The 57,671-nt window shown below is 63.7% G+C and carries 48 protein-coding genes (1 of these 48 running past the window's edge); 34 read left to right on the top strand and 14 right to left on the bottom strand.

All coding sequences use genetic code 11. The features are described from left to right. From HPY64_09520 to HPY64_09460, 13 genes are all read left to right on the top strand, one after another. Positions 1-981, top strand: the 3' portion of a protein-coding gene (locus tag HPY64_09520) for a sugar ABC transporter ATP-binding protein (GenBank protein ID NPV67368.1). It extends 516 nt beyond the left edge of the window; the window shows 981 of its 1,497 coding nt (coding positions 517-1,497); its start codon lies off the left edge, out of view; the stop codon is at positions 979-981. Further along, positions 978-1,994, top strand: coding sequence for an ABC transporter permease (locus HPY64_09515; GenBank protein ID NPV67367.1), 1,017 nt, complete (start codon positions 978-980; stop codon positions 1,992-1,994). Before HPY64_09520 ends, HPY64_09515 begins: the two co-directional genes overlap by 4 nt. 63 nt (positions 1,995-2,057) lie before the next feature. After that, complete coding sequence (locus HPY64_09510; GenBank protein NPV67366.1) at positions 2,058-3,035, top strand: substrate-binding domain-containing protein; 978 nt, start codon at positions 2,058-2,060, stop codon at positions 3,033-3,035. A 349-nt stretch (positions 3,036-3,384) separates the two neighbouring features. Then, positions 3,385-4,893, top strand: coding sequence for a xylulokinase (gene xylB / locus HPY64_09505; protein NPV67365.1), 1,509 nt, complete (start codon positions 3,385-3,387; stop codon positions 4,891-4,893). A 37-nt stretch (positions 4,894-4,930) separates the two neighbouring features. Continuing rightward, positions 4,931-5,779, top strand: coding sequence for a sugar phosphate isomerase/epimerase (locus tag HPY64_09500; protein NPV67364.1), 849 nt, complete (start codon positions 4,931-4,933; stop codon positions 5,777-5,779). 359 nt (positions 5,780-6,138) lie between these two features. Continuing rightward, on the top strand, positions 6,139-7,500 hold the full coding sequence (locus HPY64_09495) for a hypothetical protein (GenBank protein ID NPV67363.1): 1,362 nt from the start codon (positions 6,139-6,141) through the stop codon (positions 7,498-7,500). A 195-nt stretch (positions 7,501-7,695) separates the two neighbouring features. Continuing rightward, a complete protein-coding gene (locus tag HPY64_09490) occupies positions 7,696-9,357 on the top strand; it encodes a hypothetical protein (protein ID NPV67362.1) in 1,662 nt (553 codons plus the stop codon). 601 nt (positions 9,358-9,958) lie between these two features. Further along, the gene (locus tag HPY64_09485; GenBank protein NPV67361.1) at positions 9,959-11,437 is read left to right on the top strand and encodes an alpha-amylase; all 1,479 of its coding nucleotides are present in this window, start codon (positions 9,959-9,961) and stop codon (positions 11,435-11,437) included. A 23-nt stretch (positions 11,438-11,460) separates the two neighbouring features. Then, positions 11,461-12,306, top strand: coding sequence for a DUF4268 domain-containing protein (locus HPY64_09480; protein NPV67360.1), 846 nt, complete (start codon positions 11,461-11,463; stop codon positions 12,304-12,306). Positions 12,307-12,608: 302 nt separating this feature from the next. Next, the gene (locus HPY64_09475; protein ID NPV67359.1) at positions 12,609-15,248 is read left to right on the top strand and encodes a DUF11 domain-containing protein; all 2,640 of its coding nucleotides are present in this window, start codon (positions 12,609-12,611) and stop codon (positions 15,246-15,248) included. A 244-nt stretch (positions 15,249-15,492) separates the two neighbouring features. Beyond that, positions 15,493-16,521 (top strand): ABC transporter permease, encoded by a 1,029-nt coding sequence (locus HPY64_09470; GenBank protein ID NPV67358.1) that lies wholly within the window; start codon positions 15,493-15,495, stop codon positions 16,519-16,521. Between the two features lie 11 nt (positions 16,522-16,532). Then, a complete protein-coding gene (locus HPY64_09465; GenBank protein ID NPV67357.1) occupies positions 16,533-17,450 on the top strand; it encodes an ABC transporter permease in 918 nt (305 codons plus the stop codon). Further along, entirely contained in the window at positions 17,437-18,045 is a 609-nt protein-coding gene (locus HPY64_09460) for a hypothetical protein (GenBank protein ID NPV67356.1), read from the top strand. Before HPY64_09465 ends, HPY64_09460 begins: the two co-directional genes overlap by 14 nt. Positions 18,046-18,077: 32 nt before the next feature. Here the strand turns inward: HPY64_09460 and ablA are convergent, their stop codons facing one another. Both ablA and HPY64_09450 read right to left on the bottom strand, forming a co-directional pair. Then, positions 18,078-19,448 carry a lysine 2,3-aminomutase gene (gene ablA, locus HPY64_09455; protein ID NPV67355.1) on the bottom strand — a complete coding sequence of 457 codons (1,371 nt, stop codon included), beginning with the start codon at positions 19,446-19,448 and terminating at the stop codon, positions 18,078-18,080. Positions 19,449-19,665: 217 nt separating this feature from the next. After that, on the bottom strand, positions 19,666-21,522 hold the full coding sequence (locus HPY64_09450) for a hypothetical protein (GenBank protein NPV67354.1): 1,857 nt from the start codon (positions 21,520-21,522) through the stop codon (positions 19,666-19,668). 441 nt (positions 21,523-21,963) lie between these two features. Between HPY64_09450 and HPY64_09445 the strand changes: the two genes are divergently transcribed. Together HPY64_09445 and HPY64_09440 are read left to right on the top strand one after the other, a co-directional pair. Continuing rightward, complete coding sequence (locus HPY64_09445; protein NPV67353.1) at positions 21,964-23,313, top strand: hypothetical protein; 1,350 nt, start codon at positions 21,964-21,966, stop codon at positions 23,311-23,313. Further along, positions 23,310-24,341 (top strand): Gfo/Idh/MocA family oxidoreductase, encoded by a 1,032-nt coding sequence (locus tag HPY64_09440; protein ID NPV67352.1) that lies wholly within the window; start codon positions 23,310-23,312, stop codon positions 24,339-24,341. The genes HPY64_09445 and HPY64_09440 overlap by 4 nt, the downstream gene beginning before the upstream one ends. A gap of 22 nt (positions 24,342-24,363) precedes the next feature. On the opposite strand, the gene HPY64_09435 is transcribed toward HPY64_09440, so the two are convergent. The 6 genes from HPY64_09435 to HPY64_09410 form a co-directional block, all read right to left on the bottom strand. Then, complete coding sequence (locus tag HPY64_09435) at positions 24,364-24,738, bottom strand: hypothetical protein (protein ID NPV67351.1); 375 nt, start codon at positions 24,736-24,738, stop codon at positions 24,364-24,366. Between the two features lie 163 nt (positions 24,739-24,901). Continuing rightward, a complete protein-coding gene (gene pbpC, locus HPY64_09430; protein ID NPV67350.1) occupies positions 24,902-27,427 on the bottom strand; it encodes a penicillin-binding protein 1C in 2,526 nt (841 codons plus the stop codon). A gap of 216 nt (positions 27,428-27,643) precedes the next feature. Continuing rightward, positions 27,644-30,031: an SH3 domain-containing protein gene (locus HPY64_09425; protein ID NPV67349.1), complete on the bottom strand. Its 2,388-nt coding sequence runs from the start codon at positions 30,029-30,031 to the stop codon at positions 27,644-27,646. 239 nt (positions 30,032-30,270) lie between these two features. Beyond that, positions 30,271-31,605 (bottom strand): RNA polymerase sigma factor RpoD, encoded by a 1,335-nt coding sequence (gene rpoD, locus HPY64_09420; protein NPV67348.1) that lies wholly within the window; start codon positions 31,603-31,605, stop codon positions 30,271-30,273. 498 nt (positions 31,606-32,103) lie between these two features. Further along, entirely contained in the window at positions 32,104-34,299 is a 2,196-nt protein-coding gene (locus tag HPY64_09415; protein NPV67347.1) for a DNA primase, read from the bottom strand. Continuing rightward, on the bottom strand, positions 34,230-35,204 hold the full coding sequence (locus HPY64_09410) for a DDE-type integrase/transposase/recombinase (GenBank protein NPV67346.1): 975 nt from the start codon (positions 35,202-35,204) through the stop codon (positions 34,230-34,232). The genes HPY64_09415 and HPY64_09410 overlap by 70 nt, the downstream gene beginning before the upstream one ends. Positions 35,205-35,470: 266 nt before the next feature. Between HPY64_09410 and HPY64_09405 the strand changes: the two genes are divergently transcribed. Then, positions 35,471-36,106, top strand: a complete 636-nt coding sequence (locus HPY64_09405; GenBank protein ID NPV67345.1) for an MBL fold metallo-hydrolase — start codon at positions 35,471-35,473, stop codon at positions 36,104-36,106. Positions 36,107-36,161: 55 nt separating this feature from the next. Beyond that, entirely contained in the window at positions 36,162-36,464 is a 303-nt protein-coding gene (locus HPY64_09400; GenBank protein NPV67344.1) for a hypothetical protein, read from the top strand. 99 nt (positions 36,465-36,563) lie between these two features. Here HPY64_09400 and HPY64_09395 read toward each other — a convergent pair whose 3' ends face one another. Continuing rightward, complete coding sequence (locus HPY64_09395) at positions 36,564-36,827, bottom strand: hypothetical protein (protein ID NPV67343.1); 264 nt, start codon at positions 36,825-36,827, stop codon at positions 36,564-36,566. A gap of 233 nt (positions 36,828-37,060) precedes the next feature. Between HPY64_09395 and HPY64_09390 the strand changes: the two genes are divergently transcribed. The 8 genes from HPY64_09390 (at position 37,061) to HPY64_09355 (ending at position 44,226) form a co-directional block, all read left to right on the top strand. Next, complete coding sequence (locus tag HPY64_09390; GenBank protein ID NPV67342.1) at positions 37,061-37,666, top strand: sigma-70 family RNA polymerase sigma factor; 606 nt, start codon at positions 37,061-37,063, stop codon at positions 37,664-37,666. A 2-nt stretch (positions 37,667-37,668) separates the two neighbouring features. Further along, complete coding sequence (locus tag HPY64_09385; protein NPV67341.1) at positions 37,669-38,256, top strand: hypothetical protein; 588 nt, start codon at positions 37,669-37,671, stop codon at positions 38,254-38,256. Then, positions 38,253-39,374 (top strand): hypothetical protein, encoded by a 1,122-nt coding sequence (locus HPY64_09380; GenBank protein NPV67340.1) that lies wholly within the window; start codon positions 38,253-38,255, stop codon positions 39,372-39,374. The genes HPY64_09385 and HPY64_09380 overlap by 4 nt, the downstream gene beginning before the upstream one ends. Positions 39,375-39,573: 199 nt before the next feature. Further along, a complete protein-coding gene (locus HPY64_09375; protein NPV67339.1) occupies positions 39,574-40,860 on the top strand; it encodes a hypothetical protein in 1,287 nt (428 codons plus the stop codon). Positions 40,861-41,042: 182 nt separating this feature from the next. Further along, positions 41,043-41,513, top strand: a complete 471-nt coding sequence (locus tag HPY64_09370; GenBank protein NPV67338.1) for a low molecular weight phosphotyrosine protein phosphatase — start codon at positions 41,043-41,045, stop codon at positions 41,511-41,513. Next, positions 41,510-41,977, top strand: a complete 468-nt coding sequence (locus HPY64_09365; GenBank protein ID NPV67337.1) for a low molecular weight phosphotyrosine protein phosphatase — start codon at positions 41,510-41,512, stop codon at positions 41,975-41,977. Before HPY64_09370 ends, HPY64_09365 begins: the two co-directional genes overlap by 4 nt. Then, the gene (locus HPY64_09360; GenBank protein NPV67336.1) at positions 41,974-42,846 is read left to right on the top strand and encodes a phosphotransferase; all 873 of its coding nucleotides are present in this window, start codon (positions 41,974-41,976) and stop codon (positions 42,844-42,846) included. Before HPY64_09365 ends, HPY64_09360 begins: the two co-directional genes overlap by 4 nt. Positions 42,847-43,005: 159 nt before the next feature. Beyond that, positions 43,006-44,226, top strand: a complete 1,221-nt coding sequence (locus HPY64_09355; protein ID NPV67335.1) for a glucose dehydrogenase — start codon at positions 43,006-43,008, stop codon at positions 44,224-44,226. Between the two features lie 65 nt (positions 44,227-44,291). Here HPY64_09355 and HPY64_09350 read toward each other — a convergent pair whose 3' ends face one another. The 4 genes from HPY64_09350 to HPY64_09335 all read right to left on the bottom strand — a co-directional run bounded on the left by HPY64_09350 (position 44,292) and on the right by HPY64_09335 (position 48,260). After that, complete coding sequence (locus tag HPY64_09350; protein NPV67334.1) at positions 44,292-45,005, bottom strand: GNAT family N-acetyltransferase; 714 nt, start codon at positions 45,003-45,005, stop codon at positions 44,292-44,294. Next, positions 45,002-46,267, bottom strand: coding sequence for an MFS transporter (locus tag HPY64_09345; GenBank protein ID NPV67333.1), 1,266 nt, complete (start codon positions 46,265-46,267; stop codon positions 45,002-45,004). The genes HPY64_09350 and HPY64_09345 overlap by 4 nt, the downstream gene beginning before the upstream one ends. Positions 46,268-46,383: 116 nt before the next feature. Further along, positions 46,384-47,520, bottom strand: a complete 1,137-nt coding sequence (locus HPY64_09340) for an ABC transporter permease (GenBank protein ID NPV67332.1) — start codon at positions 47,518-47,520, stop codon at positions 46,384-46,386. Beyond that, the gene (locus HPY64_09335; protein ID NPV67331.1) at positions 47,517-48,260 is read right to left on the bottom strand and encodes an ABC transporter ATP-binding protein; all 744 of its coding nucleotides are present in this window, start codon (positions 48,258-48,260) and stop codon (positions 47,517-47,519) included. Before HPY64_09335 ends, HPY64_09340 begins: the two co-directional genes overlap by 4 nt. A gap of 165 nt (positions 48,261-48,425) precedes the next feature. Here HPY64_09335 and HPY64_09330 point away from each other — a divergent pair, with 165 nt between their 5' ends. From HPY64_09330 to rffA, 9 genes are all read left to right on the top strand, one after another. After that, positions 48,426-49,391, top strand: a complete 966-nt coding sequence (locus HPY64_09330) for a DMT family transporter (GenBank protein ID NPV67330.1) — start codon at positions 48,426-48,428, stop codon at positions 49,389-49,391. Positions 49,392-49,571: 180 nt separating this feature from the next. Beyond that, the gene (locus HPY64_09325) at positions 49,572-49,739 is read left to right on the top strand and encodes a hypothetical protein (protein NPV67329.1); all 168 of its coding nucleotides are present in this window, start codon (positions 49,572-49,574) and stop codon (positions 49,737-49,739) included. Positions 49,740-49,783: 44 nt separating this feature from the next. Further along, the gene (locus tag HPY64_09320; GenBank protein ID NPV67328.1) at positions 49,784-50,512 is read left to right on the top strand and encodes a hypothetical protein; all 729 of its coding nucleotides are present in this window, start codon (positions 49,784-49,786) and stop codon (positions 50,510-50,512) included. A 235-nt stretch (positions 50,513-50,747) separates the two neighbouring features. Further along, entirely contained in the window at positions 50,748-51,503 is a 756-nt protein-coding gene (locus HPY64_09315) for an SDR family oxidoreductase (GenBank protein ID NPV67327.1), read from the top strand. A gap of 217 nt (positions 51,504-51,720) precedes the next feature. Beyond that, positions 51,721-52,113 (top strand): hypothetical protein, encoded by a 393-nt coding sequence (locus tag HPY64_09310; GenBank protein NPV67326.1) that lies wholly within the window; start codon positions 51,721-51,723, stop codon positions 52,111-52,113. After that, positions 52,110-53,084: a glycosyltransferase family 2 protein gene (locus tag HPY64_09305; GenBank protein NPV67325.1), complete on the top strand. Its 975-nt coding sequence runs from the start codon at positions 52,110-52,112 to the stop codon at positions 53,082-53,084. The genes HPY64_09310 and HPY64_09305 overlap by 4 nt, the downstream gene beginning before the upstream one ends. Beyond that, positions 53,074-53,811, top strand: coding sequence for a GNAT family N-acetyltransferase (locus HPY64_09300; protein ID NPV67324.1), 738 nt, complete (start codon positions 53,074-53,076; stop codon positions 53,809-53,811). The genes HPY64_09305 and HPY64_09300 overlap by 11 nt, the downstream gene beginning before the upstream one ends. 207 nt (positions 53,812-54,018) lie before the next feature. Then, positions 54,019-54,732 (top strand): class I SAM-dependent methyltransferase, encoded by a 714-nt coding sequence (locus tag HPY64_09295; GenBank protein NPV67323.1) that lies wholly within the window; start codon positions 54,019-54,021, stop codon positions 54,730-54,732. Beyond that, positions 54,729-55,868, top strand: coding sequence for a dTDP-4-amino-4,6-dideoxygalactose transaminase (gene rffA, locus HPY64_09290; GenBank protein NPV67322.1), 1,140 nt, complete (start codon positions 54,729-54,731; stop codon positions 55,866-55,868). The genes HPY64_09295 and rffA overlap by 4 nt, the downstream gene beginning before the upstream one ends. Positions 55,869-56,010: 142 nt before the next feature. On the opposite strand, the gene HPY64_09285 is transcribed toward rffA, so the two are convergent. Continuing rightward, a complete protein-coding gene (locus tag HPY64_09285; protein ID NPV67321.1) occupies positions 56,011-57,468 on the bottom strand; it encodes a hypothetical protein in 1,458 nt (485 codons plus the stop codon). Positions 57,469-57,671: the final 203 nt, after the last annotated feature.

The raw sequence follows: 57,671 nt of genomic DNA, 5'->3' as shown, positions 1-57,671 counted from the left end.
ACCGAGCACGAAGCGGAGACGCTCTTCGCCCTGCTGCGCCGGCTGGCGGCGGAGGGGGTGGGCATCCTGTACATCAGTCACAAACTGAGCGAGATCTTCGCCCTCTCCGACCGGATCACCGTGCTGCGCGATGGCCGTTACATCGGCACGCGGATCACCGTAGAGACCTCCCCGGAGGAGGTGATCCGGATGATGGTGGGCCGCGAACTGACCGACATGTACCCGGAGAAGAGCACCGGGCGCGGCGAGCCGTTGCTGGAAGTACGCAACCTGCGCCTGCCTGGCCAGCAGCATGCCTGCAGTTTCACGCTCTACCAGGGTGAGGTGCTCGGCTTTGCCGGGCTGATCGGCTCCGGGCGCTCAGAGTTGATGCGGGCGATCTTCGGCGCGGATGAAAAGGAAAGCGGCGAAATCTTCCTGAAGGGCCGTCCGGTCACCATCAACTCGCCGCAGGATGCCATTAATCTGCGTCTGGCCTACCTGCCGGAAGACCGCAAGGCTGCCGGGCTATTCCTGGATATGGCGCTTAAGGCCAATATCGAGGCGGCGTCGCTGGCGCAGGTGACGGCTAACGGCTTCGTCGTGCCGGCGCGGGAGGTGGCCCTGGCCCGCGAGTACATCGGGCGGCTGAACATCAGCACCTACGGGCCGGATCAGGAAGTGCGCCGTCTGAGCGGCGGCAACCAGCAGAAGACCCTGGTAGCCAAGTGGCTGGCGATCAGGCCGAGCATCCTGATTGTCGATGAGCCAACGCGCGGCATTGACGTGGGGGCCAAGCGGGAGATCCACCATCTGCTGCGCCAGCTGGCACGGGAAGGCGTCGGGGTGATCATGGTATCCTCCGAATTGCCGGAAATCCTGGGCATGAGCGACCGCATCCTGGTGATGCACGAGGGCGCGATCGTCGCTGAGCTGGCGGCCAGCGAGGCTACCGAGGAACTGATCATGACGTATGCCAGTGGGCAGGAGAATGGGGCATGAGCAAGGTCGATGCGGCGGCGACAGGCAGGGCTGGCTACGACGGGGTGGCCGGATTCTTGCAGCGGATGCTTCGCTTCCGGGAATTCACCCTGATCGTGATGATCATCCTGGTGGGTTTGCTGCTGGAATGGCAGACCGGGCGTTTCCTTAGCTCGGCCAATATCAATGCGATTCTGATGGGCTTTTCGGCCTCGGCGATCATGATGGTCGGCATGACGGCGGCCCTGGTCTCTGGCGGGTTTGACCTGTCGGTGGGGTCGGTTTTCGCTATGGGCGGGGTGACGACGGCGGTGGCTCTGCGCGGCGGCCTGCCGATCTGGCTGGCGGTGCTCGTTGGCGTGGGTGCGGGTGCGCTGGCCGGGCTGACCAACGGCCTGCTGATCACCAAGGCCGGGATCAACCCCTTCATCACTACCCTGGGCATGATGAGCATCGCCCGCGGGGTCGGCCTGGCCATCACAGAAGGCTCTCCCATCGCCAGCCTGCCCCAGGACTTCTTTGTCCTGGGCCAGGGCAAGACGCTGGGCGTGGCGAACCTGATCCTGATTGCGCTGTTTGTGGTGTTCGTCGGGGATGTGCTGATGCGCCGTTCGGCGTTATTCCGCAACATCTACTATGTCGGCGGCAATCCGGACGCAGCCCGGCTTTCCGGCATCAACGTGGATCGGATTACGATCGGTGTCTACGCGCTGTCGGGGCTGCTGGCGGCGCTGGCCGGCGTGCTGTCGGTCTCGCGCTTTACGGTAGCCGATCCGGGGTCAGGCACCGGTGAAGAGTTGCGCCTGATCGCGGCCTGTATTATCGGTGGGGCCAGCCTGAAGGGCGGTAAGGGCACGGTGCTGGGCGGTCTGCTCGGCCTGATCTTCGTCGGGTTCATCAACAACGGGATGGTGCTGTTGCGGGTGCCGGTCTACTGGCAGAACCTGGCGATGGGCATCATCCTGCTGCTGGCGGTGGGCTTCGACACGTTCAGCCAGCGCTTCCAGGCCCGCCCGACCCGCCGGAAGGCTTAGGCCCTGTTCGGTTCTGTACGTCTCTGTTCGTCCGTTCTTTAGAGAGGAAAAGGAGATTTCCCTGTGAAGCGTCGTGAATTTCTTAAAGCCAGCAGTATTTTAGCCGCGTCGGGTCTGCTCCCGGCCCTTAAGACGGTCAAGGCCCAGGAGAAGCAGACCTACTATATGGTCACGTTCGTTTCCGGCATCGACTACTGGAAGGACTGCTACCGCGGGATGCAGGACGCCGCCGAATTCCTGGGGGTTGAAGCGATCTACACCGGCACGCCGGAGAACGACATCATCGCCGAGACCCGCGTCTTTGAGGAAGTAGCGGGCCAGCAGCCCGATGGCATCCTGCCGACCATTGCCAACCCGGATGCCTTCATCGCCCCCATCAACGCCGCTATCGAGGCCGGCATCCCGGTGGTCTGCTTTGACGCTGACTCGCCCCTCAGCAAGCGTTACTCGTTTGTGGGGACGGGCAACTACTATGCCGGTGTAGTGGCCGCCCGCTGGCTGGCCCCGCTGGTTGGCTCCGGCAAGGTGGCGATCTCCAGCGTGACCGCCCAGCTCAACCATGTCCAGCGTCGCCAGGGCTTCATCGACACGCTGGCTGCCGAGTTCCCGGATGTCGTGACCTCTGACGACCTGATCATCGATGACCAGAACAACTCGACCATCGCCGCCCAGCAGATGTCGTCCCTGCTGCAGGCCAACCCGGATATCAAGGGTGTGTTTGCCACGGATGCGCTGGGCGCGGTCGGGGTCGGGCAGGCGGTACGCGAGGCTGGCCTCTCCGGGCAGATCAAGATTATCGGCTTCGACTATGACGAGGGCACGCTTGACCTGATCGACAGCGGCGAACTGAGCGCCACGCTGGCCCAGGGTACCTGGCAGATGGGCTTCTGGGGCCTGATGATGCTCTACATGGTTCGCAACGGGTTCATCAAGTCCGTGTCTGACTGGAAGGCCGCGGGCATCTCGCCGCTGCCGCCCAACGTGGATACCGGCGTGGTGGTGATCACCGCGGAGAACAGCCAGTACTGGCGCGCTTCGTAACCGCTGCAGTAGCCGGTTGCTTTTGCCAGATCGCTGCGCGGGCTGGGTGGTTTCCGGCCCGCGCAGCCTGATTCCCGGCCCGGCGGTGTGAAGAGATGGCCTGACATGGTTGTGGGGCGGCAGGACACACTGGGGAGGGGCCAGCCCCGCAGCCAGCGGTGTCTGAGTACCACAGCGCCGCAACGCCCCGGACAGTCTCCCGGCCTCTCTTATGGGGGCTTTCCACTGGCCGGGCAGGCTTGCTATAGTTATCGGCAAGCTGTCGCAGGCCCGCGCTATGAGGCTTTGCTTTGTGCGGGTACACACAGTGCCGGAATACGCGCCCTGCAGGAACTTCAGGAAGGCTGCTATGCCGTTGCTGTTAGGCCTGGATATCGGGACGTCGAGCGCCAAAGCCGTGCTCTTTGACCCCGAATCTGCCGGAATCGTGGCCGTGGCCGGGCGGGAGTACCCGGTGCTTAAGCCCGCCCCCGACCGCGCCGAACAGGAGCCGCAGACCTGGTGGCAAGCTGTGGTCAGCGCGACGCAGGAAGTCATTGCAGCAGCAAGGCGCACTGACGTCGCCGCTATCAGCTTCAGCGGCCAGATGCACGGGACAGTGCTGCTGGACGCGGCGGGCGAACCGCTCGGCCCGGCCATCATCTGGGCCGATCAGCGCAGCGCCGCCGAGTGCGAGGCGCTGACCGCTGTGCTAGGACCGGAGCGTTACGCCGGGTTGGCGGGCACACTCCCGGCGGTGGGTTTCATGGGCGCTACGCTGCTCTGGCTGGCCCGCCACGAGCCGGAACGTCTGGCCCGGACGCACCGCGTGGTTTTCCCCAAGGATTACGTCCGGCTGCACATGACCGGGCGCATCGCTACCGAAGTGAGCGACGCCGCCAGCAGCGGCGTGTTCGATATCGCCGGGCGACGCTGGGCTACGCCGATCCTGGCGGCGGTCGGGCTGCCGGAGGAGATCTTCCCGGAAGTGCTGGAATCATCGGCGGTGGCTGGGACGCTGTTGCCGGAGGCCGCCGCCGAGCTGGGGTTAGCGGCGGGCATCCCGGTGATCGCTGGCTGCGCCGATCAGCCAGCCCAGGCTATCGGCAACGGCCTGCTGGGGCCGGGAATGGCCTCCGTGACGACCGGCAGCGGCGGGCAGGTTTTTGTGCCGGTTGCCGCCGGGGATGGTCGAATCGCCACCGATCCGCGCCTGCATGTTTTCATCCACGCCGTGCCGGGCGTCAATTACGTCTTAGGGGCGATTCTTTCGGCGGGGCTATCGCTGCGCTGGCTGCGCGATCTGACTGGCCTGAGCGGGACGCCGGGGGCCTACGCGCTGCTGAGCCAGGAAGCATCGGCTATCCCGCCGGGGGCTAACGGCCTGATCTTCCTGCCATACCTGGCCGGGGAGCGCACGCCGCACATGGACCCCGCCGCGCGCGGGGCGTTCATCGGCCTCAGCCACTACCACACGCGGGGACACCTGGCCCGCGCGGTGATGGAAGGCGTGGCCTTTGCCCTGCGGCAGGCGCTGCAGATCAGTCTGGGGCTTGGCGGTTCAGCGAGCGTGATCATCGCCGCTGGCGGCGGGGCGGAGAGCGCTGTCTGGCGGCAGATTCAGGCGGATGTCTTTGGCCTCCCGCTGCGCCAGACTCTGCTGGTCGAACAGGCCGGGGTCGGGGCGGCCCTGCTGGCCGGGGTTGGCGCGGGTATCTATCCGTCGTTTGCGGCTGCCTGCGCCCAGGTGGTGCGGCTGGGGCCGGAGACGGCGCCGCTGCCCGATCATCAGGCGATCTACCAGGCGCTGTATGAGCAGTTCACCGGGCTATACCCGCTGCTGAAAGCGGATTTTCACCGTCTGGCCGGGCGAGGTTAGCTTCCGACGGGCCGGGATGACGAAAGGACATATGGCTATGGTCAAATTTGGCGCTCACGCTTTTGTCTGGATCGGGGAGTGGACGACTGAGGCGGGCAACCACGCCATCGCGGAGGCGGGCCGGGTTGGCTTTGACCTGATCGAAATCCCGCTGCTCGACCCTGACCATTTCGACGCTGCCGCCCACCGCGCGGCGCTGGCTAAGGCCGGGATCACCTGCACCTGCTCGCTGGTGCTGCCTAAAGATGCCCATATGCCCACCAGGCCGGAAAAAGCCCGCGACTTCCTGTACCGGGCGCTGGCCCAGGCCGAGGCCGTTGGCAGCTACTACCTCGGCGGTTGCATCGCCTACTCGCTGGGCACGCTGACCGGCGCGCCGCCCACGCCGCAGGAACGCCAGACGGTGGTTGAAGTGCTGCGCGACGTGGCTGCTGAGGCGAAGCGGCGTGGCATCACCCTGGCCCTGGAAGCCTGCAACCGTTACGAAACGTATCTGTACAATACCCTGGCGGACGCCCGCGAGACCGTCCTGGCTGTTGGCGCGGATAACCTTAAGCTGCACGCCGATACCTATCATATGAACATTGAGGAAGAGGGCTTCTACCGCCCACTGGTTAACGCCGCCGATGTGCTCGATTACATCCACATGAGCGAGAGCCATCGCGGGCTGGTGGGCACAGGTACGGTCATCTGGGACGAGGTCTGGCGTGGGCTGGCCGACGCGCATTTTGACGGCCATCTGGTGCTGGAATCCTTCGCCGCGATCAATCCGGCGCTGGCGGCGGCCACCTGTCTGTGGCGGCCGCCCAACCAGGGGCCGGAGGTACTGGCGGCAGAGGGCTTCAGGTTCCTCAAGGCCGGCGCGGAAAAGTACGGGTTGCTGTAAGGCTGGCACGGCTGGGGGCGCGGCGGTGGCACTGGCTACGCCCCCGCCATGATTCTGGCTTTTGCCACCCGTTTCTGTCCCGTTGTCCCCGTCTTTAACTTGTGCCGCCTGCCTGTGGTTCGCCAGGCTTGTCGTCGGAGCTTCTGCTCGGTCTGGGCGCGTTCAACTTGCTGATAACGTTGCATTGCATGCTATAATCAGCGCAATCAGGTGGGCGCTGCTCGCCTGTAACCCTATCGCCCCGGATCATCCTGATATTGCCTGCCACTACACTCATCGCCCTGCGTGCCGGGGGATGGCGGTGCATATCTCGAGTCAGCGAACGCCATCCCGCACATGACAACTGGAGATCGATCCTGATGGATCTGCAAGCAATTGCCCGCGATATCCCTGATTACTCGTCCTTTCTGACCGTTGACGAACTGAACGCCTCCAGCCGCCGGCTGGTTGCGGAATTTCCCGGCCTGGCCAGCCTGCGCACGATTGGGCAAACCCGGCGCGGCGACCCGATTGAACTGCTCACCATCGCTGGCGGGCCGCGCCAGGCCTTCATCTTTGGCGGTCCGCACCCCAACGAGCCGATCGGCACGATGACGATCGAATACCTCAGCCGCCGCCTGTGCGAGGATGACGCCCTGCGGGCCGAGCTGGGCTACACCTGGCATTTCATCAAGGCCATTGACGCGGATGGGATGCGCCTTAACGAAGGCTGGTTCAAGGGGCCGTTCACACCCACCAACTACGCCCGCCACTTCTTCCGCCCGGCTCCCTTTGACCAGGTGGAATGGACCTTCCCGATCGAGTACAAAACGCTCAAGTTCAACTCGCCGCTGCCGGAGACGCAGGCCCTGATGCGTGTCATCGATGAGGTCAAGCCAACGCTGCTCTACTCCCTGCACAATTCTGGTTTCGGCGGGGTGTACTACTACGTCTCTGAGCGCTGCGAGTCGCTGTACCCCACCTTCCATGCCCTGCCGGAATGGTTCGGTCTGGCCCTGGACCTGGGCGAGCCGGAGATGAGTAACGCTGTGACCTTCGCCCCGGCCATCTATCAGATGCTTTCGTCGAAGGATACCTACGATTACCTGGAGAAAAATGGCGTGGCCGACCCGGCCCAGACCATGCAATCCGGCGCCTCCAGCGCGGAATACGCCAGCCGCTACGGCTCGTTCTTCCTGGTGGTGGAACTGCCCTACTACGATGATCCCCGCGTCAACGACCAGTCGCCGACAGATATCCTGCGCCGTGACGCCATCCTGCAGAACCTGGACGCGCAGGACGAATTTGACGGCTGGATGACCGCCCGGATGGAGGCTGTTAAGGCTGACCTGCGCCAGGAGACACCGATCACCCGTGCCGTCAACGCTTTCCTGGGGATGGGGCCGGCCTACCGCCAGGCTGAGCGCCAGTGGGCGCAAACCAGTGAGGAAACGAACCGACCTGCCACGCAGGCGGAGTACTTCAGCAACGCGCTCGGCTCCCGCTTCTACCGAATGCTTCTGCTGGGGATGTTTGCCCGGATGCTGGAAGCCGAGATCGCCGACGGCAACGCCAGCCCGGCGATCCGCCAGATCGCCGCGGAGGCGCGCGCCCGTCTGGAAGAGCAGGGCGCTGACCTGGAAAGCCGGCTTAACTACCGTGTGTTGCCCATCCGTAGCCTGGTCGGCGTACAGGTGTGCGCCGGGCTGGCGACGGCGGCTTATCTGCGTGACCGGGGGTAGCCCTGGCGCTGCCTGACCACAACAGCGAGTCGCGTGCGGCGTGGGCAATCAAAGCCAGGAAGGGAGGTGAGCGGGGAGACATTCAACGTGACGGGGTCGCCGATGGCTGGCGCGCGGCCACCGGGGGACCGTCGCCGGGCGGGGATTGCCGTCCCGGATTCCGTGCAAGATTAGAACAGGAAAGGGATTGGTGCCATGAAAAAGCTCGTTGTGCTGTTTGTGCTTGCCATGCTGGTGCTGCCATCCTCGGCGGCGATCGGGCAGGGTGGACGCGAGGAGACGTTCATCTACTCAAGCTCCTACGACATGACCACCCTCAACCCCATCCTGATGACCGATGGCGGCTCATTTGATGTGGCTCAGTTCATCTGGGCGGGCCTCTTCAACGTCGACCCAATGACCGGCCTGCCCGTCCCCGGCCTGGCTTCCTGGGAGATCTCTGAAGATGGCCTGACCTACACCTTCACCATCCGTGATGACGCGGTGTGGAGTGACGGCGTGCCGATCACGGCGCAGGATGTCAAGTTCACCTACGACGCCGTGGCCTCGGACGCGGTGCAGTCCCCGCGCAAATCTGACATCGAGTCGATCGCGGCGGTGAACGTGATCAACGATAAGACCTTTGAGGTGGTGCTCAAGGAAGTCAACTGCACGATCTGGAACAACCTGGCCGGTGCGCTGAACAGCCCGCTGCCCTCGCACAAGTATGCGCCGGACTTCAGCGACATCATGACCAGCGAGTTCAACACCAACCCGGATATCGCTAGCGGCCCGTACATCCTGGAAGAGCACCAGGCGGATGAGTACACGCGCCTGCGCGCCAACCCCAACTACTATCTGGGCGAGCCACAGATCCCGTATGTGATTGTGCGCGTCATGCCGGATAAAGCCGTCCAGAACCAGGCGCTGGTCGCCGGTGAGATCGATTATGCTTTCATGTATCCCGATGAGCTGGCCCAGCTCCCCTCGCTGGAGGGCCTGAACACCTTCTCCTTCCCGCTGCACAACACCCCGATTCTGGTCCTCAACTGGGGCGATCCCAACGATCCACAGCCGGCCTGGGACGCGGAAGGTAACCGGATTGACCAGCCCAAGCACCCGATCCTGAGCGACGTGCGCGTCCGCCAGGCGATCGCCATGGGCTATGACAAGGACGCCATCCTGGCGACCCTGGGCGAAGGCAACGGTGTGCGCCTGATCTCGTCGATCATCCCGACCATCACCTGGGCCTTCAACACCGAGCTGACCCCCTGGCCGTATGATCCGGATCGTGCCCGTGAACTGCTGGCTGAGGCCGGCTGGGCCGATACCGACGGCGATGGCATCCTGGACAAGGACGGCAAGCCGCTGGAGCTGGAACTGCTCTCCTCGCCGCTGACCGACCTGTGGGAGAACATCGCCCTGGTGGCTCAGGATCAGCTCTCGCAACTGGGCATGAAGATCACTGTGACCACGCTGGAGTGGGGCGCCTTCCTGAATGACCGCCTGCTGCCGCAGAAATTCGATATGCTGGTTGTTGGCTTCGGTGGCGGCAGCCCGCCCGACCCCAATGCCATCGCCAACGCGCTGATGTACAGCAAGAACGACATCCCTGGTTCCGGCTTTGACATCGCCTCCTATGTCAACCCTGAGGTCGACGACCTGCTGGTGCGGGGCCGTACCGTGCCCGGCTGCTCGGTGGAAGATCGCACGCCGATCTACTGGGAACTGCAGCGCATCACCCAGCAAGAGGTGGCCTACGACTTCACCGTCACCCCGAATCAGGTGCATGTCTACAGCGCCCGCATCCAGAATGTCCAGCCTGGCCCATGGGACAATGGCCTGTGGAATATCGAGAAGTGGACGATCAGCCAGTAGTTCTGACTGACAGATGAGGCTTACAGGCCCATCCGGCGTGACCGGGTGGGCCTCTCTTTTTTGCGGCGCTGACCCGGCCTCGAAGGGCTGCTGATGCTCTTATTGCGATGATTACCATCCACAAAGCAGGATTTTGTGGGAATCGACCGAATCTGGTTGACGGGCCACAGGAAGGGTGCTACCGTAAAAATACGAGGGGTCCAACGGACTCATGTAGGCGTTACGGAGGACGGCGCGCGAAAGCGTACTGAAGCTGGCAGGCAGTGCCAATATTAAGATTGGTGCTGTGAGTGGCCAAGACCGGTGTTGTGAGGTACGCCGGGGATAACCACAAGCGAAAATCGAAACCCCATAGTGTTAAGATTGTTTGGGAGCCAGCGTAGGGAGTCAGTTGCGCAAGCGGCTGATCAGTAACGCGCCAGAGAAACCGTAACGGAACCGCGTGACGCACCGGGGACCTCTCCCCCCGGGTTGATGGCCGCCGCCCTGGCGGCCGTTTTTTGTTCCCGTCTGCATCCTGCCGTGTGCTTCTCTTGTCGCTTGCTGAATCCCTCTCCCTGCCTATGATCAGGACTGTGCCGCCTGCTTTCGAGAACGCTACATGACCGCCTGGCCGCGCCATCCAACCATCTACGAGATCAACACCTGGGTCTGGCTACATGCCCTCAGCCAGCGCTACGGAAAGCCAATCGCGCTCGGCGATGTCCCTGCTGCCGAGTGGGATGCGCTGGCTATGTGCCGCTTTGACGCCGTGTGGCTGATGGGCGTGTGGGAGCGCAGCGCGGCCAGCGCCCGGATTGCCCGCGCTCACCCTGATCTGCAGGTGGGCTTCCGGGCTGCCCTGCCGGATTTCACCCCGGAAGATGTCATCGGCTCACCTTATGCGGTGGGCCGCTACGTTGTTGACAGGCGTCTGGGCGGCCCGGCGGGACTGGCCGCTGCGCGGGCGGCGCTGGCGGCGCGCGGCCTGCGCCTGATCCTGGACTTTGTCCCCAACCACGTGGCGGTTGACCACCCCTGGCTGGCCGAACATCCCGAATACTTCATCCAGGGCGTGCCTGACGATCTGGAACAGCAGCCGCGGGCGTTCTTCCGCGCCGGGGAACACGTTGTCGCTCATGGCCGCGATCCCTACTTCCCTGCCTGGACGGACACCGCCCAGCTCAACGCTTTCCACCCTGGCCTGCGCCGGGCGGCGATCGACACGCTGCGCGCCATCGCCGATCAGTGCGACGGTGTGCGCGTGGACATGGCCATGCTGCCAGTGGGGCGTATTTTCGCCGGGACATGGGGCGCGCGCGCCGGGGAGCCACCCGCTGCGGAGTACTGGCCGGAAGTGCTTGGCGCAGTGCGGCAAACCCACCCCGACCTGCTGCTCATGGCCGAAGTCTACTGGGACATGGAATGGGAACTTCAGCACCAGGGCTTCGATTACTGCTACGATAAGCGGCTCTACGACCGGCTGGCGCATGGCGATCCGCCGTCAGTGAACGCGCACCTGGAGGCTGACCCTGACTACCAGGCGCGGCTGGTGCGCTTCATCGAAAACCACGACGAACCGCGCGCTGCCGCTGTTTTCGATCCCCGGCTGGTGCGGGCGGCTGCCGTCACCGCTGCGACGCTGCCCGGCGCGCGCCTGTTCCACGAAGGCCAGCTTGAGGGGGTGCGGATCAGGCTGCCGGTGCAGTTACGCCGCCGCCACCCGGAACCGCCGGATGGGGCGCTGGGGGATTTCTACCGGGCGCTGCTGGCTGAACTGCATGCTGCCGTATTCCATGATGGTGTGTGGCGGTTGTGCCAGCGTTCCGGCTGGCCGGATAACGCCAGCTACCGGAATCTGGCGGCCTGGTGCTGGCGGCTGGAAGAAGAGCGACGGCTGATCGTCGTCAATCTGGGCAGGCAGCCGGCTCAGGGGCGCATCCGCCTGCCGTGGGATGACCTGGCCGGGGGAAGCTGGCGGCTGCATGACGCGCTCAGCGGCGAGACGTTCATCCGCACCGGCGATGAACTGCGCGATCCCGGCCTGTATGTCGGCCTGGAAGCAGGCGGTGTGCATTTTCTGCACCTGGCCGCGGGTTGACCGCTGGCAGAGGGAGGCCGCGCATGGCGCTTGTTTTCATCAGTTACTCCCGTAAGGATGCGGCGTTTGTCAACCGGCTGGTGGGCGATCTGCGGGCGCGGCAGGTGCCGATCTGGCTGGACCGCGCGGCGCTAACCGGAGGCGCGGAATGGCTGGCCGCTATTGAGAACGCCCTGGAGGATGCCACGCATCTGGTGCTGGTCATGTCCCCGGCTTCCAACCGCTCCAAATTCGTGCGCAAGGAGGCGCTCTACGCGCTGGAGGAAGGCAAGAACGTCATCCCGATCCGCATCGCCCCCTGCAAGCCGCCGCTGCTGGCCCGCGATTTACAGTACATCGACTTTGTCGAGGAGTCGTATGAGGCCGCCTTCACGCGCCTGCTGGCTGCCCTGCCGCAAGTGGGAGAGGAATCGCCTGCCGGCGAACCAGCCCCCGAACGCTATACCCGTTTCTGGGCGGCGCTGCAGAGCCGCGCCCGTCCCCGAATTCACCTGCATGATCACCTGAAACCACCCCGCCGCAATATGCTGGTCGCTAGCCCAGGCTGCCCCGGTGTGCGCTACGCCTATGTCCTGGGCCGCCGCGAGGCCGGCGTGCAGGTGATCATTGACCGCCGCGATGCTGCTGGCAGCAAAGCCCTCTTCGACATGCTGGCGACCTCCCGCCCGGCCATTGAAACGGCTTTTGGCTCGCCGCTGCGCTGGGAACGGCTGGAGCGCCACCGGCGCTGCCGGGTGGGGTGGATGACACCGATCGCGCCGCTGGAAGTGGAAGCCAACTGGCCGGCTGTGCAGGACGTGCTGATCGCTGCCATGATCCGGCTGGCGGCAGCTTTTGGCCCGCACCTGACCGCGTTGCCACGTGGGTAACAGATGGCCCGGCTCAGGTGGGGTGAATTGGGCCGGTTGTTGCAGAGATATCGTAATAGTCGTGTCAGCCTTTCAATTACTGTTGCAATTAGAGAAAATCTGCCATAATAGGGGTATCGCTTAACCCGGCGCCTTTACCATACCGGTTCTTCACTATTTACAGGCTGCCAGTGTGGTTTTCTTCCCGGTGTGGCGACCTTTGTGGGAGCTTCAGGCGTGCTGAATCGCAGCCGGGTTCGCTGGGCCAGTTGGTGGCCGGCGGCGTGTCTAGATTGCTGATCTTGTGTAGATAGGTTGCCCCCATGTTACGTATACGCACTTTTCTCCTCTCGCTCGTCAGCCTGGCGCTGATGGCCCTGTTGCCCGTGCTCACGCTTGTCAGCCTGAGCATCCCCTCTGAGGTCGCCCTGGCTCAGGGACCGCCCAACCCGATCATTTGCTACTCGGTCGCTGACGGCGGTGATATGCTCCATAGCATGGATCGCTTCACCGGCGTTGACCTGGGGGGGCGGCCCAACCAGACCGACCCGTACGATCAGGTCGAGGCCATTGAGCTTAGCCTGAATAACATCTTCCTGTGGGCAATCGATGACACCACCGATACGGGCGGCACCGGGCAGTTCGGGGTGATCGATCAGGTTACCGGCGTCTTCACCCCCATCGGCACCGGTATCGGCCTGGCGGATAACACCGTGCTAGGGACGCGCAATATCGGTGATGGCGACGGCCTCTCCATTGACGCCCGCACTAACCAGCTCTGGGCTTTGGAGCAGACCGGCGGTACCACCAACAATGCGATCTTCCGCGTCGATCCTGCCACCGGTAGCCATGTCAACGATGTCTTTGGCCCTGGCTTCGACTATGCTATCATCGACCTGCGCCCGGCCAACCTGCCAAGTTGCTCCGGCGGTGTCACCTGCACACCCGGCGTCAACTGCCCCAACACGATCGATGACCTGGCCATCCACCCGGAAGATGGCACGTTCTACGCCATTGTTAACGACATCACCGCGCCTACGGTGGACTGGCTGGCCCGCCTGAATGTGGATGGCCGCGACCCGGCCAATAGCCCTGGCTTTAACCCGGCTACCGGCCTGGTCAGCGCCTGCCTGGTGGGCATCCTCAATGATGGCACCGACAACGTGACCGATATGGAAGGCTTTGGTGTCTTCAATGACGGCACGTTCTACGGCACGACCGGCAGCGAGAGTATCATTGCTGCTCAGCAGAACACGTTGTGGCAGATCGACGTGACTACGGCCCAGGTCACACGCATTGGTACCTTCGCCACAGACACGGATTATGAGAGCGTGGCCTGTATCACTGCCGGAGCCAACGTGATGACCGGCACGGTCTTCTGCGAGCCGCCTGCTGCCTATGACGGCGTGTTCAACACCGGCGACACGCCCCAGGCTAACGCCACTGTACGCCTCTATCTGGATCGAGGTACGCCGGATCAGCTTGACGGCAGCGACATCCTGATTCAGGAGACGACGACGGGTGCGGGCGGTACGTTCAGCTTCTCCGTGGGCATGGCCGACACGCTCCTGATCGCCATGGACGGGGCGATCATCCCCGTTGGTAGCGTCTACACCACGCCGTTGACGCCCGGCAACGTGCATGAGGTGGACTTCCTGCCGCCCGGTGGGCCGCCTTTTATCGGTTACAACAATACCTCCAGCGGCAACGACTTCGGTTTCACCTGCCAGGCCGTCAGTACAACCGCCGATCTGAGCATCACCAAGAGCGACACGCCCGATCCAGTTGCGCCCGGCGGGGACATTACCTACACCATCGCCGTGAACAACATCGGCAGCGCTGCGGCGACCAACGGCACCATGAACGACACGCTCCCAACCGGGACGACGTTTGTCTCGCTGACTGCGCCGGGTGGCTGGTCATGCAGTACGCCAGCGGTGGGCAGCGGCGGGACGGTGAGTTGCACCAACCCGTCAGTGGCGGTTGGCGGGCCGTACACGTTCACGCTGGTGGTCAATGTTCCAGCCAGCTACGCTGGGCCAAATCCGATCCCCAATACGGCGACCACCGGCGCAGACAACGACAGCAACGCCCAGAACAATAGCGCCAGCACAACTACTGCCCTGACCACCACACCCCCCAGCGAAGCCGATCTGGCTATTGCCAAGAGCGACGCACCCGACCCGGTGACGCCCGGCAACGAGCTAATCTACACGATCAGCGTGGCCAATGTCGGTGCAATCGCCGCTGTTAATGGCGTGATGAACGACACACTCCCGGCAGGGACAACATTCGTCTCGCTTTCCGCGCCAGCGGGGTGGGCGTGCACCACACCGGCGGTCGGCAGCGGCGGGGCAATCGCCTGTACCAACCCCTCGGTGGCGGTTGGCGGGCCGTACCCCTTCTCGCTGACCGTGGCCGTTCCCGCTGACTACGCCGGACCGAACCCGATCCCCAACACGGCCACCACCGGCGCAGACAACGACGCCAACCTGAACAACAACAGCGCCAGCACCATCACCAGCCTGCCCGGTGGGCAACCCACCGGCGTGACGCTGGTCGATCCTGCCCTGAGCAAGGTTGGTGTCCTGCAGCCGGGCGGGCGCGGCGTGATCGGGGAGCGTGTGACCTGGGTGATCACGGCTACCAACCCGAATAGCGTACCGCTGACCGGCGTGGTTGTCAGCGACACCATCCGTGCTGATCTGCGCGTGGATGGCGCATCGACGGCTGTTGGGACGGCCACTGTCTCCGGCCAGCAGGTAACCTTCGCCCTGGGCACGCTGGCGCCGGGGCAGGTCGTTGAGATGCGCATCGAGACGACCATCATCAGCGGGCCGCAGCCGCCGATCACCAACCTGGCGATCCTGACGGCAGACGGTGGGCTGCGTGTGACCGCCTACGCGGAGGTGTTCGGCTTCCCAACGCTGCTGCCGGCGACCGGCTACCCGCCAGCCGGGTGAGCTGTGCTCCACCGCAGCCAGCGTACAACAGCCCCCGTCGATCCCCGGCGGGGGCTGTTTGGGTCGGAGGGCGCTACTTTTTTTTGCCGGAAATCGTCGAGTTTGCTAATCTTGGCGGCTAGTATCTGCCTGTAGCCCTGGTGCCTGCTGTCGCAGGTTATCCTGCCGCATTTCATGCCACATCTCCTATACACTCGCGCAGTCCGGCGGCTCCCGGCTAGCCATGTGAAGGTAGGGAATCCGTATGCGCACCTATATCATCCGCCGTCTGGTTCAGGCTATCCCCACGCTGTTCGGGATTACCATCATCTCCTTTCTGCTGATGCTGGCCGCACCGGGCGATCCGGTCACCCTGATCACCTTTAATCCCACCTCCACGCCGGAAGGCGCAGCTCAGCTCCGCCGCCAGCTTGGTCTGGATCAACCGCCACTCGTGCAATACCTGTACTGGCTGATCGGTAACGATTGGGTGAAGATCGATGTTGATGGCGACGGGGAAGGCGATGTTTATGGCACCCGGCATGGCTTTTTGCGCGGCGATCTGGGCCAGTCGCTGCAGCACAAGCGCAGTGTGACCGACTTGATTGTGGAGCGCATCCCGGCCACGCTCCAGCTCACCCTGACCTCCCTGATTGTCGGCTACGTGATTGGCATCCCGCTGGGGATCATTGCCGCGATCAACAATCGGGCCTGGTTCGACCAGCTTTCGCGAGTGCTTTCCGTGATCGGTAACGCCGTGCCCGGTTTCTGGCTGGCGCTGATTCTGATCATTATCTTCAGCGTTAATCTGGGCTGGCTGCCGATGGGTGGTATGCGCGATATCACGCGCCCTGCTGCTGAGACCAACATCCTGGAATCGATCCGCTACATGATCATGCCTGTTTCCGTCCTGTCACTGGGCATCATCGCCACCATCTCCCGCTACATGCGGGCCGAGGTGATCGAAGTGCTCGGCCAGGACTACGTTCGCACGGCCTACGCCAAGGGCCTCAGCCGGCGGACGATCGTGTTCCGGCACGTCCTGCGCAACGCCCTGATCCCGATCGCCGCCCTGCTCGGGCCTGGACTGGGTAGCCTGCTCGGCGGCGCAGTGATCACGGAGCAGGTCTTCAGCTGGCCGGGCATGGGCCGGCTGGTGGTCAACGGTGTGTTCCAGCGTGACTATCCCCTGATCATGGGATCGGTTGTGCTGGGCGCGGTGCTCTACATCCTGGGCGTATTGCTCTCCGATGTGCTCTATGCGTGGATCGACCCGCGCATCCGCCTGGAATAAGGAGGCGTGTCATGGCTACCGAGACCAGAATCCTGGATCTGGCAGAAACTACCGAGGTCTACCGGTCACGCTCCTTCTGGATTGATGCGCTGCACCATTTTGTGCGGGATCGGCTGAGTATGGCCGCGCTGGGCATGTTGCTGATCCTGACCCTGATCTGTTACGTGGGGCCGTCAGTAGCGGAAAACATCCTCAAGGTGGATGTCAACCGCACCAACCTGGCCAATCGTTATACCCCGCCGGGGCAGGGCAACCTGCTGGGCACTGATCATCTGGGCCGCGATCAGTTCATCCGCCTGCTCTATGGCGGGCGGGTCTCCCTGTCGATCGCCTATACCGCCAGCCTGCTTTCCATCACGATCGGTGTAGTGGTGGGGATCATCTCCGGCTACTATGGCGGAACGGTGGACGATCTGATCATGTGGTTTATCAACACGCTGGAATCGGTGCCGACGATCTTCCTGTTGCTGATCGCCGCCACCGTCTGGTCGCCCTCGGCGGAGGTGTTGATTCTGATCCTGGGGGCGCTGGGCTGGGTGACCACCTGCCGGTTGGTGCGCGGACAGGTGCTTTCCCTCAAGGAACGCGACTTCATGATGGCTGCCCGCGCCGTGGGGGCCAGGGACTGGTGGCTGATGCTGCAGCACATCCTGCCCAACACGCTCTCCATCGTGATCATATCCCTGACCATCAACGCCGGTTCGCTGATCCTGATCGAATCGGGCCTGAGCTATCTGGGCCTGGGCGTCCAGCCGCCGACGCCGACCTGGGGCAATATGCTGACCGAGTCCCGTTCGTACTTCGTGCAGGGCACGCACCTGGTGGTCTGGCCCGGCCTGCTGATTACGCTGACCGTGCTGTGCTTCTACCTGGTCGGCGATGGCCTGCGCGACGCCCTGGACCCCAGGAACGTGCGTGGCCGCACTTAGAGGGGAAATCGCCGTGTCCGCCCTACGCCGCCCATCGCGCCGGCTGCTGCTGGCGCTGGCCGCCGTGATCGTCGTTGCCGCGGCGGTGATGATCATCGTCCTGACCGCCCGGCCTGCCACGCCGCCGCTGGTGCACGAATACACCAAAAGCCCGACCGCCTTCAGCTTTCGCTATCCGGATGGCTGGATGTACCAGATTCCACAGGTGGGTGTGCTGATCCTGGCCCGCCCGACAACCTTTCAGGGCGTGCCGGGGCCGAGCTTCACCATCCACCGCAGCAATACGCTGGCCATGGAGGGCAGCCTGGAAGCCGCCCTGGATGAGTACCTGCGGCGCGGCCCGCTGCGTCCCAACCGCGAATGGGCGCTGGTGCAGGCGGTGACGCCGACCAGCTTCAAGGGCCGCCAGGCGCTGACGGTGGAGGTGCAGGGCAGCGAGTTTGAGGGCTGGCCGGAATTGCGCACCCGCATCACCGCCCTGCGCGCTGGCGTGGTGACCATCTACCTGTTCGTTCAGTCGGCCCCGGTCGACCAGTGGGAGTCCGAGCGCCCGCTGCTGGAGAGCATCCTTAACAGCGTGGAAATTTACGAATAGGGGCGCACCATGCTGCGCCCCTACCATCACCCCTACCGGTTGGGATTCAATTCGTCGTAGCTATCCAGGCGGTTGCGGCGGCCACGCTTGACGATCTCGCCCGCCCGCCCGCGCTGATGCAGCGCGTCGAAGCCCTCCGGCTTGATCGTCAGGCGCTTGCCGCTGTGCAGGTCGGCCACGCCCTTCTGCAAGCCCTCATCGCGCCCCAGCGCTTTGCCCTCCAGCCATAGTTCGCTGCGCTCGGCCCGGTCGTAATCGGTCGGCTCATAGTAGGTGGTGATGAAGCCCTCGTAGTTGCGCAGGACAACCTTGCCCGGCGACTGGCTGAGCACGTAGTTAGGCGCTACCGGAATCTTGCCGCCGCCGCCCGGCGCGTCGATCACATAAGTTGGCACGGCGAAGCCGGATGTATGCCCGCGCAGCGCCTCCATGATCTCGATCCCCACGGAAACCGGTGTGCGGAAGTGCCCCGCCCCCTGCACCAGATCGCACTGGTACAGGTAGTAGGGGCGGACGCGGTTTCTGACCAGCTTATGCACCAGCTCCAGCTGCACCTCCGGACTGTCGTTGACACCGCGCAGCAGCACCGCCTGGTTGCCCAGCGGAATCCCCGCCCGGCTGAGCCTGTCCAGCGCCCGGCTCAGTTCCGGCGTGATCTCCTTGGGATGGTTGACGTGGATGTTCAGCCACAGCGGGTGGAACTCCGCCAGCATGGCGCACAGCTCGTCATCGATGCGCTGCGGCAGGAAGACCGGCACGCGCGAGCCGATGCGCACGACCTCGATATGGGGGATGGAGCGCAGGGCCTTGAGCAGGTTGTAGAGACGCTTAGGGGCCATCGTCAGCGGGTCGCCGCCGGAGAGCAGTACATCGCGCACCTGGGGGGTGTTGGCCAGGTATTCGAGCTGATCTTCGTGATCGCTGCTGCTGAAGTTGGCGCTGTTATCCCCCACCAGGCGGGAACGGGTGCAGTAGCGGCAGTAGCTGGCGCACTCCGTGGTGACCAGCATCAGCACCCGGTCGGGGTAGCGGTGAACCAGCCCCGGCACAGGCGAATGGGCATCTTCAGAGAGCGAATCGGCCATCACCGCTTCAAAGGCCCGCGCCTCCCGCCCCAGCGGGATGACCTGGCGGCGCACCGGGCAGGTGGGATCGTCCGGGTCGATCAGCGAGGCGAAGTAGGGGGTGATGTCGATGCGGAACAGCCCCTGTGCCTGCAGACCTTCTTTTTCCTCGTCGGTCAGCCGGATGAGCTGGCTCAGTTCGTCGAGGGTGTTCAGGCGGTGGCTCATCTGCCAGCGCCAGTCATTCCACTGCTCATCGGGCACGTCGGCCCACAGGGCCGGGCGGGGGGTGACTTCGACGCCGTTGACAAGGACGGGCCGGATGGATTTGACGACCATGCTTGGCTCCCTGGCTAAAATCTGCCGCCCTGCGGCGGCCGGTCAGGATACGCCCCGACTTTAACACAGCCAGGGGCGGGGAACAAGCCTCAGCGCCAGGAGGCCAGGGGCAAGAGAAGGGAGGCCGGGAAAAGAAGGGGCGCCCCCGCGTGGGAGCGCCCCGGTGGTTGAGCGGTGCGAGCGGCGGGCGTTGCACCCGCGCTCGCCGGATGAGTGGCTATTCGTCGCAGTGGCCGGGGCCGATCAGGCCGTTGTTGTATCGGTCGAGGACGCCCGCCGTAGAGATGAAGTCCGAACGGGTCTGGCGCGACAGCCTGTCACTGGGCGTGAATCTGCTCAGCAGAGACTCTGCGTGTGCCAGGGTACCCGAGATTGCGCTTGGATCCGCCCCGTTCAGGACGTTCAGCTTGGCGGCGATGTAGGCATGGGCCAGGATGTAGTAGGCGTTGCCGCCGCTGGGCGGCGTCCACAGCACCTGGTACCAGGTCTTACCGCTGCTGAAGAACGGCGTGTCCGGGCCAAAGGCGGATAGCAGATACCAGGCATCATCGGGCCACCGCGCCGGGCCATAGATGGAGTGCGTCTTCCAGTAGCCGGGGGTCAGCGTGCAGCCACCGCACGGCACGGACACGGCCACCGTCCAGCTGTCGCTACCGGTTGCGCTGGTGTCGTTGGTGACGAACGAGGCGACGTTGACGAACTGGTATTCGCCACAGACGTCATACGGGCCGACATCCAGGCTGTAGGTGAACGTCTTGGGCAGGTCGGGGTAGCACACAACACCGAGTGAACCAGCTTTGTCATCAGTGACGGTAATGCACTCGTCGATTTCAGTGGTTGGCGTTGTGAGGAAGATCACGTCCGCCGTGCCGGTGAAGTTGGTCGTGCCGTCGGGCGTTGCTTTCAACTGGTAGTCATAGCTGTAATTTTGCAGCGTGGCGGTGGCGGTGTTGGTGCGGGACGACGCATCCGGGAGCGATGCGCCGTAGTTGCAGGCGCCTGTCTCGCCAGCCGGGACCGTCAGGCTGGACTGGTAACCTTCGGTCACGAAGTCACAGTCAACCCACGCCACAATATCAGGCGAAACCACGTCGGTAACATTAACTGTCAGGGCTGCGGTCGGGTGGGGGTTGGTTACGCTGATCACACCCCCGACGCGCCAGTCGCTGTCGGTGTAGGTTGCAGCCACCGTCACGCCATAATTAACCACAAACGTCTGCCCTGTGGAGAGCGTCAATGAAGTCTGGTCGCCGACCTTGTCGATCGTCCAGTTGTAGGTGCGGGTGAAGAGCGTGACAGCGGTCTTGCTCACGGTCGGTGTGTAGCAGTTGACGGTGACTGAGGCATCGTCGGACTGGCCGGTCTCGCGGATGGTGGCGGTGTTGTTGTGCGTGCCTTCGTCAGCGTCGCAGGTGAAGGTTGCGTTGTATGACACTGAGCCGCTGTTGCTAAAGGCCCACGAGCCGCCGTTGGTGTCGTCGACGTTGATCGAGTCGTTGATCAGGGTTGGGCTGGCGGGCAGGCTGAAGTCGGCTTTTGGCTCCGGACCAAATTCCTCACCCAGATGGCCAGAATGGTTGGTGATGGTCACCTTGACCGAGTTGCGGTATTGCGCACCTGCAACAGGGGTGAAGGTGATGTCATAGTTGTAGCACCCGGTTTCTCCAGGCCCAAGCTGCGTTGTTGGGATGATGGTTTGCGATGCGCCCGGCAGTGGCTGGAACTGACCGGCGCCGGTCTTGTACTCCACCTGATCGACGAGCTTCAGGTTCTCAGTAGTCACGGACCCGCCGTTGGTCACGCAGATCTGGCCACTGACGCCATAAGTATCAACGGGGGCACTCTTGGTGACCGTAATGGTGTACTGTGACGTGCCGCTGTCGCCAGTGAACAGGTTCCAGGTAGCGGGTGTCACGGACTTTTCAATCGTCCACTCAAACTCGCGTTCCCAGTAGCCCTCAGCCGTTTTATAGGCCATCAGGGTCGTGCCTGCCTGCCCCTGCCCCAGCGCTGGCAGTGCCACGGTCAGGATCGCCGCGAGGGCGATCAGCGTTACAAGGGTTTTGGTTCGCATCGTTTCTGTTGACTCCCTGTACAACTCAGTGGTTATCAAAATAAAATCAGTTCTCCCGCAGGCCGATCGGGCCTGTAGCCGCCCGGCGTGGCGGGAAGTTCAACGGGGCGTTCGTCCTTGCGGTCGGGTCGCTCCTTTCTTCTCCAGCACAACAGTGCGTCATGAGCACGACAGGATGGCGGCCCGGGGAGGAAAGGGAGCAGGGTGCCCGAAGATTGAAGCGGTACTATCGCTCCCCGGCTCTGGAGGGGGAGGGGAGCAGCGGTGGTAGGAAAAAAGTCCCCCCGTCTGGTATTATTGTAGGCAGCTTGCCGGGGGAAGAGGGTAAATTTTGGTAAATTTTCCACATTAGAATTGTGTGTAGCGTTTATTAACCGTTTTTCCAAAAAGTTGTGAAAATTAATGCTCTGGCGCGGCGTATCCTGTGGAGAGGGGCAGGCCATGGAAACAGGCAAATGGCGAGCGGCGCTGGCTGCGGTGGTCATTATCATCGTTGCGCTGCTCAGCGGACTGCCGGGCGGGGTTGTTGCCGCTCAGGGCGGTCCTATCCCGACGGCAACGCCTTTCTTCGCCCCTCTTAACGACCCGGCCCTGATCGCCCGGCTTGACCATGTTGAGGCGGCGACAGCCATCCTGCGCGATCTGGAGCCGCTGCGCCCGGTGACCCGCGCCTTCCTGACCCGCCCCGAACTGCTGGACTACCTGAGGCGGATGCTCGATGACGAGTACCCGCCCGCGCTGGCCCGCGCCGACGCGCTCTTCTACCATGCCTTCGATTTCATGCCGCCGGATACCGACCTGCGGGCGGTGCAGCTGGCCGTGTTGGACGAGCAGATCGGCGGCTTTTACGACCCCGATCTGCAGGCCATGTTTGTGATCAGCGCCGCGCAGGAAGCGACCGCCATGACCCGCATCCTCTACGCCCATGAATTCACCCACGCCCTGCAGGATCAGCACTTTGATCTGGTCGCCCTGGGGGTGGATCAGGCGCATTTTTCCGCCGCGCCGGATGCCATCCTGGCCCGCCAGGCGCTGGTCGAGGGTGACGCCATGTTGCTGACCGAGGGCTACGAGGCCTGGTTGCTGCGCCGCAGTCCTGCCGCCGCCTTTGACCTGCTGGGGGAGGCGTTGGGTGTGCGGACGGCGGCGCTGCTGGCCGCCCCGCCGATCACCCAGGCCGAGCTGCTCTTTCCCTATACCGCCGGGCGCGACTTCGCCTACGCCCTGTTCATGAAGGCGGGCGGCTGGGCCGGTGTTGACGCCGCCTACGCCCGCCCCCCGGACTCCACTGAGCAGGTACTGCATCCGGATCGCTACCTGGCCGGGGACGCGCCGCTGGCGGTGGCCCTGCCGCCGCTGGAGGAAGCGCTTGGCCCTGGCTGGACGCTGCTTTGGGAACGGACGTTGGGCGAATTCACCCTGCGCGAGCATCTCCGCCAGCGGTTGCCGCGGGCCACAGCAGATAGCGCAGCGGCGGGCTGGGGCGGCGACCGCTACCGCCTGTACGTTGACGCCGACGGGCGGATCGTGCTGGCGCTGCGCCTGGCCTGGGATACCGCTGCTGACGCGGCGGAGTTCGCCGCCGCCTACCAGGGTTACGCCGCCCGCCTTTATGACAGCCCCGGCTTCCCGGTGGACGAAACGACGCTGTGCTGGTACGGGGAGGATGTGCGCTGTTTGCAGCACGGGATGGTGGAGGCGGTCGTGGTGCGTGCTCCGGAGCGGGCGCTGGCGATGGCTGTGCTGGCGCAGGTGGGAGCTGGTGAAACGGTGAAGGAGGCAGAGGGATGAGCGAGGGCAAAGGCCCGATCCGGCTGGGCATTATCGGCGCAGGGCTGTTCGCGCGGCAGGCCCATGTTCCCGCCATTAAGGCGCTGGGGGATGCTTTTGAGATCGTGGCGGTATGCAGCCGCACGGCGGAATCCGCCGGCAAGCTGGCGGCGCTGCTGGATGGGCCGGTTGAGGTGTACCAGGATTCGGCGGCATTGCTGGCGCGGGGAGACATCGAGGCGGTGGATATCGTCCTGCCGATCGGGGTGCAACCGGCGGTGGTCAGCCAGGCGCTGGCCGCCGGCAAGCACGTGATCAGCGAAAAGCCGATGGCCCCGGATGTTTCCGCCGGGCGGCGGCTGCTGGCCGACTATGCCGCGCAGGTGGCGGCCCGGCCCGGCCTGGTGTGGATGGTGGCGGAGAACTACCGCTACGAAGCGCCGTTTGTCCGGGCGGCGGAGATCATCGCCAGCGGGACGATCGGGCGCGTGCTGCTGGCCGACTGGGCGATCCACGTGGCCATGACGCCGGATAATCCGTATTACCATACCTCCTGGCGGCGCGACGAATCATTCCCCGGCGGCTTTCTGCTGGATGGCGGGGTGCATCACATGGCCGGGCTGCGCCTGATCCTGGGCGAGGTGGCTTCCGTGACCGCGACCACGACCCGCCAGCGGCCTGACCTGCCGCCGGCCGATACGCTCAGCGCCGCCCTGCTGTTTGAGGGCGGGGCGCTGGCGTCTTACAGTATCACCTACGCCGGGGGAGCGCCCTGGTACGGGGCGCTGCAGATCGTCGGCGAGCGGGGGGCGCTGCGGATTGTCCGTAACGAGGCGCTGGAACTGACGGTAGACGGCCAGACGCAGACGCTTGCGGTGAAGCCATTTGGCGGGGTGGATGGTGAACTGGCGGCATTTGCCGCGGCCATCCGTTCCGGCACGGCGCATCGCAACTCGCCGCTGGAGGGGCTGCGTGATGTGGCCGTGCTGGAGGCGCTGCTCCGCGCGGCAGCGACGGGGATGCGGGTCTCGCCGGAGTATGTCGGCTGAGCATCCCCGCCGCCGGCGGGTTTCAGCGGGCCAGGGCGCGCAGCAGGGCGCCGATCAGGATCGGCGGCAGGCCGATCACGAAGGCGTTGGCGGCCAGCCCGGCGTGGCTGGCTGGCTCGGCCAGGGCATGCGTCCAGTGGCGGTACAGGCTCGCCACGTTACCGGTCAGCCCGCCCTGCCCGGCGGGGTCTTCCGACCGGTCGGGGCCGCCCAGATAGTCAAACAGGCCGGTCGCCATGACGATGAAACCGGCGACGATCAGCGCTCCGCCATATTGCGCCTGGGTGGTGCGGCCGGTTGCCAGGCTGAGCAACCAGACCAGCGCGAATAACGCCAGATCACAGAGCACCAGCCGGATCAGCACCCTGGCCCAGCCGGGTTGGTGTGCGTCATGCATTGCCATCGCTCCCCGAATCACTACCGTTACACCACAGTCTCTATCTTTAGGATAGCACAGTCCGGTACGGGAATTCCTCTGACACTTGAAACAGAAACAGGCGTACGGATTTCACAGACCGGCGCTTTTTGCCACGGGTGTAATCCAAACGCCTGCCCCCGGCTCACGGGAGTTGCCCGCTGGCCGGGCGCTCCTGCGCCGGGACAAAGGCGCTGACGGTGAAGGGGATCGGCTCGCTGCGCTCGATGCTGCCATCAGCCAGCACTGCCTCCGCCACCAGCTCGTGCTGGCCCAGTTGCAGCGGCCACCACACGACCCAGGGTGCGGCGCTGGCCGTCCCTACGGGGGCGCCATCCATGATGTAGGTGACGCGCTGTGTCCCGGGGCGGACGCCCGCCGTCAGACGCAGGCGCTGCGCATCCGGCGGCAGGGTCGGCGAGAGACGGAAGGTGGTGTAGGGGTCCGGCTCCAGCAGGCGCAGGCCGATGTGCGCATCCGGCGCGGATGGCGCCGGGGCGGGCGGGGCGGGGATGCCCTGCCGGGCGGCCCAGTCGCGGGCTTCCTGCGGCAACACCAGGTAGACACGCTCGACGCGTTCCTCCGGCGGGGTGGACTCATCAGCCAGCATACCGGTGCGGCGGTCGATGGTGAACACCTGATGGATAGTGTCGTAGGTGGTCGGCTCCGTGCCAGGGATGAACCACTCCCTGACACGCTGGGTGCAGGCGTCGGTCGGCAGCAGGCCGCTGAGGGCGCAAACCTCGACCTGGATCAGGCCGTCCGGGCGCTGGAAGCTCAATTGTGGCTGGCCGAGCAGGGCTTCCCGCATGAAGTCGTGCCAGATCGGCCCCGCGCCGCTGATGCCGGTGACCTCTCGCATGGGAGTGTTATCGGCGTTGCCGACCCATACCCCGACGACCAGGTTGGGGGTATAGCCCAGCGTCCAGTTGTCGCGGAAGTCGGTCGTTGTGCCAGTCTTGGCGGCAGCGGGTCGCCCGATCTGCAGGACGGAAGCTGGCCCGAAGGCCGGGATGCGTGCCGAGTTATCGCTCAGGATGTCGGTGATCAGCCAGGCCACGCGCTCATCCAAAACCCGGTCGGTAAGCGGCCTGTGCTCCCAGGTGTAAAGACGCTTCCCGGCGGTATCCTCCACCTGCATGATCAGCGCCGGCTCGACGCGGTAGCCGCCATTGGCCAGCCCGGCGTAGGCGGCGGTCAGCTCCAGCAGGCGCACTTCCCCGCCGCCGAGCGTCACCGCCAGGTCGATGCGCGGGTTGGCGGCCAGCGTGCTCACACCCAGGCGGGTCAGCAGGCGTACCAGCGCGTCCACGCCGATGTGATCGAGGGCGGCCACCGCCGGGATGTTGTAGGACGAGGCCAGCGCCTCCCGCACGCGCACCGGGCCATGTTCCACCAGGGCGAAGTTAGCCGGGGTGTAGCTTTCCAGCCGACGGGTGACGAAAGGCGTTTCCACGTCCAGGACCATCGTCGCCGCCGTCCAGGGGTCGGGGAGCGTCGGGTCGAAGGCGGCGGCATAGGTGAACGGTTTAAGCGCGCTGCCCGGCTGGCGGGGAGCCAGGGCGGCGTTATACGCGCCGCTGATCCGCTCATTGAAGTAGTCCGGGCTGCCCAGCATGGCCAGCACATGGCCGGTGTAGGGGTCCAGGGCGACCAGCGCGGCGTTATTGACGTTGTGCCCCTGGCCGGTCTCGTCAGGCATATTGAGGCGGGCCAGGTGACGGCGGGCGATCCGTTCGGCAGCGCGCTGCCAGTCCAGGTCGAGCGTGGTGGTGACGGTCAGGCCGCCGCGATAGAGCGCCTCCGGGAAGCGTCGCGTCAGTTCCTCCCAGACGGCCATGACAAAGTGCGGGGCCTCGATGGGGAAGGGTGCAGCGGCGAACTGTAGCGGCTCATTTTCGGCCCGTCGCGCTTCTTCCTGGGTGATGTAGCCCTGCTCGGCCATCAGCCGCAGGACGGTTTTCTGCCGCTCTTTGGCCGCTTCTGGATTCTCCAGGGGGTTATAGACGGCCGGGGCCTGCGGCAGCCCGGCCAGCATCGCGCACTGGGCCAGATCGAGCGTCTCCACGCTCTGCCCGAAGTAGGCCTGCGCCGCGCCCTCCAGCCCGTAGGCCAGGTTGCCGTAGTAAGTCTGGTTGAGGTAGAGCATCAGGATGTCGTCGCGGCTGTAACTGGCCGTCAGGCGGATGGCCAGGATGGTCTCCCGCAGCTTACGGAGGAGAGTGCGCTCGGCCCGCTGCTCCGGATCGAGCAACAGGTTGCGGGCGACCTGCTGGGTGATCGTGCTGCCGCCGGCGAGCACCTCCCCGCCGGACAGGTTGATCCGCAGCGCGCGCAGAATCCCGGCAACGTCAACCCCGATGTGACGGTAAAAGTTGGCGTCTTCCGTGGCAATGGTCGCGTCGATGCAATCCTGCGGGATGCGATCCAGCGTCACAGCGCGGTTGCGCCCGCCCTCCGGATCAACGATCTCATACAGCAGGCGGCCCTGGCGATCCAGAATGCGGGTCGAGGGCAGGGCCAGGCCCGCCTCCAGCGTGGCCAGGTCAGGCAGGCCGGTGAACAGGACGGCGATCAGGACGACGGCGGCGATCAGCAGGGCCAGCCCCAGCCCGGCCAGCAGGCTCAGGAAGGGGTGGCGGGCGATACTCTGGCGCAGGCGGTTCCCCATGGCGGCGCTCCGGTGAGCGAAACTCTCGCTCTGATCATACACGTGGATCAGGCTGACCGTGCTTGTCCCCCACTATAACAGCGCGGCGCAGGGCATGCATGACGCCCAGACCGTGCCCATCCTACGCCTGCCCGGTGCTGGGAGTGCCTGCCCCTGCCGGGAATCAAACAGGGACGGCCTTGGCGCGCCGTCCCTGGGTTGATGGGCCGGGTGTAGCTAGCTGACCGGTTCCAGCCAGTACTGGCCGGGTACGCCTTCCGCCGTCCAGCCGACCAGACCGTTGTAGTTGACCCGCCACCAGGTCAGGCCGCCGATGGCGCACTGCGGCCCATCCAGGACGGTGAACACACCGCCCGGCGGAATCTGGCCGATGGGCGTCCCGGTATCGCCGGGGCGGTCGCGGACGGTGTTGGCGTTGGGCGGGTCATAGGTGACACGGCCCTGCATCCCCGGCATGAGCCGCGAGCGCAGCCCGTTGCCGCACACCAACGGCTCCAGCCAGTAGACCCCGGCATAGCCTTCTGCCGTCCAGCCGGTCAGGCTGCCGGTGGTGATCCGCCACCAGTTGTAGCCGTCTACGCAGCGCGGGCCTTCGATCACGCGGAAGATCGTTCCGCCGGGGATGTTGGCCTGGACAGTACTGCCGGAACCGGTGCCGGGCGCAGTACGCACAGCGTTCGGTTCGCCCGGCGTGACCCGGGCGGTATACCCGGCGGACAGGCGTGGCGGCAGCGTGCAGGTTGGCGGCGGCGGGGTGGCTGCCTCCACCTCAAGACGGCTCACAAAGACTACGTCATCTTCCCCGCCGGGGTTGTTGGGGTAAAGGATGCCCCAGATATGCACCGGGACACCGGGTGGGTTGTTGGCCAGGCTGTTGAGCTGGGCCAGGATACCGGCATCGCTGGACGTGACGCCCACACGCAGCATCCCCTCCCAGAACTGGAAGCCGAGCGGGTAAGCCATCGCGCCGTCATTGCGGACGATGACTCCCCGCCAGTCATTGACGGCCTCACTGCTGCCGCTGGTAGCTGGCTCCAGCCAGTAGACCCCGGCCTCACCTTCCGCTGTCCAGCCGATCAGGCCATTGTAGTTGACCCGCCACCAGGCCATGCCCTCCGGGCCGCACTGCGGGCCGCTGAGCACGTTAAAGACACCGCCCGGCGGGATCTGGCCCACGACTGAACCGCTATTACGCCCTGGCTGGCTGCGCACCGTGTTGCTGAGGGCCGGGAAGAGGGTCACCCGCCCCTGCTGGCCCGGCGTCAGGCGGATCGGCAGGCCGCTGTTGCAGGAAAGCGGATCCAGCCAGTACACGCCATCCCGGCCTTCCGCCGTCCAGCCGACGGCTCCGCCAGCGTCGACGCGCCACCAGTAGTAGCCATTGGCGCAGATCGGCCCCTGCAGGACGGTGAAGGTCGTGCCGCCGGGCAGGTTGCCCAGTACGATGCTATCGCCGCCGGTGCCAGGCGCACTGCGCAACGCATTGGGCAGCGGCCCTGGCGAGACCCGCCCGGTGTTGCCTACCTGCAGGCGCGGTGGCAGGTTACAGGCGATCACAATGGGCGTCGGCGTTGGTGTGCGCGGCGCAGGAGTCGGGAGCTGCGCTTCCAGTGCGGAGACGTAGATCACATCGTCATCCGGCGTGGCCGGGCTGTTGTGATAGAGTATCCCCCACACGCGCACGCGGCCCGTCCCCGCCAGAGCAGCGATCTGGCCCTGGATGGTGGCGTCTACCGACGTGACGCCGACGCGCCGGGTCGCCTCCCAGAACTGGAAGCCGTAGGTGTAGGGCGCACCAGCCCCATTACGCACCAGGGTGCCTGTCCAGCCTTCGACTGGCTCGCTGCTTACGGCCCCGTCAGCGCCGCCCGATGCGCCACTGTCCTGCCCTTCGTCTACCACCGTCAACTCGGTCAAACGGATCTGGCAGCCATTAGCGTCAGCCACGCCACAGATCACGTCACCGCTGACGCTCAGCAGCGCACCGGTATCGCGCCGGGCGGCCAGTGTCTGCGAGAGCGCGCCTTGCCGATCGTTCTCCGGCGGCACAGCGATGCCATAGCGCATCGGGCGGTCGCCCAGCAGCACAAAGTAGTCGTCATAGCCCGCGCCGGATGAGATGCTGTAGAGGCGTCCAATCCAGCCACGGATGGCTGCCGGTTCGCTGACGCCCTCGCCATCGACAAGGATCTTCCGGACGCGCAACTGGCAGCCATTGTAGTCCGGCAGGTCGCAATTCAGGCTGCCCCAGAAGTGAGCGCGGGTGTTGGTATTGCGCAGGCTGACGATCCGCGCTTCCAGGGCGTCATCCGCCCCGGCGATGCCTACGGAACCGGCCCCTTCCGAAAGCAGGAACAGGTAGTCATCGAACTGCGATCCGGCTGGCAGGCCGGTCACCAGCCCGTACCAGCCGACGACAGGCGTGCCGGCCTCTTGCTCCGGCGTTGCAGTTTCCGTTGGGGCGGTGGTGGCCGTCGGCGCGGTGGTGGCGGACGGCTCCGCGGTGGGGGTCGCCGTGGATTCGGCGACGGTCAGGTTGCAGCCGCTGATGATCGCGGCGCTGAACAGGAACAGCATGGCCAGGCTGGCCCAGGAACGAGGCATGAGTGAGTTCCCCCTCTACTTGTTGACGGTGTTGCGCAACAGGCGCCTACCGGGTTATGTGCCTCATTATAGAGCGTCTGGAGCGGAGGAAAAGTTTCCGGCGGGCTGCCGCAGGCCAGACGCAGGGTAAGAGCCTGGCAACGGCGGATAAGCCGCTTCACAGCGGGGCGAGGGGCAGAGGAGCCGGGCGCGGTGTAACACAACAGGAGGCGCGCGTGATGGGCGCGCCTCCGCCTGTTTCACAGTTCCAGGTGGTATCGCAGCGGACGCGAACGGGTGGGATGGCGCAGCTTGCGCAGGGCCTTGGCCTCGATCTGGCGGATGCGCTCCCGCGTGACGCCGAAGTGCTTGCCGACTTCCTCCAGGGTGTGCATCTGGCCGTCGTTGAGGCCAAAGCGCAGTTCCAGCACCTCGCGCTCGCGGTCGTTGAGGATGCGTAGCGACTCGCGGATCTGCTCTTTGAGGAGCTGGCGGCTGGCCGCTTCCACCGGGCCAGGCGTCTTGTCGTCCTCGATGAAATCGCCCAGCGAGGATGAATCTTCCTGCCCAACCGGCATTTCCAGGCTCATTGGCTCCTGGCTGATGCGCATAATCCGCCGCACCTTGTTGGCGGCGCGACGCAGGCGACGCTCCAGGGTCGGGCTGAGCGCTTCGCCGCGCGCCTGAGCCTCGCGGATGGCCCGCGTTTCTTCCGGCGAAAGGAAGTCCATCTCCAGCGCGATCTGCTCGGCGGTTGGCTCGGTGCTGAGCTTCTGGGTCAGGTCGCGCTCGATGCGCATCAGGCGGTTGATCGTCTCGACCATGTGAACGGGGATGCGGATGGTACGGGCCTGATCGGCGATAGCCCGACTGATGGCCTGGCGGATCCACCAGGTGGCATAGGTGCTGAACTTGTAGCCGCGGGTGTGATCGAATTTCTCCACCGCCCGCAGCAGGCCGATGTTGCCTTCCTGGATCAGGTCAAGGAAGTTGATCCCCCGCCCCATGTAACGCTTGGCGACGGAGACCACCAGTCGCAGGTTGGCGCGGGTCAACGCTTCGGCGGCCTCATTCTGGCGCAACTCAGCCAGCTCGAACGAGTCCAGGATTTGCTCGGCGGCATCCGGTGTGCTGGCGATCCACTGGCGGGCGCGGTTGATGTCCAGGGTCGTGCCGCGCAGAGCCTGGCGCATCCCGGGTGGCAGGAGGTACAGTACCTGAAACACCTCGAACAGGTGGCGGGCCAGTTCAGTCCAGGCGTCGTCGTGGCCCCATTCACGCTGCTGCAGGTACTCGCGGATGCCCGATTCGACATCCTGATCCCAGGATTCGTACAACCGATCGGCCTCGTCAATGATCATGTTGAGGTCTGGCGGCTGAACCTTGAGGGTGCGGGCCTGCTTCTGCAGGGCCTTCCAGGCCTGGGCCGCGTTTTCTAGCAGGGCCAGGGCAACATCGGTGGTCTGGTTGAGATCGTGTTCGGCGGCTTCCGCCGCGCACTCGTCCAGCATCTGGGCGGCGGCCATCTGCGCTGCCAGCCACATCTCGCGGTTAGAGTCGAGGAGTTGCACCTGACCGATTTCCTTGAGGTACATGCGCACCGGGTCGTCAGTCAGTGCGCCCAGCCCTTCGTAGGCTGGTTCGCTCTCCAGGTCTTCCTCTTCTTCCTCATCATCCTCAACATCAACTGTTTCGAGCAACGGGAAATCATCCAGCGGCAGTAGATCCGGTTCGTCAGCTGGTTCGTCGTGCTCGTCAAATTCCAGCCCGTTGTCTTCGAGTTCCTCGTCAAAGACGGGCACGTCGTTGTCAGCCAGTTCTTGCTGGCGGGCTTGGCTGGGGCCGGGTTTCCTGTCCTTGCGGATCTTGCGCTTTGCCATGGTGAACCCCCGGTTGCAGGCAGTGTGTCATCTCAGAATATCGCCGGATGGCGCCTGTCGAGCGGCAGCCTGACGCCTATTTGTAATCGGTTTCCGGCGAAAACTCAAACCGGAACATCTTGCTGGAACTGGTTGGAACGGGCTGGGGTGATCACAGCCGTTGTGACTGGCGGAGATGCTGGATGGTGGCTATTGTGTCACACAGACGATGATTTAGCCATTGGGCAATTCGGCCCGTTCCTTAAGCGCCCGGTCCAGAGCGGCGATAGCCGCCTGGCTGGCGTCGATAGCATCCTGGTAAGCCTGGCGCTCTTCACCCTCTGCTTCCAGGACGACAAACCGCAGTGCGTCGATCATCTGGCGCAACCGATCGCGACGCAGTGTAAATACCTTATCGATCATTTCGCTTTCTGGCTCATTCAGGTTACGGCCTTGACGGCGCATTTCCTTATGGATGGAATACAGTTCCTGTTCCAGGCCGGGCAGCCGGCCCGCGACCGGGTCCCTGAGCGCCCACAGCCTCTTGAGCGGCTCGGCGAACAGGTCTCCCAACGTGTTCTGGATGAAGACCTGTGGGTCCAGGTCATCCTGGCGCAGGGCAGCCTGCAGCCCCTCAAAGATGGCCTGGCAGGTCGTGTCGCGGAAGTCCTCGCTGCGCAACGATCCCAGCGCCTGGCGCAGGCGGGTCATACGATTCTCGTCCGGGAAGCGCCCCTGCAGGCTGTCAGCCACCTGGCGCAGGGCGCGGTTGGCCTGGTATAGCAGGCTGGGGCGGCGCAGGAGCAGGTTGAGCACGTACTGCTCCTGCAAGCTGGCCGGTCCTGGCGCGGCGCGAGCAACCGGCGGCGCTTCCACTGGCTGGCCCACGGCCAGTGGTTCGCTCTCGTCCTCCTCAGGCGGCGGCAACGCATCCGGTTCACGCTGCGGGCCTTCCTCCCAGGCAGTGCCTGGTGCGGGCGGCGGCGCTTCCGGGCGGCGGTAGTGGCGGGCTGCCTGCTCCATGGCCCGCGTGGGCCGCCGTTCGCGCAGGCGTGAGCTGGCCAGGCGTGGGCGAGCTGTCGCCACGCGGCTTTCCAGGGCGATCTCCATCAGCCGCTTTTCCGGCAGGTGCAGGCGGTAAGCCAGCTTCTGGACGTTCACCTCCCTGTGCAGATCGCTTTCGGTGGCGGTCAGTAGCGGCAGGAGCTGGCGGGCGATCTTCTCTTTTTCGTGGATCGTGGCATGGGCGATGTCCAGCCCGGTGGTGCCAACGCGGATCACGTAGTCGGCGACAGGTTCGGCTTCCGCCACCAGGCGCTGCCATTCGCGCGGGTCTTCACGGATGAGATCGTCGGGGTCTTTGCCGGACGTGATCACGATCACACGCATGTCGATGCCCAACCGCCCGGCACGGCGCAGCGAGCCATCCGGCCCGAAGAGCGTAGCGCTGGCCTCGTTGAGCACCTGCCGGGCGACATCCAGACCGCGCATGGTGGCGTTGACGCCGGCCTCATCGGCGTCCAGAGCCAGGATCAGCCGCTCGGCATAGCGGCGCAGGGTTTGGAGCTGGGTGTCGGTGAGGGCGGTGCCCATCTGGGCGACGACGTTGCGGAAGCCCGCCTGGTGGGCCTGCATGACATCCATGTATCCTTCGACGATGATCGCCGTCTCCGTCTCGCGGATCTCGCGGCGGGCCAGATCAAGGCCAAAGAGTGTAGCGGACTTGTCGAAGAGTTCGCTTTGTGGCGAGTTCAGGTATTTGGGCGTGTCCTCGTCGCGCAAGGCCCGCGCACCAAAGCCGATTACACGCCCCCGACCATCGCGGATGGGGATCATCAGCCGGTGGCGGAAGCGGTCGTAAACGCGGCCCTCTTCGTTACGGATGGCGACGCCTGCCGCCACGATATCCGCCGCGCTGTACCCCAGCCCTTCCAGATGGCGGAGCGTCGCGTGCCAGTCATCCGGCGCATAGCCCAGCTGGAAATCGGCGATCGTCTGGGCGTTCAGCCCACGCCGAACCAGGTAAGCGCGGGCGACTTCCGCCTGGGGCGCTTCCTGCAGCAGGGCATGGTAGTAGCGGGCCGTTTCCTCCAGCAGGCCCAGCATCCGCTCGAAGGTGGCATCCTGCTGCTCCTGTTCCGTTGTACGGGGGCGCAACTCAACGCCCGCCCGTTCCGCCAGGTGCGCCAGAGCCTCGTTGAAATCCCAGCCATGCTGCTTCATGGCAAAAGCGATGATATCACCGCCTTCGCCGCACGCACCGAAGCAATGCCAGTGTTGCGTTTCCGGGAAGACGACAAACGAGGGTGTGCGTTCCTGGTGGAAGGGGCAGCGGGCCTTGTAACTGCGCCCGGCCTTCTTTAGCGGAACGGTTTCTGAAATATATGCCACCAGGTCGAGGCGGGCTTTGATCTCGTCAATGACAGACATTGGGCAGCCTCCTCTAGGCTACCTGATGCGGCTCGATTATACGCAGCGCAGAACGTTCGTGCAAAAGTACGCATTCTCTCAAGGCAAATGCGACTCAGCGAAACGAGCGGGCGTGAGCATGTCGAGTGAGAGATGCGGGCGCCGGTGGTGATAGTAGTCGAGGAAAGCATTGGCGCACTGCTGGGCCAGCTCCAATCATCGCCCCGGAACTTGAGGGCGCCAAACTCCTCACGGCGCAGCGTGCCGTTGAAGGCTTCAATGAAAGCCTGTTCGTTCTTCTTGTAAGCCCGCGCGATACGATGCTGATCCGCCCAGCGATGCATGCCCTCAGCGCACTCGGCTTTGAATTCTGACCCGCCATCGGTTTGCAGGAGGGACACGCGCCCGAATACCGCCATCAACTGCTCCAGGGCAACCCGGCCATCGGCGGCCTGTAAGGAGGGGCGCATGACAATCGCCGCTTCGCGGGTGAAGGTGTCAATCGCCGTGTAGGCGTACACCTCCCCCAGGTTGACGGTATCGACCTGCACCACCTGGCGCGGTCCGGTGGCACGCTGCACCGGCGCACCCTCGGGCTGGCGGTGATGCTTGCGTAAGACCAGATGGCGCTTGAGAATGCGATAGACCGTGCTGCGGCTGAGGTCAATGCCTTCCTGCGCCAGCACGTACACGACCTTCTCCCCGCAGCAGTCGCGATACTCCCGCCGGATACTCAATACCCGCTGCACCACATAGCCCGGCGTCTTGCGCACTCGGCGTCCTTTCTTCGCCTGCTTGAAATAGGCCACATAGCCCCGAATGCCCCGCATCCGAATGCCTTTGAGCCAGCGATAGATCGTCGCCCGATGCTTCCCCAGCTGCTCAGCAATCTCATCCGCCCTATGCCCGGCTTCTTCAATTCCCATGCCACCTGAATCTGTGTTATAGTGTCCATCGTGCGGCTCCTGTGATTGGGTTGGTTGTCTCGCAACCACAACAACTTTATCACGGAGTCGCATTTCTATTGAGAATACTGCGAAGTAGCGGGCGATGAACCATTGGCTGTTATATCTGTGGCGAACTGCGGGGAGCATTCGCTATAATGGGCCTGCCCATCCCGGACGGGGGAGCGTTGCCTGTGGCGGGGATGGGACACTGATACTGGAAATCACCTGGGCGATAGGGAAACTGGATGGACATTACCTGGTACGGGCATAGTTGCTTTCGGCTGGTGGAACGCGGCAAAGCCTCTGTCGTGACGGACCCCTACAATGGCGACATCGGCTACAAGCTGCCCCGCAAGCTGCGGGCGGATATCGTGACGATCAGCCACGAGGCTCCCGGCCACGCCAATCGCGACTGGCCGCGCTCGACGTATGTGATCAGCGGGCCGGGCGAGTACGAGATCGGCGGCGTGTTCGTCATCGCCGTCGCCATGCATCATCCGGACGATCCGAAACGGCAGAATATCGTCTACCTGATGGACTTTGACGGCCTGAATGTCATTCACCTGGGCGATTTGAGCTATGTGCCCACCCAGTCACAGGTGGAGACGCTGGGGGCGGTCAATGTGGCGATGGTGCCCGTGGGGGGCGGCAACGGCCTGAATGCAGGCCAGGCCGCCGAAGTGATCAGCCTGATTGAGCCGGATATCGTCATCCCGATGCACTACAAAACTCCGTACACATCACTGAATCTGGATTCGCTGGACAAGTTTCTGAAGGTGATGGGCCTGGGGACTGTGCAGCCGCAGGAGATGTTGCGGGTGACGCTCGATGAACTTCCGGAACAGCCGCAGGTGGTTGTCCTGGAGCCGCAACAATCGTAATGTCCGGGGCCTGGTCGGGCGCATCCACCGGGGGCGATAGCGGGAGGGGAAGCCGTTGGAATACAAACTGATGATGAGCTGGGACATCAAACCGGGCCTGGACCAGCAATACTTTGAGTTCGTGGTGCGGGAATGGGTGCCGGGCATCACCCGGCTGGGGATGCAGCCACGCGAAGCCTGGTATACGGTCTATGGCGATTGCCCGCAGATTTCCACCTCGATTGTGACCGACGATCTGCGGCGGCTGCGCGATGTGCTTTCCGGTGAGGACTGGGCCAAGCTGCACAGCCGCCTGCTGGAATTCGTCCACAACTACCGGCAGAAGATTGTGCGGGCGTCGGCTGGCTTTCAGATCTGAGAGCATCGTAGAGCGGGCGGGGGAAATAAAAAAGCGAACCGGCAGGCCGGTCGCTTGAAGGGTAACGTTTGCAGTGCGGAAAGCCAGGAAGAGGCCGTTTCAGTCGTCGCTGCCAGCGCTGCTGGCGCTGGAATCGCCCGACGCCGAGTCCTTCTTCTTGCTGGTGCCAGTCAAATTGGAACGGTTAGAACGGCTGTCGGTGACATAGAACCCGGAGCCTTTGAAGATGACACCGACTGGCCCGATGACCTTATGCGTATGCCCGCCGCATTCCGGGCAGACGTCAATCGGAGCATCGGCGAAGCTCTGCTTGGCCTCAAACCTGACGCCGCACTCTTCGCATTCGTACGTATATACTGGCATACCGCTTCCCTCACTCCTCAAATCCTGTGGTTGGACTGCAGTCCAACCCAGGCGTCATTCTATAACCATTCTCGTCTGTCGTCAATCGGATTCTAGGCGTGGAATATCAGAATAAAATAAGAAAAGCCGGCTTGTACAGGATTTCCGTCCTGCTTGTGACGCAACCGCGCCCGCCCGTAATCCGTATAGTCAGGTAGGTGAGCAACCTATCGCCTGCGAGGGGAGACCTGTTTGTGTCCGAAGAATTGCCCGTCGTCCACGAGTGGGTGGAGGCGGCTTTAGAGGGGGACCAGCGCGCCTTCGGGCTTCTGGTTGAGCATTATCAAACGGCCGTCTTCAACCTGGCCTACCGTATGCTGGGCGAGCCACAGGAAGCCGAGGATGCGGCCCAGGAAGCGTTTCTGCGGGCGTACGCGAACCTCTCTCGCTACGACCCGGAACGCTCGTTTAAGACCTGGCTGCTGTCGATTGCATCTAATCACTGCATCGACCGCCTGCGCAAACGACGCCTGACCTGGCTCTCCATCGAAGAGGAGGAAGGCGTCAGTGTCCACCCGGCTCTGGTCAGCACGGCTGCCGGCCCGGAGGAAGCCTACCTGGAGCAGGAGCGTTCGGCGGATATCCAGGCGCTGCTGGCCCGGCTCCCGCCGGATTACCGGCTGGTGGTGGTGCTGCGTTACTGGTACGACATGAGTTACACCGAGATCGCTGAAGCCCTCAATACCAGCGAATCGGCGATCAAGAGTCGGTTGTTCCGGGCCAGGCAAACGCTGGCTGACTTAATGGAAGGTGGCCCATTGCCGACCCGGCCAATGGCACCCGTGTTGGAGGGTTCGTAATTATGGCTCTAAACCCGCAGCAGGAACGTGTCAACCGCGCTCTGGATGACCAGTTAAGTGGCGCTGAGCTGGCTGCCTTTCAGAGCGCGCTGGAAGAGCACCGCGCGGAAGCCGATCTGTATGCGCGGCTGCGGGCGGTGGATCGTCACCTGCGCGCCCCGGCGATGGCCGCGCCTTCCCCTGATTTTGCCCGCAAGGTGATGGTGCGGATTGAAGCGGGTGAGCATGAGGCGTACGCGCCGCACCGCCGGCTGGCCCGGCTGCTAACCTGGCTGGGCGTGACCCTGGCTGCGATCCTGATCCCGGTCGGGCTGGTGGCAGCGGTGATGATGGTGACTACGGCGCAACCGGCTCTATTCGCTGGCCTGGTGCGCACGGCGCTGGGCGGGCTGCACGCGCTTGGCGGCTGGCTGATGCGCCTGTTTGGGCTTGTCAGCAGCCTGGTGGAATCTTACCCGATGGCTCCGGCCCTGTCGCTGACGATCATCCCCCTGGTGATGGTCTGGGCCTGGCTGGTCTGGTACCTGCCGCAGCGGAATCGCCCGGCGACCATTGTGATCAAAGTGCAGGCAGTAGGAAGCGGCTCATGACCCTGCGTAAGACGCTGGCGCTGTTTCTTGTGGCAGCGGGTTTGCTCCTGGCAGTGGGGATCGCCCTGGCTCAGGGCAGCGATACGGCTGCCGCCCCGCGGCTGATCTTCGCTGATCGCTATGTGTTGGCTCCTGGCGAAACGATCGACCGGAGTGTGGTGATCGTGGCGGAGACGGTTGCGCTGGAGGCGGGCAGCGTGATCAATGGCGATGCTGCTCTGGTCGGCCAGCGGGTGACCGTGAATGGCGAAGTTCGCGGGGAGCTGGCCGTCCTGGCGGACGAGGTGGTGCTGGCCAGCAGCGCGGTGGTGCGCCAGGGTGTACATCTGTGCGGCGGCGAGATTTACCGCGCCCGCAACATTACCCTGGGCGGTTCCTATATGGTGGATTGCCAGCAACTCGGCAGACTGTTCAGCCAGGTGATCCCCCTGGCGCTGGATCCGTCCAACTGGCGCTGGGAGGCCGACTCAGCCGAATCTATCCTGCAGACCTGGCACTGGAGCCGCCTGAGCGACCTGGAAGATTATCGTCCCGGGGGGCAACTCACGCCGGTCGAGCGGTTGCTGATCAACGCCGGGCTGGCGCTGGTGGCTGGCGCGCTGGCCAGCCTGTTCATGCTGATTATGCCGCTGCGCCTGCGCCGCATCAGCGAGGCCGCGCTGAGCGCCCCGCTGGTGGCGGGCGGAATAGGGCTGTTGTCACTCGTAGTGCTGGGGGCGGTGACCGGCCTGGTGGTGCTATCGCTGGTGTTGCTTGTGACCTTCTGCCTGGTGCCGCTGGTTGGTCTGGCCTGGGCGGCCCTGATTGTCGCGATGGTGATTGGCTGGGCGGCGATCAGTCTGCCGATCGGAGTCTGGTTCCTGGACGTGCTGGATGTCAGGCCGATCAACCCCTTGCTGGCGGCCTGTCTTGGCGGAGCGCTGCTGACCTTCGGTATCGGTTTGCTGGGCATCAGTGCGTGGACTCTGCCGCTATACGGTCTGGTGGCCCTGCTGCTGGGTGCCTGGGGATTGGGGGCGGTGGTGCTGACGCGCTTTGGCGGCCAGGGTTACCCGGCTCACCGGCACATACACTCCTCGCCTTCTGGCGATCCGCGAGGCGTTGTTTCCAAAGCGTAGCACCGGATTAGCTTCAACTGGCGGACTTACGGCCAATGATTGAGGAGGGGCAAGGGCCTCTCCTCTCTTGTTGTATTCCACCGCCGGTACAGTCTTCCCGTGGGGTGCTTTCGCGGATGGGAGACTTCGCATATCATAAGCGCTGAGGGCTGGCACAACGGGCCTCCCCTGTCCCATGCTGCCCAGGAGGAACAGGCGCATGAACAATGATCTCCCGCGGGAGATGTATAAGCAGATGTTTGACCAGGCGATGAACGGCAGCCCTGCCGAGCGCATCGAGGCGATTCGCTGGCTGGGTGCTGCGGGCGACGTGGAAACGACTAAGGAACTGGTTGAGATCTACCAGAATCCCGAGCAGCCTGCGGCGGTGCGCAAGGCAGCACAGGAGACGCTGAGCATCTTCCGGGCGATTCAGGTAGCCATCCAGAATCGCGAGCCGTATTCGCCGCCCGACCCGCGCACGGTCAGAGTGCCGCCCGTTGCACCGGAGACGCTGTGGCGGTTGTGGCGTATCCTGGCGCTGGTGCTGGTTATCCTGGTGGCGGCTGATGTCCTGCTGGCGATTGCGCTTGACCGCCGCGGCCCAGAGGTCCCGCCCTCCGATCCGCGCCTGATCGCAGCGCAACTGCAGATGCGCCTGGATCAACTGCGTGCTGACCGGGAGAATCAGGTACAGGCCTGGCGGCAGTACCAGGCTATCCAGACCCTCGGTTGTGATCGCTTCCCGGCGCCGGCGGCCACCTCCACCAGTCTGCGCGGCCTGGATACCCTGGCGATTGATCCTGTGGCTTATCCCGATTTGTATGAGGCTGCGCTCAAACTCGGCGCGGCCATCGGCCAGTTCACGCTGGTTAGCAACAACTGGGTGCTGGGCTGCGGCGGCGGGCCGGTCGAATCCGCGGAGACCAATCTGGCCCGGCTGGAAGAGGTCGGGGTGCGGCTGGATGAGGCGGGCGCGGCCCTCAGCCGGGCACAACTGACCCTGACTCCATCCCCGCCCCCAACGCCGACGGTCGGGGAGTTGACCCCGCAGTTCATCCCGGTGACGATCCCGCCCACGCCGGAGCCGACGCCGCTTCTGCTGGATTATGCGCCGTACATCCGCGCCATGCGCAACCGCATCGATACGGTGGCGGTCGGGCGCGGGGTGGTCGCCCAGTTGCTGCAGTACTGGGATGATGTCCGCCAGGGCGGGCAATCTTTTGGCTGCAACCAGGTGCTGACCACTGATTCGATTCAAAACTACTACGGCGTTTCCGCTGATGTTGCGGCGCTGGATCCGCGCCTGCTCGACATTCAGGTGGCGATCAACGTGGGCATGACCCTGGCCCGCGATTCGCTGGCTAACTTCCAGCAGGGCTGCGCGGTGGGTAACTTCAGCACACTGCTTGACCTGGGCCAGGCGCAGATCCAGCAGGCGCAGGCTGCCCTGAACCAGGCTTCAACCCTGCTGGATCAGCTTCAGGCGGAAGTCGCCGGGCGCTGACGGGCGCCGCCCGGTCGGGAAGGCTCTTGCTGCTGCTTAGCCGCAATTTCTTTTGCCGCTGCTACCGCAAGCACAAGCAGGTTTTGCCTGCACGCGCACAACGAGAAACTGGTAGTTCACCCTCTGCCCAGTCTGCGGTAAACTCAAACGGTTGAGCGCGGCATGATGGGAGAAGCAGGTGTATGGTGCGTGTGCTGTTCGTGTGTCTGGGTAACATCTGTCGCTCGCCGATGGCCGAGGCGGTCTTCCGGCATCTGGTCAGGGAGGCCGGGCTGGAAGATCAGATCGAGGTTGATTCGGCGGGGATTGGCAACTGGCACGTGGGCGACCCCGCTCATCGCGGGACGCGGGAAGTGCTGGCGCAGCATAACATCTCCTATGATGGACGCGCCCGGCAGGTCACCCGCGCTGACCTGAAGCGGTTTGATTACGTGCTGGCCATGGACTACGAAAACCTGGCCGATCTGCGGTCGCTGGCTGGCAGCGATGGCCAGGGCGCGCGGATCCAGCTATTTATGGATTACGCGCCCCAGGCCGGGACGCGCGAAGTGCCCGATCCTTACTATAGTGGCAAGTTTGATGAAGTCTACGCGCTGGTGCGGCAGGCCGCACAGGGCTTGCTGGAACACATCCGGGAGGAGCACGGCCTGTGAAGCGGGTGCTGTTCGTTTGCGCGGGGAATACCTGTCGCTCGCCAATGGCGGCGGCGCTGTTGCGCCGACGGATTGCTGAGCTGGGGTTGGCTGACCACGTGCAGGTGGACTCGGCTGGCGTGAGCGCTGCCCCCGGCGATCCGATCACTCCGCAGGCGGCCGGTGTCCTTGCCGCACGCGGACTGCTCAGCGAGCATCGGGCGCGCCGTTTTAGCCCGGCGGACTGGATCGAGGCTGACCTGATCGTGGCGATGGACTACCGCAATCTGGCGGCGGTCTTTGAGCAGCGCCCGCCTGGCCCGGTTCGGGCGACCGCCTGCCTGCTGCTGGACTTTGCCCCGGCCATCGACCTGGTTGATGTGCCTGATCCTTACGGGACAGACCGTTATGCGGAAACCTTCGATCTGATTGCGCGGGGCGTGGAGGGATTGCTGGCCCGTCTGCGGAAGGACTGGGGGGGATGATTCCGGCAGAAGTACGCGAGGCGCTGACGACGGCCCTGGGCGCGCCGCTCCGCGATGCGCAGATGGTTTACGGCGGCGACATCAACCATGCGGCGCGGGTCACCCTGCGCGATGGCGAGCAGGTCTTTGTCAAATGGAACCGCCGCGTGGGGGTAGATTTCTTCCAGGCGGAGGCGGAGGGGCTGCAGGCGCTGGCGGCTGCCAGGGCCATCCGCGTGCCGGCGGTGCTGGCGGTGGGCACGGAGACGCCCTTTCTGGCCCTGGAGTGGATCGAGCCGGGGGGCCGCAGCCTGATGGGCGACGAGTTCGCCGAGCGGCTGGGGCATGAACTGGCAGCCCTGCATAACTGCATCGCTGAGGCCCACGGCTTTCCGCACGATAATTATATCGGCTCCCTGCCGCAACCTAACGCCCGGACGACCAGCTGGGCGGAATTCTATGCCGAGCAGCGCATCGGGGCGCAGATGGCTATCGCTCGCCAGCGGGGGATGCTCCCGCCCGCGCGGGAGGCAGGGCTGCGCCGACTGCAGGAATGGCTGCCTGTCTTTCTGGATGACACGGAAATCCAGCCAAGCCTGTTACACGGCGACCTGTGGGGCGGCAATTACATGGTCTCGGCGGAGGGCGATCCGGTGCTGATCGACCCGGCGGTCTACTACGGCCACCGCGAGGTTGACCTGGCTATGACCGAACTGTTTGGCGGCTTTCCCCCCGGCTTCTACAGCGCCTATAACGAGGTCTATTCCCTAGACGACTACGAGAGGCGGCGTCTGCTCTACCAGCTTTACCCTCTGCTTGTCCACATGAATCTGTTCGGCGGCGGGTATGCCGCCCGTGTGGACGCCATCATCCGCCATTACGTGGGCTAAACAGCCCGCGCACCCTTCCGCCCGCCCGTGCCGGTCGTAGCATCTCTACGCCCAACCTCCGGTGGCAAAGCCAATTCCTGAGTATTCGGGGAGAAATAGATCGCTTGCATGGCGCTCTGGCTGCGGAATAGCTATGATCAGGCGGCTTGTACCGGATAAATGGTTACCGAGGATGGCGCGATGAAAAAGGTATGGTTTGTTGTTGTGGCGACGCTGGCGATGCTCTTTCCGGCTGGTGTGCTCCTTGCTCAGGGGGGCGAGGACGAGCCGGTGATCACCCGCGACGCGCCGCCTGATCCCGCCCTGGTGACCTACACGCAGGTCGCCAGCGGGTTTGACCGCCCGCTGCTGGTGACCCATGCCGGGGATGGTTCTGGCCGTTTATTCGTGGTGGAGCAGACCGGGCGCATCTGGATCGTCAGGGATGGTGAGCGGTTGCCGACGCCGTTCCTCGATCTGTCGGCCAGTGTCACGCCAATCAGCGGCTACTCCGAGCAGGGGCTGCTGGGTCTGGCGTTTCACCCGGCCTATGCTGACAATGGCCGGCTGTTCGTCAGCTACACCGACCGGCAGGGGACTTCCGTTGTGGCCGAGTATGCGGTGGCGGGGAACAATCCGGACGTGGCCAATCCGGCCAGTGCCCGTGAGTTGCTGCGCGTAGCCCAGCCGTACCCCAACCACAACGGCGGCATGATCGCCTTCGGACCGGATGGTTACCTGTACATCTCGCTGGGCGATGGTGGCTCAGCGGGCGATCCGCAGGGTAACGCCCAGAATCCCTGGACGCTGCTGGGCGCGATCCTGCGCATCGACGTAGACAGCGCCGCGCGCCCGTACGGCATTCCGGCGGATAACCCCTTTGCCCTGAGCGGGTTGGGCGCGCCGGAAATCTGGGCGTGGGGACTGCGTAACGTCTGGCGCTTCAGCTTTGACCGCGCTACCGGCGATCTATACCTGGCTGATGTGGGCCAGAACCTGTGGGAGGAAGTGAACTTCCAGCCGGCGGATAGCCCCGGCGGGGAGAACTATGGCTGGAACCGCTACGAGGGTACTCATCCTTACAGCGGCGGTCCCGCGCCGGAGAACATGGTGCTGCCGGTGGCGGAGTATGCCCATAACGAGGGCGGCTGCTCCATTTCCGGCGGCTATGTCTACCGCGGGGAAGCCATTCCCGATCTGCAGGGGGTGTACTTCTATGGCGACTGGTGCACGGGCAACATCTTCGCCCTCTACCGGGATACCGCCGGGGAGTGGCAGAGCCTTAAATTCACCCAGCTCGCTGGAAAGCTGATCAGCTCCTTCGGCGAGGACGAGGCTGGCGAGCTGTACGTGGTCGATTACACCGGCGGCGGCATCTGGCGGATGGACCCGGCGGAGTAGCGTCCTCAAAACTGGCTCCTCGCCTGCAATTTTCTCCCGGTGGGGGGATCGGCGCCCGGCGCGCGTCAGTGAATGCTCGCCCTGGCGGCGGGGGTGCGCAGCCACCAGGCGAAGTCGCCGACCGCGGTGTAACCGGCTTCCACGGCGGCGTGTAATGCCTCTCCCTCCAGCGGGATCACGCACCCGGCGATATCCCAGCCGCAGCGGGCACGCATATCGCTGGCTGCGGCGAAAGCTTCCGCCAGGAGCGCCCCTTCGATCCATACGCCCCGGTAGGTCAGTGTCACCACCGGCACCAGATGCGCGCCGGGCGGCGGCTCATGACCCCGATCGTCGCCCGCTGTGTTGACCAGCAGGCGGCAGATCGGCGCTTGCGGTGCAAAGCCTGCCGCCGCGAAAGCCCGCTGGCTGGCGACATTGTCCACGCGAATGAGGGCGCGGATGCAATCCGGTCTGAAGGCTGTCCCTGCCGTTGTGCAGGCCGCGATCAGCCTGCGGCCCAGTCCCCGACCGCGCGCGGCGGGATGCACAGCCAGCAGGTCGACTTCCCAGCGACGCCTGCCATCCGCACCTGTGGTCAGAAAACCATCGACAAAGCCAGCGAGGGTTCCTCCGCTTACCGCCGCCAGGGTGACACGATTGGGCAGGGCCAGGGCGCGGGCAATATGCTCTACAGCGATGTGCTCGGCAGGCCAGCAGGCGGCATGCACAGCCGCCAGGGCCGGGGCGTCATCCGGCCCGGCGCGCCGGATCAGCGGCGCGTGTGGTTCTCCGCTCATGTCGCCGGAGCCTGTTGCAGGTCTGGCGCGGCGTCCGCCGGATGGTAGAAGGAGATCGCCCAGCCAGCGATGACGCGCAGGGCGGCGCCTACCAGCAGCACAACCTCCAGACTCAGACCCCAGCTGGCCAGTGTGCTGCCGATCAAGGGGCCGACAAACGAGACCAGCGAGAGCATCTGGTAGTAGGCGTTGGTATAGGCGGTCTTGTTGGCGCTGCCCATCACCTTGCGGAAGAAGCTGAACTGGCTGACATCGGTGCCCACCCAGGCTGCCCCGTTGATCAGCGCAGCGGGCAGGGTGAAGTACAGCGACGGCGCCAGGGCCAGGATCAGGGCGGTCAGGCCGGTGACGGTCATGCAGGCGCGGATGACTGCCTGATGTCCGAAGCGTTCGACCAGCCGGTAGGCGAAATAGGCCATGGTCGCCGCTCCGCATAGCTCCAGCAGCGAGTAGAGGGCGATGAACCCCTCGGTGGCCCCCAGATCGTTGACCAGCCGTAACGGGATCACCGGCAGGATGGAAAAGTAGCCGATGAACACAAAGCCAAGCACACCGGCAATCCCGCGAAATGATCCCTCTCGCCAGGCATTCACCGGGCGCGCGGGGACTTCCTCGGTGGGCGGGGCGGGCGTTTCCGCTTCAGGCAGGGGGCGAATCTGCATGGCGTGCCACATGCTGACCAGCGTGAACAGGAACGACGCCACAAACATCACCTGGTAGTTCAGCGGGAAGGCAACACGCTCCAGCCAGAAGCCCAGCGCCAGCGTGCTGATGGCGATGCCGATGTTCAGGGCCAGCTGGCGCTGGCTGAGCAACTGGGTGAAACGGCGGACAGTCACGGCTTCCTGCATCAGCACGAGGAAGACCACCCCCGCGACGCTGTTGCTCAGCGCCAGCAGGGCCAGCATGCCCAGCGCCGCCGGGATGCGCCATTCCGGCGGCAGGAACGGGATGAACGCCAGCAGCAGGATGCGCAGGCGCATGACGAAAGTTGGCAGGATCAGCGCCTGCCGGCTATCCGGAAAGCGACGCGCCCATGGGTTGGTCAGGAAGGTGCCCAGCAGCATGAAGATGGCTGGTAGCGCGGAGAGCAGTCCCATATCCAGGGCGGTGGCCCCCAGGTTGATGAAATATACCGACAGGAAGCTACCCATGGACGGGATGGCCAGCCCGAACCAGGCGATATCCGCGACCAGATGGAAGAGATTACGCTTTTCCTGCTGAAGAATGGTCTGTGTCTGTTCGGCAGACAGGGTGGACATGCCCGCGCCTTTTGCCCCCTGAGGGGCGTTGAACGAACCTCGCACTGCGAGAATTTCTACACTACTTGGGCCGGTTTGGGAATGGGCAAAAATGCCCGGTCTGGGCTGGATAAATTTCAGGCGACCTCCCGCCGGACGGTCACTGCGGCCAGGGCCAGCATGGTAATCCCGGTGAGCAGCAGGGCAACTATCTGCGCGCTGACTTCCGCCAGTCCCTGGCCCCGGATCATGATCGCCCGTAGCGCGTCGCTGGCGTGCGTCAGCGGGAGCAGGTAGGCCACTGGCTGGAGCAAACCCGGCAAGTCCTCGACCGGAAACAGCAGCCCCGACAGCAGCACCATCGGCAGGATGACCAGCGGGATGAATTGCAGTACCTGGAATTCATTACGGGCGAACGTGGAAAGGAAGATGCCCAGGTTGACGGCCACCATGACCAGCAGGCTCTCGATCACGAGCATGTCGAGCAGGTTGCCGGCGTAGTGCAGGCCGATCACGCTGACCGTGAAGCCCAGCAGCAGCGCTGCATCCGCCAGGGCGAAAACCAGGAAGCCCAGCATATACCCGGTCACGATCTCCAGGCGGGTCACCGGCGTGGCCATTAACCGTTCCACAGTGCCCTGCGAACGCTCCCGTAGAAAGGTAACGGTGGTCAGCAGGAAGACGAAGAAGAAGACGATCAGCACCAGGTAAGGCGGGGCCAGGTAGTCCAGCAGGTCATACTCCGGACCGCCGTACAGGTAGGTCACGTCAACCGCCAGCGGCAACTCGCCCCCGGCGCTGCCGGAAGCCAGGCCGGCCAGCGCCCGCATACCGGTTTGCATCAGGGCGCTCAGCACGGCTGCTGCCTGCAGCGGATTGGACCCTTCAAGTGTGAGCTGCAGGCGGACGCGCCGTTCCCCGGCGAAGGACGCGCTGAAGTCCGGCGGAAAGGTGACCACACCCCGCACCTGCCCGGCCCGCAGGGCGGCTTCCGCTTCATCGGCGGTCAGAATTACGGGAATCAGGGCGTCGCCTTGGGACATGACGGCGACGATCCGGTCAGCCAGCCGCACCTGGCCGAACAGCAGAACCGTTGCGCCTTCGTCCTGGTTGACGATCCCCAGCGGCGTAGGACGCCCCTCCGAGCGCAGGAGCAGGGCTGTCAGGCTGACGATGATCAGCGGCCCGATCAGGAACAGGGCGACGGTGCGCCGATCCCGTAGTGTCTGGCGGATCACCCGCCCGGCCAGTGTGATCACACGTTTCCGGTTCATGCCGGCATCCTCTCCTGTAACGGGCGCTCCTGAACGGTTCCGGCGAAGGCCAGAAAGGCTTCTTCCAGCGTCCGGGCGCCTGCCTGGGCGAGCAATTCGGGACCGCTCCCTTGCGCGATCAGTTGCCCCTGGCGGATGAAGCCCAGCCGGTCACAGCGTTCAGCTTCGTCCATTACATGGCTGGAGAGGATGATCGTCACGCCCTGGGCGTTTAGCTGGCGAAAGTAGTCCCAGAACTGGACGCGCAACTGCGGGTCGACGCCGACGGTCGGCTCATCCAGCAGGAGCAGGCGCGGCTGGTGAACCAGGGCGCAGGCCAGCGAGGTGCGCTGCTTCATACCGCCGGAGAGCGTCCGCGCCAGGCTATCGGCGCGGTCGCTCAGGCCCACCAGGGCGATCACCTCGTTCACGCGCGCCGGGCTGACGCCGCCAGCCATCGTTCCAAAGAAGGCCACATTCTCGCGGACGGTCAGATCGCTGTAGATGGCTGGCGTCTGGGTCATGTAGCCAATATGGGCCAACATGTCCTTGTCCGGCATCCGGCGCCCCAGCACGGTCACGCTGCCGCTGTCAGCGCGTAGCAGGCCGACAATCAGGCGGATCAGGGTGGTTTTGCCCGCGCCGTTGGGGCCGAGCAGGCCATAGGTGATCCCGGCAGGGATGCGCAGGGAGAAGTCCTGTACAGCCTGCAGCGCGCCGAAAGATTTGCATACGCTGTCAAGCGTGACGGCGTCGGCCATGGTTCGAGTTGATCTCCTTGCTGGATAAAAGACTTGTGGTATGGTGGCGGTGCGTCATCTCTCTATGATAGGCTGTTTGGCCTTCCCGGCAACATGATCGCACAGTGGTGATGTCGTGCCGGGCGGGGATGGTCAGCGGGGGCTTGCATTTGCGGAGGCGTGTCGATGCTTCAGCGGCAGGGTTCAGCACATGTCCGGGCAGTGTTGCTGGCGCTGTTTGTGACATTCCTGTGGTCTACGTCTTTTGTCCTGATCAAAATCGGGTTGCGGGAGGACATCCCCCCGTTGACCTTCGCCGGGCTGCGCTACGCGCTGGCCTTCCTGGTGCTGCTGCCGCTGACGTTGCTCAGCCCGGCACGGCGGGCGGTGCTGCGCCGCCTGTCCGCCGTCGACTGGCTGCGGCTGACCGCGCTGGGCGTGATCTACTATGCGATCACCCAGGGTACGCAGTTCATCGCGCTGGATCGCCTGCCTTCGGCGACGGTCAGCCTGTTTCTTAACTTCTCTGCCGTGACCATCGCCCTGCTGGGCATGGTCTTCCTGAAGGAACACCTGACCGGTTGGCAGTGGGTGGGCGTGGCGGTGTCTCTGGTCGGCGCGGTGATCTATCTGCATCCGATCGGCTTCCCGGCGGCGCAGGCGGTTGGCGTGATCGCTGTGGTCAGTGGCATGCTGGCTAATTCCGTGTCTTCCGTACTGGGGCGGGCGGTCAACCGGGGCGGGGCGTTGCCGCCGCTGGTGGTGACTGCTGTCAGCATGGGCATCGGCGTGCTGCTGATGCTGGCGCTTGGCCTGGCGGTCGAAGGCTGGCCCGTCCTCACGGCGCAGAGCTGGCTGCTGATCGCGGCGCTAGCGCTGGTCAACACGGCGCTGGCCTTCACCCTGTGGAACCTGGCGCTGCAGGTGCTCTCCGCCGCCGAGTCGAGCGTGATCAATAACACCATGCTGATCCAGATCGCTGTGCTGGCCTGGCTATTCCTGGGGGAGGCGCTGGACGGCAAGGCGATTGCCGGGCTGGTGCTGGCGGCGCTGGGGACGCTGCTGGTGCAGCTGTGGCGCGCGCCGGGCAGGCAGGCCCTCCCGGCTATCCCGGCCCGAGGAGCCGAAGGGGGCGATCCCGGTGCAGGGTAAGCAGTGACTGCTAATCTGGCCGCCAGCGAGCAGGGGTGGGAAGCGCCCCTGTTTTGTTCCCTGGATGCATCCCGACGAAGCACAGGTGATTTCTATCTATTGCAAATTCCTGAAAAGTGAGTAATCTTGCCATCCATTGTCATTTTCATGTAGTTTACTGGAGCTTCAGCAGAGTGCCGCATGTCTAATCGGGGACCCGATCAACGCCATAAGCCACACAAGACCCCGGCAGAGTCCACGCTCTATAACCGGTTCATCCCGATCCTGTTTGTAGTGCTGGCGGTTATCACCGTCGCCCTGATCGTTTTCGCGTTTGGGGTTATGACCGGGGTTATTCCCTGGGCTTAGCCTCTGGGTCGCTGTTCGTCTTCGCACAAAGGAGCCTTCCAACCATGTCGCTCAACAATGTCCTGCCCTTCCTGTCGACCTTTGTGATGTTCATCTTCACAGCTTCGGTGCTGCAGCGCTATGTGGTGCGCCGCCGTCCGGCCTTCCTGTTCTGGGGGATTGGCCTGGCGCTTTTTGGTCTGGGGAGTTTTGCGGAGGCTTACCTGGCCCTGGCCTGGAGTCCGCTGGTCTTTTACCTGTGGTATCTGGGCGGCGCGGTGCTGAACGCTGCCTGGCTTGGCCACGGGACGGTCAAATTGCTCTTTGGTCGGCGGCGCTGGACAGATGTCCTGACGGTGATCCTTGTTGTGGGTAGTCTGGCGGTGACCGGGCTGATGCTGGCCACGCCGCTGGACGCTGGCCAGTTCCAGCCGGGGGTGGCCATCAGCGAGCAGTACCGCCAGATCATGCCACCCGGTGCGCCGGTGCGGATGACGACGCCATTCTTCAACATCTATGGTCTGTTGACCCTGGCGGGCGGCGCGATCTATTCGGCCTATCTGTTCTGGCGCAAGCGCGTGCTGCCTAACCGGGTGATCGGCAACATCCTGATCGCGGCAGGGGCGCTGTCGATCGGGTTTGCCAGCTCGCTGACTCGTCTGGGCATCGGCCAGTATCTTTATATCGGCGAATTGCTGGCGGCGGTGTTGATGTACACAGGGTTCCGGGCGGCGGCAGCGCCCAACGCCGAGCGCGCTCTGGCCAGCGAGTCGGCGCCGGCAGCTGGCGATTGATGGCCGGGTAGCCCACATGGCCGCCAGCAGGGAGTGACGTTGCACCGGGCGCGGGTGATCGTTGCTGACGTGTGAACGGTGTGATCTCGCGCTCGGTTGTTCTATATGTGAAATTTGTCACAAATTACTGCGTCACTCGCATGAAATTTCTATGAGAAACATCCTAAATCGCTGGCCGTGGGCGATCTGACCGGTTATGCTCTGAACATCGCAGTGTCATGGAAGGAGTATCGCGATGGCAGAGTTTACCGGTAAAGTCGCTCTGGTCACTGGTGCAGCTTCCGGCATTGGTCGTTCCACGGCGGAATTGTACGCCCGTGAAGGGGCAAAGGTCGTGGTTTCGGATGTTGACGAGCGGGGCGGACAGGAGACTGTCCGACTGATCAAGACCGCTGGTGGCGAGGCGATGTTCGTCAGGGCTGATGTGAGCGATCCAGCACAGTGTGAGGCACTGGTCAACAAAACACTGGAGGCATACGGACGGCTGGACTACGCTTGCAATAACGCCGGCATCGCCGGTGAATCCAATCCTACAGCAGCCCAGAGCATCGAAGGCTGGCAGCGGGTGATCGCCATCAACCTGTCGGGCGTGTTCTACTGCATGAAGTACGAGATTCCGGCCATGCTGCGCGGTGGCGGTGGCGCGATCGTGAACATGGCGTCGATTCTGGGGCAGGTGGCTTTTGCTGGTGCGCCGGCATATGTGGCGGCCAAGCATGGCGTTGTCGGCCTGACGCGCACGGCGGCGGTCGAGTATGCGCCGCAGGGCATCCGCATCAATGCCATTGGTCCAGCTTTCATCAGCACACCGATGATCAGCGCGCTGGAGCAGGACAAAGCGCTGAACGACATGCTGGTCTCGCTGCACCCGATCGGTCGTCTGGGCAGGCCGGAGGAGGTCGCTGAGCTGGTGATCTGGCTTAGCTCGGACAAAGCCTCATTTGTCACCGGTTCGTACTACGCGGTGGATGGCGGCTACCTGGCCCGTTAGAGCCTTAGCGGGTAAGCCCCCGCAAACTTGAATGGTAAGAGCACGGGCGACCCGGCGATGGGCCGCCCGTGTTTTATAGCTTGAACCTGAAGTTGAGTTGTGTTTGTCACGTCTTCAGATCAAGCAAGCTGCCCTGATATGCCAAGTAGACTATACTCATGGGGGTAACTGGGGCTGTGTTGCTCTGATAGTCCTGCTAGAGGATGCAATCGGGAAAATGGGAACGGCTACCACTAACTATCGTTTTTTTCACACCTCTTGGCGGATATTGAGTATCGGCCAGTTACTATTGGTGGGATACCTGCTCATTTACCTGAGCACGACGAAAGGCACTGGCCCAAGCTGGCAACTGCTCCTGTTAGCTATGGGCACTGTTGTAGCAGCACTGATGGTCATCTTCTTCACCCTGTGGATGAATCCTGCACGGTTGAAAATGCTGCAAAGGCGGGTAAATCGCAGAGTGATCAGCCGCTGGTTGAGCCGTTCTACTTTGAAAGAGCAGGTTACGAACTTGCGGAACAGATTGGATCGACGCTCATATATGTACGTTGTACGTGGCTATAATCCTACCCATGGTGGTGTGGCAGATGTGAAGGAGAAAGGTGAGTGACCCTTCCGGTCTCTCTCCCGCCCGGGATATCGGTTGTGATCCCGGTCTATAACAGCGAGAACAGCCTGGAGCCGTTGCTGGCCCGGCTGGCTGATGTACTGCCTACGCTGACCCCTCGCTATGAGGTGATCCTGGTCAACGACGGTAGCCGCGACAGAAGCTGGGCCGCAATTGAGCGCTTGGCAGCGCGCTATCCCTGGGTACGTGGCGTGGATCTGATGCGCAACTACGGCCAGCATAACGCCCTGCTGTGCGGCATACGGCTGGCGGCATACGCCACGCTGGTGACCATGGACGACGACCTTCAGCATCCTCCTGAGGAGATTGGCAAACTGCTGGCCAAACTGGATGAAGGCTACGATGTGGTGTATGGTACACCCCGGCAGGAGCAGCATGGCCTGTGGCGCGATATAGCCTCGCAGGTGACGAAATATGTGCTACAGACAGCGATGGGGGCGGAAGTAGCCCGGCAGATCAGCGCCTTTCGCGTTTTTCGCACCAAACTGCGTCACGCCTTCGCCGACTACAACAGCCCGTTTGTGTCGATCGATGTATTGCTGACCTGGGGAACCACCCGCTTCGCTGCCGTTCCCGTCAGGCACGACCCGCGCACGATCGGCGTGTCCAATTACACCTTCCGTAAGCTTGTGCGCCACACTTTCAACATGGTCACTGGCTTCAGTACATTACCATTGCAGTTCGCCAGCCTGCTCGGCTTCAGTCTGACCTTCTTTGGCGTGCTGGTGCTGGTCTATGTGGTTGGACGTGCTTTACTGGAGGGAGTGGTTGTACCGGGGTTTGCGTTCACGGTGACGATCATCGCCATCTTTTCCGGTGCGCAACTGCTCACGCTGGGTATCATCGGCGAATATCTGGCGCGGATGTACAGCCGGACGATGAACCGCCCGTCGAGCGTGGTCAGCCAGGTGATCGGCTTTGGTGCTGAGGAGAAGACGCACGATGGCGAATAGCCTGCGTATCCCTTCCCTCTACGAAGAGCGGTTCGGTGTGCGTGTAGCGCTGCTGGACATGGTGATGATAGCGGAAGTCGGGGAGATCCTGGAGCGCTGTAGAGCTGAAAATGTGCGCCTGTTGATCGTGCGCTGCGCTACGGATGACGTGCCAACCGTTCATGCGCTGGAAACCGCGGGTTGCCAGTTAATGGATACACTGCTCTACTTTCGGCGCAGCCTGACCGGTGGGGCGCTGCCTACTCCGGTCCCAGCTGATCGGGTTGTGATCCGGCCCGCCCGTCCGGAAGATGCTCCCCGCGTGGAGGAGATTGCCGCGGATGCCTTCAGGGGGTATGATGGACATTTTCATGCTGATCCGCGGCTGGATCGGGCCGCCTGTGACGCGGTGTATACGTCGTGGGCGCGCGCGTCGGTGCTTTCGCGGGAAGTGGCGGATGAGGTGCTCGTCGCCGAGGCAGGCGACAAAGTTGCCGGTTTTCTGACGCTCAAGTTTACCGCGTCGGAGATCGGCGAGGGGCCGCTATACGGCGTGGCCACCGAGTTTCAGGGCCGGGGGCTGGGCCGTGCGATGATGGCCTACGGCCTGCACTGGTTCCGGGAGCGCGGCGCAGCCTGGATGCAGATGTCTACCCAGGTGACCAACACGCGCTCGCAGCGGGTTTGGATTCGGCTTGGATTCGAACCCAGCCATTCTTACTATACCTTTCACCGCTGGTTTGACTGACCAACGATCTGAGCAAGCCGTAGAGGTAAGATATAACCCACAGGACAAACGGCTTTGAAAGTCTGTCTCAGCTGCCAGAGTCAATTTGAAGCGCCCGATTGGTGCTGCCCTCACTGCTATCATGAGCCGCCAAGGTTGAAAGGCTTCGTCGCTTTTGCCCCTGAACTGGCCGAAGAGAATGAGAGCCATTCGCCTGAGTTCTTCCAGATGCTGGCCGCGCTGCAAGCAGCGAGCTTTTGGTTTCGTGCCCGCAATCGGCTGATCGTCTGGGCGCTGCAGCGGTACTTTCCCACGGCCCGGAGCTTTCTGGAGGTAGGCTGTGGCACAGGATTTGTCCTTGAAGCGATCCAGGCCGCCTGGGCCGACCTGACCATCACGGGGAGTGAAATCTATACCGCTGGTTTGGAGTTTGCACGGCAGCGTCTTGGTGCAGTGGAGCTGCTGCAACTGGATGCCAGCGCCCTGCCTTACAGCAACGAATTTGATGTTATCGGGGCCTTTGACGTGCTGGAGCATATCGAGGCGGATCAGATCGTTTTGCAGCAGATGCATCAGGCTGTTCGCCCTGGCGGTGGTATCATCCTGACCGTTCCCCAGCATATGGCGCTGTGGAGTATGACCGACGAATATGCCCGCCACGTGCGACGCTATTCCGCTGCGGAGCTGGTGAGCGAAGTGTCAGCGTCCGGGTTTGACATCCTGCGCACCACCTCGTTTGTCAGCCTGTTGCTGCCGCTGATGGTTGTGTCACGCCGGAAGCTGCAGCGGGAGGGCGAAAACCGGCTGCTCAGCGAGCTGAGCATCGGGGGCATTTTGAACAGCCTTTTTGAGGCGACAATGAACTTCGAGCGCCTGCTCATTGAGCGCGGCGTGTCATTTCCGTTTGGCGGGTCGCTGTTGCTGGTGGCGAGAAAACCATGATTCCTTTCAACAAGCCGTATATGAACGGCAAAGAGTTGTACTACATTACCCAGGCCCATGCGAACGGCCATCTTTCCGGCGATGGCCCATTCACCAAACGCTGCAACGCCTGGCTGGAGGCGCAAACCGGTGCGCGCAAAGCCATGTTGACTCACTCCGGTACGGCGGCGCTGGAGATGGCGGCCATCCTGGCCGATATCCAGCCCGGCGACGAGGTGATCATGCCGTCGTTCACCTTCGTCTCCACGGCCAATGCGGTGGTGCTGCGCGGTGGTGTGCCAGTCTTTGTGGACATCCGGCCGGATACGCTCAACCTGGATGAAAGCCAGATCGAGGCGGCGATCACGCCGCGCACGAGGGCCATTCTGCCCGTGCATTATGCCGGCGTCGGTTGCGCGATGGAAACGATCATGGCCATCGCCACACGCCACGACCTGATTGTGATCGAGGACGCCGCGCACGGCATCCTGGCCCGCTACGGTGGGCGCGAGCTGGGAACGATTGGGCATCTGGGTTGCCTGAGTTTTCATGAAACGAAAAATGTCATCTCCGGGGAGGGGGGCGCACTGCTGGTCAACGACGAGCGCTTCATCCAGCGGGCCGAGATCATCCGGGAGAAGGGCACCAACCGTAGTGCGTTCTTCCGGGGTGAGGTGGACAAGTACACCTGGGTTGACCTGGGATCGTCCTACTTACCGAATGAACTGACTGCGGCTTTCCTGTGGGCACAGATGGAGGAAGCGCACACGATCACCGAACGACGGCTGGCAATCTGGCAGACGTATCATGACGCCTTCGCCGGCCTGGAAGCAGCCGGGCTGGTCCGCCGCCCCGTGATTCCGGACGGCGTTACCCACAACGCCCATATGTATTACCTGCTTCTGCCGGATCTGGAAACGCGCACGGCGTTCATCGCCGGGCTAAAGGCAGCGGGGATTCACACCGTATTCCATTACGTGCCGCTGCACAGCGCCCCAGCGGGGCGGCGTTACAGCCGGGCTTGCGGCGACCTGCCGGTCACAACCAGCGTTAGCGAACGGCTGGTGCGCCTGCCACTGTGGATCGGTGTCGAGGAGTACCAGGAGCAGATCATCGACGCGGTAATCGCTCAGGTGCAGGCGCTGGCCGGGGTCTGACTCCAGCCGTTTTCCAAAGCCAGTTGTGAGAGTGCAACCGGGAGCAGGTGCCGGATTGCTGATCTGGCCTTAGGCTGGGTAAAATTTTGTTTGTCGCCGGGTCGCCTGTGTGTTACTGGCAGGTATGATTGGGGGGCCGGGGTTAGGGTAGAAAGGTGATGTTCCCCACGTAGATCGTAGCTTCCAGGCTGTCCTCAATGCCGGGCTCAAGGTTGGAATCCATACGGAAAGCAAAGCGGAGCAACTGCGCTGTGTCTTTTAGCACGTAGTGTACAAGTCGGATGTATCCTGTCGCCCTGATGCCTGCTGAATCCCTGAGTGCGGTGAGCGCATCCAGGAACTCTGGAGAATAGTTAGTAGAATCCACCACGCGCCGCCAGACCACCGTTGCCCACGTGTTGGTAGGAATCGTGTGAGAGAAGCCGGAAACCCACGTGCCATCTTCCATCTGCAGGACTGGGATCACTGCAACCTGCCTTTCAAGCGCAGACTCGATGAAGACAGTCATGAGCACTGTATCAAGGTTGGCCTTTTCCTCCAGTCGGAGTGGACGTTCCAGTACGGCTTCCTGAACCCCAGTGAAGTACCGATTGTTGTAGCGGTCGACCTCCGCGATGCTGCGCAGGCTTACCGGATAGCGGATGAACTCACCGGTGACGCCGCCGATGCTTGTGCGGATCAACTCTGGTGAGCCAGCCTGCCGGTAACGCTCCTCTGCGCTGCCCTGCCAGCGGAAGTCCACCGCATCCAGACTCATCGGGCGGGGTGGGATGAAGGCTGAAAGCCCCGCCGAAGCATACTTGAGCGGCGAGGCACCCACGTTGCCCAATAGCAAGATGTCGTCAAACCCGGCTGGGATGATGGTTTCCGCGCTGATGTCTTCCGCGCCATGCAGGGAGATCACCAGTTGCAGGCGGAAGACTCCGGCGGTGATCAGACGGCCATCAAAGTCACGGCGATCGCGCAGGTCCAGGACGGCCAGTGTCCAGCGCCCTTCTTCCAGGTTGACAATGCTCTCCGCCAGGCGTGGGCCAAAGGGTGGGGCCTGTGGACTGGCGTCCAGGGCGACAATGGCCGCCTGTTTGCCCTGCAGTGCCCCGCCGGTATCTGGTAACCAGAAGCGGACCATGACCACCTCAGCCCGGACTGGTTCTGGATAAGTCATGGTGAAATGCCGCAGACCGGAATCGTCGACCGGCAGATCATACAGGCATAGTCTATTCCCTGCTCCGGCGGAGTCACTGGTGCGGGGGGCGGGGGCAAAGCGCGGTGGGGCAAGACCCTGCCAGTCAGTGTCGAAGGCGATCACCTCATCCCAACCCTCAATGCTCTCGCAGTCAAAGCTGCGGATGACGTTATGACGGGCGAGGGCGTCAGCAAAGCGGGGTGTATTCAGGTAGGGGACGACCTGAAAGCCGAAGTACCAGCCCAGGGCAAGGATTCCGGCCAGCATCAACAGGATGGCTCCCAGGCGTGGCAGGTTGAGGCGCGAGCCGGTTTTCTCTGTTGGCCGGTTGATGAAAGCAATGACAATCTGCCCGATCACCCCCACGATTGTGCCGCCCAGGCCAACCAGCGCGATGATGATATCGTTATCCATAGTCTCCCCCTGGTATGTTGTGACAGCTTTACGTTATCACAGAATCGCTGAGCCGGATGCTTGACCAGACACAAAATAGGGCAATCGCATGTGCTTCTCTAATCTGGGCATAGCACGCGGAATAGATAGTCATTGTCCCAGCCGGCCATCTTGCGTTTGGCCGCGATACCCACTTTGACGGATTTATCCTGTTTGAGCAGGTT

This window comes from Anaerolineae bacterium (genome assembly GCA_013178165.1).
Classification (GTDB): Bacteria; Chloroflexota; Anaerolineae; order Aggregatilineales; family Ch27; genus Ch27.
Note: the sequence above shows the minus strand (reverse complement) of the source record. Positions and strands in the feature narration are given on the sequence as shown.

Excerpts from the sequence above, each read along its gene's own strand:
- HPY64_09300 (NPV67324.1), top strand. The coding sequence starts at position 53,074 with ATGGCGAATAGCCTGCGTATCCCTTCCCTCTACGAAGAGCGGTTCGGT.
- HPY64_09360 (NPV67336.1), top strand. The coding sequence starts at position 41,974 with ATGATTCCGGCAGAAGTACGCGAGGCGCTGACGACGGCCCTGGGCGCG.
- HPY64_09485 (NPV67361.1), top strand. The coding sequence starts at position 9,959 with ATGACCGCCTGGCCGCGCCATCCAACCATCTACGAGATCAACACCTGG.
- HPY64_09385 (NPV67341.1), top strand. The coding sequence starts at position 37,669 with ATGGCTCTAAACCCGCAGCAGGAACGTGTCAACCGCGCTCTGGATGAC.
- HPY64_09340 (NPV67332.1), bottom strand. The coding sequence starts at position 47,520 with ATGAACCGGAAACGTGTGATCACACTGGCCGGGCGGGTGATCCGCCAG.
- HPY64_09355 (NPV67335.1), top strand. The coding sequence starts at position 43,006 with ATGGTTACCGAGGATGGCGCGATGAAAAAGGTATGGTTTGTTGTTGTG.
- HPY64_09405 (NPV67345.1), top strand. The coding sequence starts at position 35,471 with ATGGACATTACCTGGTACGGGCATAGTTGCTTTCGGCTGGTGGAACGC.
- HPY64_09500 (NPV67364.1), top strand. The coding sequence starts at position 4,931 with ATGGTCAAATTTGGCGCTCACGCTTTTGTCTGGATCGGGGAGTGGACG.
- HPY64_09320 (NPV67328.1), top strand. The coding sequence starts at position 49,784 with ATGTCGCTCAACAATGTCCTGCCCTTCCTGTCGACCTTTGTGATGTTC.
- HPY64_09410 (NPV67346.1), bottom strand. The coding sequence starts at position 35,204 with ATGGGAATTGAAGAAGCCGGGCATAGGGCGGATGAGATTGCTGAGCAG.
- HPY64_09425 (NPV67349.1), bottom strand. The coding sequence starts at position 30,031 with ATGCCTCGTTCCTGGGCCAGCCTGGCCATGCTGTTCCTGTTCAGCGCC.
- HPY64_09435 (NPV67351.1), bottom strand. The coding sequence starts at position 24,738 with ATGCATGACGCACACCAACCCGGCTGGGCCAGGGTGCTGATCCGGCTG.
- HPY64_09295 (NPV67323.1), top strand. The coding sequence starts at position 54,019 with ATGCTGGCCGCGCTGCAAGCAGCGAGCTTTTGGTTTCGTGCCCGCAAT.
- rpoD (NPV67348.1), bottom strand. The coding sequence starts at position 31,605 with ATGTACCTCAAGGAAATCGGTCAGGTGCAACTCCTCGACTCTAACCGC.
- HPY64_09490 (NPV67362.1), top strand. The coding sequence starts at position 7,696 with ATGAAAAAGCTCGTTGTGCTGTTTGTGCTTGCCATGCTGGTGCTGCCA.
- pbpC (NPV67350.1), bottom strand. The coding sequence starts at position 27,427 with ATGGGGAACCGCCTGCGCCAGAGTATCGCCCGCCACCCCTTCCTGAGC.
- HPY64_09310 (NPV67326.1), top strand. The coding sequence starts at position 51,721 with ATGGGAACGGCTACCACTAACTATCGTTTTTTTCACACCTCTTGGCGG.
- HPY64_09335 (NPV67331.1), bottom strand. The coding sequence starts at position 48,260 with ATGGCCGACGCCGTCACGCTTGACAGCGTATGCAAATCTTTCGGCGCG.
- HPY64_09515 (NPV67367.1), top strand. The coding sequence starts at position 978 with ATGAGCAAGGTCGATGCGGCGGCGACAGGCAGGGCTGGCTACGACGGG.
- HPY64_09415 (NPV67347.1), bottom strand. The coding sequence starts at position 34,299 with ATGTCTGTCATTGACGAGATCAAAGCCCGCCTCGACCTGGTGGCATAT.
- HPY64_09445 (NPV67353.1), top strand. The coding sequence starts at position 21,964 with ATGGAAACAGGCAAATGGCGAGCGGCGCTGGCTGCGGTGGTCATTATC.
- HPY64_09315 (NPV67327.1), top strand. The coding sequence starts at position 50,748 with ATGGCAGAGTTTACCGGTAAAGTCGCTCTGGTCACTGGTGCAGCTTCC.
- HPY64_09475 (NPV67359.1), top strand. The coding sequence starts at position 12,609 with ATGTTACGTATACGCACTTTTCTCCTCTCGCTCGTCAGCCTGGCGCTG.
- HPY64_09330 (NPV67330.1), top strand. The coding sequence starts at position 48,426 with ATGCTTCAGCGGCAGGGTTCAGCACATGTCCGGGCAGTGTTGCTGGCG.
- HPY64_09350 (NPV67334.1), bottom strand. The coding sequence starts at position 45,005 with ATGAGCGGAGAACCACACGCGCCGCTGATCCGGCGCGCCGGGCCGGAT.
- HPY64_09450 (NPV67354.1), bottom strand. The coding sequence starts at position 21,522 with ATGCGAACCAAAACCCTTGTAACGCTGATCGCCCTCGCGGCGATCCTG.
- HPY64_09375 (NPV67339.1), top strand. The coding sequence starts at position 39,574 with ATGAACAATGATCTCCCGCGGGAGATGTATAAGCAGATGTTTGACCAG.
- HPY64_09465 (NPV67357.1), top strand. The coding sequence starts at position 16,533 with ATGGCTACCGAGACCAGAATCCTGGATCTGGCAGAAACTACCGAGGTC.
- xylB (NPV67365.1), top strand. The coding sequence starts at position 3,385 with ATGCCGTTGCTGTTAGGCCTGGATATCGGGACGTCGAGCGCCAAAGCC.
- HPY64_09325 (NPV67329.1), top strand. The coding sequence starts at position 49,572 with ATGTCTAATCGGGGACCCGATCAACGCCATAAGCCACACAAGACCCCG.
- HPY64_09440 (NPV67352.1), top strand. The coding sequence starts at position 23,310 with ATGAGCGAGGGCAAAGGCCCGATCCGGCTGGGCATTATCGGCGCAGGG.
- HPY64_09370 (NPV67338.1), top strand. The coding sequence starts at position 41,043 with ATGGTGCGTGTGCTGTTCGTGTGTCTGGGTAACATCTGTCGCTCGCCG.
- HPY64_09285 (NPV67321.1), bottom strand. The coding sequence starts at position 57,468 with ATGGATAACGATATCATCATCGCGCTGGTTGGCCTGGGCGGCACAATC.
- HPY64_09480 (NPV67360.1), top strand. The coding sequence starts at position 11,461 with ATGGCGCTTGTTTTCATCAGTTACTCCCGTAAGGATGCGGCGTTTGTC.
- ablA (NPV67355.1), bottom strand. The coding sequence starts at position 19,448 with ATGGTCGTCAAATCCATCCGGCCCGTCCTTGTCAACGGCGTCGAAGTC.
- HPY64_09495 (NPV67363.1), top strand. The coding sequence starts at position 6,139 with ATGGATCTGCAAGCAATTGCCCGCGATATCCCTGATTACTCGTCCTTT.
- HPY64_09395 (NPV67343.1), bottom strand. The coding sequence starts at position 36,827 with ATGCCAGTATATACGTACGAATGCGAAGAGTGCGGCGTCAGGTTTGAG.
- HPY64_09380 (NPV67340.1), top strand. The coding sequence starts at position 38,253 with ATGACCCTGCGTAAGACGCTGGCGCTGTTTCTTGTGGCAGCGGGTTTG.
- HPY64_09470 (NPV67358.1), top strand. The coding sequence starts at position 15,493 with ATGCGCACCTATATCATCCGCCGTCTGGTTCAGGCTATCCCCACGCTG.
- HPY64_09345 (NPV67333.1), bottom strand. The coding sequence starts at position 46,267 with ATGTCCACCCTGTCTGCCGAACAGACACAGACCATTCTTCAGCAGGAA.
- rffA (NPV67322.1), top strand. The coding sequence starts at position 54,729 with ATGATTCCTTTCAACAAGCCGTATATGAACGGCAAAGAGTTGTACTAC.